The 57,243-nt window shown below is 59.9% G+C and carries 56 protein-coding genes (2 of these 56 only partly in view); 8 read left to right on the top strand and 48 right to left on the bottom strand.

Annotated features, from left to right (window positions below):
• From C8K63_RS03430 to C8K63_RS03385, 10 genes are all read right to left on the bottom strand, one after another.
• Window positions 1-1,939, bottom strand: partial view of an LTA synthase family protein gene (locus C8K63_RS03430; protein WP_108215388.1) — the 5' portion only. The gene continues 155 nt to the left of window position 1, outside the view; 1,939 of the gene's 2,094 nt are visible here — the first part of the coding sequence; its start codon is at window positions 1,937-1,939; the stop codon falls past the left edge of the window.
• Window positions 1,940-2,276: 337 nt separating this feature from the next.
• A complete protein-coding gene (locus C8K63_RS03425; protein WP_108215387.1) occupies window positions 2,277-2,882 on the bottom strand; it encodes an START domain-containing protein in 606 nt (201 codons plus the stop codon).
• A gap of 96 nt (window positions 2,883-2,978) precedes the next feature.
• Window positions 2,979-3,233 (bottom strand): YkgJ family cysteine cluster protein, encoded by a 255-nt coding sequence (locus tag C8K63_RS03420; RefSeq protein WP_108215386.1) that lies wholly within the window; start codon window positions 3,231-3,233, stop codon window positions 2,979-2,981.
• A gap of 166 nt (window positions 3,234-3,399) precedes the next feature.
• Window positions 3,400-3,882, bottom strand: a complete 483-nt coding sequence (locus tag C8K63_RS03415) for a translation initiation factor 2 (protein ID WP_108215385.1) — start codon at window positions 3,880-3,882, stop codon at window positions 3,400-3,402.
• 80 nt (window positions 3,883-3,962) lie between these two features.
• Window positions 3,963-5,402, bottom strand: a complete 1,440-nt coding sequence (locus C8K63_RS03410) for a PLP-dependent aminotransferase family protein (protein WP_008050371.1) — start codon at window positions 5,400-5,402, stop codon at window positions 3,963-3,965.
• Window positions 5,403-5,730: 328 nt separating this feature from the next.
• The gene (locus tag C8K63_RS03405) at window positions 5,731-6,543 is read right to left on the bottom strand and encodes an OmpA family protein (protein WP_108215384.1); all 813 of its coding nucleotides are present in this window, start codon (window positions 6,541-6,543) and stop codon (window positions 5,731-5,733) included.
• The gene (locus C8K63_RS03400) at window positions 6,540-6,896 is read right to left on the bottom strand and encodes a DUF4398 domain-containing protein (RefSeq protein WP_108215383.1); all 357 of its coding nucleotides are present in this window, start codon (window positions 6,894-6,896) and stop codon (window positions 6,540-6,542) included. The genes C8K63_RS03405 and C8K63_RS03400 overlap by 4 nt, the downstream gene beginning before the upstream one ends.
• 9 nt (window positions 6,897-6,905) lie before the next feature.
• A complete protein-coding gene (locus C8K63_RS03395) occupies window positions 6,906-7,742 on the bottom strand; it encodes an ABC transporter substrate-binding protein (protein WP_108215382.1) in 837 nt (278 codons plus the stop codon).
• 200 nt (window positions 7,743-7,942) lie between these two features.
• Window positions 7,943-8,872, bottom strand: coding sequence for an electron transfer flavoprotein subunit alpha/FixB family protein (locus tag C8K63_RS03390; protein ID WP_108215381.1), 930 nt, complete (start codon window positions 8,870-8,872; stop codon window positions 7,943-7,945).
• 2 nt (window positions 8,873-8,874) lie between these two features.
• Window positions 8,875-9,624, bottom strand: a complete 750-nt coding sequence (locus tag C8K63_RS03385; protein ID WP_108215380.1) for an electron transfer flavoprotein subunit beta/FixA family protein — start codon at window positions 9,622-9,624, stop codon at window positions 8,875-8,877.
• A 547-nt stretch (window positions 9,625-10,171) separates the two neighbouring features.
• On the opposite strand from C8K63_RS03385, the gene C8K63_RS03380 reads away from it, so the two are divergent.
• On the top strand, window positions 10,172-11,836 hold the full coding sequence (locus C8K63_RS03380) for an electron transfer flavoprotein-ubiquinone oxidoreductase (protein ID WP_108215379.1): 1,665 nt from the start codon (window positions 10,172-10,174) through the stop codon (window positions 11,834-11,836).
• Between the two features lie 183 nt (window positions 11,837-12,019).
• On the opposite strand, the gene C8K63_RS03370 is transcribed toward C8K63_RS03380, so the two are convergent.
• Complete coding sequence (locus C8K63_RS03370) at window positions 12,020-12,910, bottom strand: AraC family transcriptional regulator (RefSeq protein WP_108215480.1); 891 nt, start codon at window positions 12,908-12,910, stop codon at window positions 12,020-12,022.
• Between the two features lie 179 nt (window positions 12,911-13,089).
• Between C8K63_RS03370 and C8K63_RS03365 the strand changes: the two genes are divergently transcribed.
• A complete protein-coding gene (locus tag C8K63_RS03365) occupies window positions 13,090-14,142 on the top strand; it encodes an NAD(P)-dependent alcohol dehydrogenase (RefSeq protein WP_108215377.1) in 1,053 nt (350 codons plus the stop codon).
• Here C8K63_RS03365 and C8K63_RS03360 read toward each other — a convergent pair.
• The 6 genes from C8K63_RS03360 to C8K63_RS03330 form a co-directional block, all read right to left on the bottom strand.
• Window positions 14,139-14,942 carry an IclR family transcriptional regulator gene (locus C8K63_RS03360; RefSeq protein WP_108215376.1) on the bottom strand — a complete coding sequence of 268 codons (804 nt, stop codon included), beginning with the start codon at window positions 14,940-14,942 and terminating at the stop codon, window positions 14,139-14,141. The two genes, C8K63_RS03365 and C8K63_RS03360, sit on opposite strands and share 4 nt — an antisense overlap.
• Before the next feature lie 60 nt (window positions 14,943-15,002).
• Entirely contained in the window at window positions 15,003-16,313 is a 1,311-nt protein-coding gene (locus C8K63_RS03355) for an MFS transporter (protein WP_095943996.1), read from the bottom strand.
• 171 nt (window positions 16,314-16,484) lie between these two features.
• Window positions 16,485-17,633: a galactonate dehydratase gene (gene dgoD, locus C8K63_RS03345; protein WP_007977010.1), complete on the bottom strand. Its 1,149-nt coding sequence runs from the start codon at window positions 17,631-17,633 to the stop codon at window positions 16,485-16,487.
• A gap of 48 nt (window positions 17,634-17,681) precedes the next feature.
• On the bottom strand, window positions 17,682-18,302 hold the full coding sequence (locus tag C8K63_RS03340) for a 2-dehydro-3-deoxy-6-phosphogalactonate aldolase (protein WP_108215375.1): 621 nt from the start codon (window positions 18,300-18,302) through the stop codon (window positions 17,682-17,684).
• Between the two features lie 19 nt (window positions 18,303-18,321).
• Window positions 18,322-19,314, bottom strand: coding sequence for a 2-dehydro-3-deoxygalactonokinase (locus C8K63_RS03335; protein WP_108215374.1), 993 nt, complete (start codon window positions 19,312-19,314; stop codon window positions 18,322-18,324).
• A gap of 213 nt (window positions 19,315-19,527) precedes the next feature.
• Window positions 19,528-20,010, bottom strand: a complete 483-nt coding sequence (locus tag C8K63_RS03330) for a GNAT family N-acetyltransferase (RefSeq protein WP_057400335.1) — start codon at window positions 20,008-20,010, stop codon at window positions 19,528-19,530.
• A 344-nt stretch (window positions 20,011-20,354) separates the two neighbouring features.
• On the opposite strand from C8K63_RS03330, the gene C8K63_RS03320 reads away from it, so the two are divergent.
• The 3 genes from C8K63_RS03320 to C8K63_RS03310 all read left to right on the top strand — a co-directional run bounded on the left by C8K63_RS03320 (window position 20,355) and on the right by C8K63_RS03310 (window position 22,365).
• Window positions 20,355-21,560, top strand: a complete 1,206-nt coding sequence (locus tag C8K63_RS03320) for an MFS transporter (RefSeq protein WP_108215372.1) — start codon at window positions 20,355-20,357, stop codon at window positions 21,558-21,560.
• Between the two features lie 81 nt (window positions 21,561-21,641).
• The gene (locus C8K63_RS03315; protein ID WP_108215371.1) at window positions 21,642-21,965 is read left to right on the top strand and encodes a hypothetical protein; all 324 of its coding nucleotides are present in this window, start codon (window positions 21,642-21,644) and stop codon (window positions 21,963-21,965) included.
• Window positions 21,966-21,984: 19 nt separating this feature from the next.
• Window positions 21,985-22,365 carry a Rho termination factor N-terminal domain-containing protein gene (locus tag C8K63_RS03310; protein ID WP_108215370.1) on the top strand — a complete coding sequence of 127 codons (381 nt, stop codon included), beginning with the start codon at window positions 21,985-21,987 and terminating at the stop codon, window positions 22,363-22,365.
• 125 nt (window positions 22,366-22,490) lie between these two features.
• Here the strand turns inward: C8K63_RS03310 and araH are convergent, their stop codons facing one another.
• The 22 genes from araH to C8K63_RS03200 form a co-directional block, all read right to left on the bottom strand.
• Window positions 22,491-23,459 (bottom strand): L-arabinose ABC transporter permease AraH, encoded by a 969-nt coding sequence (gene araH / locus C8K63_RS03305; protein WP_108215479.1) that lies wholly within the window; start codon window positions 23,457-23,459, stop codon window positions 22,491-22,493.
• 12 nt (window positions 23,460-23,471) lie between these two features.
• Window positions 23,472-25,010, bottom strand: coding sequence for an L-arabinose ABC transporter ATP-binding protein AraG (gene araG / locus C8K63_RS03300; protein ID WP_108215369.1), 1,539 nt, complete (start codon window positions 25,008-25,010; stop codon window positions 23,472-23,474).
• A 65-nt stretch (window positions 25,011-25,075) separates the two neighbouring features.
• Entirely contained in the window at window positions 25,076-26,080 is a 1,005-nt protein-coding gene (locus C8K63_RS03295; RefSeq protein ID WP_108215368.1) for a substrate-binding domain-containing protein, read from the bottom strand.
• Window positions 26,081-26,222: 142 nt separating this feature from the next.
• Window positions 26,223-27,041, bottom strand: a complete 819-nt coding sequence (locus C8K63_RS03290; protein ID WP_108215367.1) for an SDR family oxidoreductase — start codon at window positions 27,039-27,041, stop codon at window positions 26,223-26,225.
• Window positions 27,042-27,314: 273 nt separating this feature from the next.
• Window positions 27,315-28,190: an SMP-30/gluconolactonase/LRE family protein gene (locus C8K63_RS03285; protein ID WP_108215366.1), complete on the bottom strand. Its 876-nt coding sequence runs from the start codon at window positions 28,188-28,190 to the stop codon at window positions 27,315-27,317.
• Window positions 28,191-28,318: 128 nt separating this feature from the next.
• A complete protein-coding gene (locus C8K63_RS03280; RefSeq protein WP_108215365.1) occupies window positions 28,319-29,035 on the bottom strand; it encodes a FadR/GntR family transcriptional regulator in 717 nt (238 codons plus the stop codon).
• Between the two features lie 141 nt (window positions 29,036-29,176).
• Window positions 29,177-29,737 carry a DUF1285 domain-containing protein gene (locus tag C8K63_RS03275; protein ID WP_108215364.1) on the bottom strand — a complete coding sequence of 187 codons (561 nt, stop codon included), beginning with the start codon at window positions 29,735-29,737 and terminating at the stop codon, window positions 29,177-29,179.
• Between the two features lie 16 nt (window positions 29,738-29,753).
• Entirely contained in the window at window positions 29,754-30,362 is a 609-nt protein-coding gene (locus C8K63_RS03270; protein ID WP_108215363.1) for a DUF4823 domain-containing protein, read from the bottom strand.
• A 170-nt stretch (window positions 30,363-30,532) separates the two neighbouring features.
• Window positions 30,533-31,501 (bottom strand): GTP 3',8-cyclase MoaA, encoded by a 969-nt coding sequence (locus C8K63_RS03265; protein ID WP_108215362.1) that lies wholly within the window; start codon window positions 31,499-31,501, stop codon window positions 30,533-30,535.
• Window positions 31,502-31,638: 137 nt separating this feature from the next.
• Window positions 31,639-32,277 (bottom strand): TetR/AcrR family transcriptional regulator, encoded by a 639-nt coding sequence (locus C8K63_RS03260; RefSeq protein ID WP_108215361.1) that lies wholly within the window; start codon window positions 32,275-32,277, stop codon window positions 31,639-31,641.
• Window positions 32,278-32,664: 387 nt separating this feature from the next.
• Window positions 32,665-33,453: a TatD family hydrolase gene (locus C8K63_RS03255; protein ID WP_108215360.1), complete on the bottom strand. Its 789-nt coding sequence runs from the start codon at window positions 33,451-33,453 to the stop codon at window positions 32,665-32,667.
• Between the two features lie 73 nt (window positions 33,454-33,526).
• The gene (locus tag C8K63_RS03250; RefSeq protein ID WP_108215359.1) at window positions 33,527-34,513 is read right to left on the bottom strand and encodes a DNA polymerase III subunit delta'; all 987 of its coding nucleotides are present in this window, start codon (window positions 34,511-34,513) and stop codon (window positions 33,527-33,529) included.
• A complete protein-coding gene (gene tmk / locus C8K63_RS03245; RefSeq protein ID WP_108215358.1) occupies window positions 34,506-35,138 on the bottom strand; it encodes a dTMP kinase in 633 nt (210 codons plus the stop codon). The genes C8K63_RS03250 and tmk overlap by 8 nt, the downstream gene beginning before the upstream one ends.
• A 19-nt stretch (window positions 35,139-35,157) precedes the next feature.
• Window positions 35,158-36,390: an endolytic transglycosylase MltG gene (mltG, locus tag C8K63_RS03240; protein WP_108215357.1), complete on the bottom strand. Its 1,233-nt coding sequence runs from the start codon at window positions 36,388-36,390 to the stop codon at window positions 35,158-35,160.
• 3 nt (window positions 36,391-36,393) lie between these two features.
• Window positions 36,394-37,209 (bottom strand): aminodeoxychorismate lyase, encoded by an 816-nt coding sequence (pabC, locus tag C8K63_RS03235; protein WP_108215356.1) that lies wholly within the window; start codon window positions 37,207-37,209, stop codon window positions 36,394-36,396.
• Complete coding sequence (fabF, locus tag C8K63_RS03230; protein ID WP_108215355.1) at window positions 37,209-38,453, bottom strand: beta-ketoacyl-ACP synthase II; 1,245 nt, start codon at window positions 38,451-38,453, stop codon at window positions 37,209-37,211. Before fabF ends, pabC begins: the two co-directional genes overlap by 1 nt.
• A 108-nt stretch (window positions 38,454-38,561) precedes the next feature.
• Window positions 38,562-38,798, bottom strand: a complete 237-nt coding sequence (gene acpP / locus C8K63_RS03225; protein ID WP_003175607.1) for an acyl carrier protein — start codon at window positions 38,796-38,798, stop codon at window positions 38,562-38,564.
• Window positions 38,799-38,995: 197 nt separating this feature from the next.
• Window positions 38,996-39,736 carry a 3-oxoacyl-ACP reductase FabG gene (gene fabG / locus C8K63_RS03220; RefSeq protein ID WP_007997043.1) on the bottom strand — a complete coding sequence of 247 codons (741 nt, stop codon included), beginning with the start codon at window positions 39,734-39,736 and terminating at the stop codon, window positions 38,996-38,998.
• Window positions 39,737-39,752: 16 nt separating this feature from the next.
• The gene (fabD, locus tag C8K63_RS03215) at window positions 39,753-40,691 is read right to left on the bottom strand and encodes an ACP S-malonyltransferase (RefSeq protein WP_008050436.1); all 939 of its coding nucleotides are present in this window, start codon (window positions 40,689-40,691) and stop codon (window positions 39,753-39,755) included.
• 124 nt (window positions 40,692-40,815) lie between these two features.
• Window positions 40,816-41,826 (bottom strand): phosphate acyltransferase PlsX, encoded by a 1,011-nt coding sequence (plsX, locus tag C8K63_RS03210; RefSeq protein ID WP_108215354.1) that lies wholly within the window; start codon window positions 41,824-41,826, stop codon window positions 40,816-40,818.
• Between the two features lie 4 nt (window positions 41,827-41,830).
• Window positions 41,831-42,013, bottom strand: coding sequence for a 50S ribosomal protein L32 (gene rpmF, locus C8K63_RS03205; RefSeq protein ID WP_003179396.1), 183 nt, complete (start codon window positions 42,011-42,013; stop codon window positions 41,831-41,833).
• A gap of 13 nt (window positions 42,014-42,026) precedes the next feature.
• A complete protein-coding gene (locus tag C8K63_RS03200; RefSeq protein WP_008050439.1) occupies window positions 42,027-42,554 on the bottom strand; it encodes a YceD family protein in 528 nt (175 codons plus the stop codon).
• A gap of 105 nt (window positions 42,555-42,659) precedes the next feature.
• Between C8K63_RS03200 and C8K63_RS03195 the strand changes: the two genes are divergently transcribed.
• Entirely contained in the window at window positions 42,660-43,238 is a 579-nt protein-coding gene (locus C8K63_RS03195) for a nucleoside triphosphate pyrophosphatase (RefSeq protein ID WP_108215353.1), read from the top strand.
• A gap of 64 nt (window positions 43,239-43,302) precedes the next feature.
• Here the strand turns inward: C8K63_RS03195 and C8K63_RS03190 are convergent, their stop codons facing one another.
• The 3 genes from C8K63_RS03190 to rluC are packed head-to-tail and all read right to left on the bottom strand — an operon-like array spanning window position 43,303 to window position 45,928.
• The gene (locus C8K63_RS03190) at window positions 43,303-44,292 is read right to left on the bottom strand and encodes a S49 family peptidase (protein WP_108215352.1); all 990 of its coding nucleotides are present in this window, start codon (window positions 44,290-44,292) and stop codon (window positions 43,303-43,305) included.
• Between the two features lie 24 nt (window positions 44,293-44,316).
• The gene (locus C8K63_RS03185; protein WP_108215351.1) at window positions 44,317-44,979 is read right to left on the bottom strand and encodes an HAD-IA family hydrolase; all 663 of its coding nucleotides are present in this window, start codon (window positions 44,977-44,979) and stop codon (window positions 44,317-44,319) included.
• Window positions 44,966-45,928 (bottom strand): 23S rRNA pseudouridine(955/2504/2580) synthase RluC, encoded by a 963-nt coding sequence (gene rluC / locus C8K63_RS03180; RefSeq protein ID WP_108215350.1) that lies wholly within the window; start codon window positions 45,926-45,928, stop codon window positions 44,966-44,968. The genes C8K63_RS03185 and rluC overlap by 14 nt, the downstream gene beginning before the upstream one ends.
• A gap of 702 nt (window positions 45,929-46,630) precedes the next feature.
• On the opposite strand from rluC, the gene rne reads away from it, so the two are divergent.
• Together rne and C8K63_RS03165 are read left to right on the top strand one after the other, a co-directional pair.
• On the top strand, window positions 46,631-49,810 hold the full coding sequence (rne, locus tag C8K63_RS03170) for a ribonuclease E (protein WP_108215349.1): 3,180 nt from the start codon (window positions 46,631-46,633) through the stop codon (window positions 49,808-49,810).
• A 307-nt stretch (window positions 49,811-50,117) separates the two neighbouring features.
• Window positions 50,118-51,005 (top strand): LysR family transcriptional regulator, encoded by an 888-nt coding sequence (locus C8K63_RS03165; RefSeq protein ID WP_108215348.1) that lies wholly within the window; start codon window positions 50,118-50,120, stop codon window positions 51,003-51,005.
• A gap of 15 nt (window positions 51,006-51,020) precedes the next feature.
• Here the strand turns inward: C8K63_RS03165 and C8K63_RS03160 are convergent, their stop codons facing one another.
• From C8K63_RS03160 to C8K63_RS03135, 6 genes are all read right to left on the bottom strand, one after another.
• A complete protein-coding gene (locus tag C8K63_RS03160) occupies window positions 51,021-51,917 on the bottom strand; it encodes a hypothetical protein (RefSeq protein WP_108215347.1) in 897 nt (298 codons plus the stop codon).
• On the bottom strand, window positions 51,917-52,834 hold the full coding sequence (locus tag C8K63_RS03155; RefSeq protein ID WP_108215346.1) for a DMT family transporter: 918 nt from the start codon (window positions 52,832-52,834) through the stop codon (window positions 51,917-51,919). Before C8K63_RS03155 ends, C8K63_RS03160 begins: the two co-directional genes overlap by 1 nt.
• Before the next feature lie 11 nt (window positions 52,835-52,845).
• The gene (locus C8K63_RS03150) at window positions 52,846-53,988 is read right to left on the bottom strand and encodes a hypothetical protein (protein ID WP_223530333.1); all 1,143 of its coding nucleotides are present in this window, start codon (window positions 53,986-53,988) and stop codon (window positions 52,846-52,848) included.
• A gap of 415 nt (window positions 53,989-54,403) precedes the next feature.
• Window positions 54,404-54,997, bottom strand: coding sequence for an NTP transferase domain-containing protein (locus C8K63_RS03145; protein WP_108215344.1), 594 nt, complete (start codon window positions 54,995-54,997; stop codon window positions 54,404-54,406).
• The gene (locus C8K63_RS03140; RefSeq protein WP_108215343.1) at window positions 54,994-55,977 is read right to left on the bottom strand and encodes an XdhC family protein; all 984 of its coding nucleotides are present in this window, start codon (window positions 55,975-55,977) and stop codon (window positions 54,994-54,996) included. The genes C8K63_RS03145 and C8K63_RS03140 overlap by 4 nt, the downstream gene beginning before the upstream one ends.
• Window positions 55,977-57,243, bottom strand: the 3' portion of a protein-coding gene (locus tag C8K63_RS03135) for a xanthine dehydrogenase family protein molybdopterin-binding subunit (RefSeq protein WP_108215342.1). The gene runs 1,055 nt beyond the window's last position; only the last 1,267 of its 2,322 coding nucleotides appear in the window; its start codon lies beyond the right edge, outside the window — the gene reads right to left on this strand; its stop codon occupies window positions 55,977-55,979. The genes C8K63_RS03140 and C8K63_RS03135 overlap by 1 nt, the downstream gene beginning before the upstream one ends.

Here is a 57,243-nt window from a genome sequence, read left to right as displayed (position 1 = left end):
ACAACTTTGGCGCCATGTCCTTTTCCTTCGGCAGTACAAGGATCCGGTCGTCGCTGAGGATGGCCGTGGTCTGCTCGTTACCCGAAGGTTTGATCACACCAAAACCCTTATCGCCTTCAGGCAGGTTGAGCAGGTCGCGGCCCCAGCATTGCTGGCGAGTTTCGCCGCCCAGGCGGCCCATGATGGTCGGTACGATGTCGATCTGGGTGCCCACGGTATGGTCACGCTGACCGAACTTCTCCTGGATGCCCGGCGCGATCATCAACATCGGCACGTTGAAGCGGCCCAGGTCCATTTCAGTGATCTGCTGTTCGTTGCCGAAACCGTGGTCACCGACGATGACGAACAGGGTTTCCTTGAAGTACGGCTCCTTGCGGGCCTTTTCAAAGAACTGGCCCAGCGCCCAGTCCGCATAACGCATGGCGGTCAAGTGCTCGTTCAGGCTGCCGCGATTGGTCACGCGCTCGACCGGTAATGGCGTCGGCAAGGCGTAAGGCGTGTGGTTGGACAGGGTTTGCAGCAAGGCGTAGAACGGTTTGCCGTTTTCCCGAGCCTTGAGCTCTTGCAGGCTGCGGTCGAACATATCCTGGTCGGACACGCCCCATGTCGGGTCGGAGAACACCGGGTTAACGAAATCGTTACGGCCGATGAAGTTGGTCATGCCCTGGTTGCTGAAGAAGCCCGACTGGTTGTCCCAGGCGAAATCGCCGTTGTAGACGTACACGTCGTCAAAGTGACGGGCACTGAGCAACTGCGGCAGGCCAGACAGTTTGTGGCTGCCTTCCGGGGTCTGCATCAGGTATTCGAAACCAGGCAGGTTCGGAAAGCAACCCATGGTGGCGAACATGCCCTGGTGGGTATGGGTACCGTTGGAGAAGAAGCGGTCGAACAGCAGGCCTTCCTTCGACAGTTTGTCGAGGTACGGCGTGATGTTGCCCGGCCCGCCCAGAGCCCCCACCGAGTGACCGGCCATGCTTTCCATCAGGATCACGACGACGTTCTTGATCGGCAGGGTCTTGTCGGTCGGCGGCGTGTAGTCACGACGTACGGCGGCCATGTCGGCGTCCACCAGTTTCTCGTCGGGCAGCACCAGCATGTCACGTACGACTTGCCGGGCTTGCTCTTGAGGCAGGGTGGCCTTCCAGATGTTGTCGCGATCTTCGGACATCCGGCTCTTCGCTGCGGCAACCAACTGCAGGGTGCCGTTGAGGCCCAACTGGTTGGCGAAGTTCGAATTGGTGGTGTAGACGTCACCCCAACGCAGCGGCGGGCCCTGGCGCAGGGTGCCACGGGCGGCGACCACGCAAACCAGCAGGCACACCACGAATACCGCGATACGTGCGTACCACGGCGCAACCTGGCGCGTGCCGATACTGCCGCCACTGAACGGGCCACGAGGGCGGGTTGCACGATCGGCGCCCATGAATGCCAGGCTCAGGATCCAGGTGCCCACGGCCCATGCCAACAGGTAACGGACCACCGGAAAACCGTACCAGAGCATGCTCATCACGGTTTTCGGATCCTCCTTGACGTACTGGAAGACCAGGCCGTTGAGGCGCTGGTGGAACTCACGATAGAAGTCCATCTCCATCAGGCCCAGGAACAACGCAATGCTGGAGACAATCGTCAGCCAGAAACGGAACAGCCCGCGCGCCGCCATGGCCCGGACGCTGAACATTGCCAGCAGCAACGGAATGCTGAGATAGACCACCAGACGCAGGTCGAAACGCAGACCGTTGGCGAATGCCTCGAGGAAGGTCGAGGCCGGTGTGTCGAGGATCATCGAGCGGTTGTAAACCAGCAGCGCGACGCGCAGCAGGCTGAACATGACCATCATGACCAGGGCACACAACAGCGTGTAGGCCAGATGCGATTTGACGGTCGGTTGCAGCAGGCGACTAGAAGCTCGCTGCTGATTCAGGGCGTCCGGGATTGCCATGTCGTTTTAGGACCCATTGGAAGTTGAAGTTTCAAAAATACAGCTGCGCCTTGCCCTCTTTTCGGCCCGTACCAGGCCCGGGGGTTTGCGCGGTGCGCAAATGTTGCACGATCAACGGCAGCATTGCCATTGATAACTACCCTCATTCCGACTGTTTCATCCTGCATTCAGGAATACGCAGCGTGCTGTGCAAGAACCGGCGAATTGTCTTGGAGACTGGGTGAAAATTTCGTGCAACGCATATTCGGAAACAAATTAAAGCACCCGCCCCCGTCAAAAACGCAAACGCCCCGAACCGGTCGGGGCGCTACGAAGTCACCTTGAAAGAACGACAGCGTTACTTCTCGGCGCGTTCCTTGAGGGCTTTCAAGGTATTGAACGGGGCATCCACCACAAACTTGTTGGCCACCATCGACGGCACGCTGCCGCCCGGCTCGGTGTGCACCTGATAGGTCACTTCGACCTGGTCGCCCTTGGGCACGAACTTCCAGAAACCGTCGACCTTGGCGACCCGGACGAAGCCTTTTTCTTCAGGAATGTATTTTGGTACGCCTTCGAGCTTGCGGGTCAGGCTGCCATCAGCGCCTTCGATGGTGGTGACGTGCAGCACCGAATCACGCGCAGTAACCGGCCACGGGGTGTTGAACTGAGTGTAGGTCCAGCTCTGGTCACCTTCGTGCTTGAGCAGCTTCTGGGTTTTGCATTCGTGAATCCAGGCGCAGGCTCCGGACACGTCTTCCTGCAACGCGCGCAGCTTGGCTATGGTGGTTTTCATCAGCGTGACGCCCTGGTAGGCCTTGTAGTCGGAGCCGGCCACTTCACTCAGGGAGATCTTGATACCGTCTTCGTCTTTTTTGACTTTCCAGTCTTCGGCCTGGGCCGTCGAAGTAGCCAGCACAACCGTCAATCCACACAGCACAGCCATACGATGCAGCGAACCCATAGTCTTATTCCTTATTGTTGAAGTTCCGTTCGTTGGGCTTGCACCTCCGCTCACCTTCAGGTTTTTCGGAGGTGATCGCAGGTGCAAGCCCACACATCATGCCGCCGTCATTTGCTCCCACCAGCCAATCAACCGGATCGCTTCTTCGCTGCTGCTTCCGCACACCTCAGGGTCGGCCTCGAAGGCAGAACACACCGCCGGCCGTTCCGGCTGGCCGAAAATATTGCACAGGTTATCGGAGGAAAGTTGCAGGCAACGCTCCCCTGCGGCTTTGCCGTTGGGCATACCGGGAATCGGTGAACTGATGGAAGGGGCAATGCAACAAGCGCCACAGCCCTCACGGCATTTCATGACGACAAGCTCCTCGCGACGAGCAATGTATAAAAGGACGGGGCACAGAGTACTCGCTTAAACAGTTGTTTTAAATTACCTGCCAGCGGGTTTTTCCATGTAAACGAGCATCACCGACCAGTCGCCGACAAAGCGTCTGGTCTGCGGTTCGCGGATCCTGGTGAGGTTACTGCTTGAACTCGAAGTCCAGTGCCGCGCCTTCAACATCGCGGCGCTCTTCCTTTCGCAGTTGCAGCTGCATTTCATTGCTGAGCAGGCGCCCGTTGAGCTGGAACGGGCTGCTGTCGCTTTTGTCACCGAACATCTGGGGCAACAATGGTTCGCGCCTGGACAACGGCACCGTTCCGACCGGCTTCAACTCCTGAACCATATCCTTGGGCAGGCTCAGGTCCAAATTGGCGGATGGAAGCTCGGTCTTGACCACTTCGCTGGCCGGTTTCGATTTGGAGGCAATGGGCGGGCGCTTTTTCACGGGCGTCGCCGGTTTCTCGGCCGGCGAGGCTTTTTTCACAGGTTCGGGTTTTATCGGTGCGACGTGGAAACTGCCGGTGGCCTCCTGATCCTGCTCGGTAGCTGCTACGACGAATGCCGGCTGAATACTCGCAAACAGGCAGAGCAAAAGCCAGGCGGCAGGAAAGGTCGGTTTCATGTATCCCACGGTGGGTGCAAACGGCAGAGGTGCATATGCTCGCCTGTTGCAGCCCACAAGACAAGCACCGTAGCAGCCTGTTACAAACCGCCCGCCATCTCCTGGCAGAGCTGGGTGGCCAGCATGCCCAAGGTCATCAACGCGCGCTCGGCTTCACGATTCCACGGGATGCCGCAATTGAGGCGAATGCAGTGATTGAACTGCTCGGTATTACTGAAGATCAGTCCCGGCGCAATACTGATGCCCTGCTGCAATGCCCGCACGTGCAACTCCTGGGTGTTGACCCGTCCCGGCAGACTGACCCACAGAATGAAGCCGCCGGTAGGCCGGGTCATCTGCGTGCCTTCCGGGAAATACTGCTGCACCGCCAGCTGGAAGGCACTGAGGTTCTTGCGGTATTCCTGACGGATGAAGCGCAAATGCCGGTCGTACCCACCATTTTCCAGGTACGCGGCAATGCCCATCTGGGTCACGCTGCACGCAGAATGCGTGCTGAAGGTCTGCAAGCGCTGGATTTCCTGCTGATACTTGCCGGCAATCATCCAGCCGATCCGCACGCCAGGCGACAGGGTTTTAGAGAAGCTCGAGCAATAGATCACTCGATCCAGCCGATCATAGGCCTTGAGGGACTTGGTACGCCCTTGCTCGAACATCAGCTCGCCGTAGATATCGTCTTCGACAATCTGGATATCGAAGTCCGACGCCAGGCGCAGCAATTGTTTCTGCCGCTCCTCCGGCATGGTGCCGCCCAATGGATTGCTTAGTCGCGTGGTCAGCACCAACGCCTTGATCGACCATTGGTTGGCCGCCAGTTGCAAGGCTTCCAGGCTCATGCCCGTGGCCGGATCGCTGGGGATTTCGATGACCTTGAGGCCCAACAGATCGGCCAGTTGCAGCAACCCGTAATAGGTCGGCGACTCAGCCGCAATCAGATCGCCCGGACGGGTCAGCACGCGCAAGGACATCTGCAGGGCATCGACGCAGCCGTGAGTAATCACCACTTCCGACGGATCGACCACCACACCGGCATCGCGCATGCGGATCGCCACCTGTCGGCGCAACGGCTCGAAACCGGGGCTGAACATGTAGCTGAAGGCCCGCGGGCTATGGAAACGGGTGACTTTGGCCAATTGCTGATGCAGTGCCCGCACCGGCAAATAATCGACACTAGGCACTGCAGCGCCCAGCGGGAAGACCCCTTCACGACGGGATTCGACCAGGACTTGTTGAATGATGCTACTGCGGGTGACCAGGCCGGGGCGCTCGACCCGGGCGATGTCCGGCGTCGGTGCGGTGAGTGCCGGCGTCTGGTGCACGTAGTACCCCGACTGCGGCCGGGCGCGGATCAACCCCTGATCCTCGAGATTGGCATACGCCTGCAACACCGTCGCATGGCTGACATTGAGCTGCGAGCTCATCTTGCGCACAGAAGGCACGCGCTCCCCCGGCTGATAGACCCCACGGCGGATGTCTTCGGCCAGTTGTTGAGCAATACGTTGATAGAGCAAAAGATTGGTCATGACGCAGCACTCGATTTCACGGGCATTTTATTCTTGTGTGAAACAATACCGGAACAGTTTAAAAGTGTACGGGGACAGTTGCCACAATAGTCGACCGTACAGTGCAGTGTCAGCAAAATCTGTACTGTTTTATGCGTTAATCGGCGCACCATAAAAAAACCCGACGCTGCATGGCAGGCCGGGTTGTAGGAGCTGTAGGAGCTGCGGAGTGAAACGAGGCTGCGATCTGTTGATCTTGCTCTTGATACTCAAGTGAACTCGAAAAGATCGCAGCCTCGTTTCACTCCGCAGCTCCTACAGGGTGCATAGCGTCACCCTGGAGCAGCTCCTACCGGGCAGCGCCGAGCTGGCCCTTTTCGTCGGAAAACACAATTTCCACCCGACGGTTCTGCGCTCGACCCCGTTCCGACGCATTCGCGTCCACGGGATACTCGTCACCATAACCCTCGACCTGAATACGCTTGTCGTCGATGCCCAGGTCCATCAACACGTCAGCAACCGATTGTGCGCGGTCGCGGGACAGCTTGAGGTTTTCCTGCTTGCCCCCGGTACTGTCCGTATAACCTTCGATCCGTACCACACGCTTGGGGTTGAGTTGCAGGAACTGCACGATCTTCAGCACCACACGGTTGGCCGAAGGTTTCAATTCCGCTTCGCCGGTGTCGAACAGCATGTCGCCCAATGTCATCACCAGGCCACGGTCGGTCTGGGTGGTCGTCAATGCCAGGATCTGCTCTTCGAGCCATTTGCCTTGCTGCTGCACGCTGAACAGTTTGGATTCACGCAGTGCCAGTTGCAGGCGCTGCCGCTCCAGTTCGAGTTTCGCCGCTTGCTCTTCGTTGAGCGCCTGATCGGTGTGCTCCCGGGCAATGGCACTATAGCGCTGGCTCAGATAGGCGTAATGCACCACGTCCGAACCGCTACCCCAATAGCTGGACAGGCGATCGGCACGGGCCAGGGACTCCCCCGCGCGAATCACGTCCTTGGGGGCGATTCGCAGCACATTGGAGTCTTCCTTGACCTTCTGAAAATCGGTTCCAGCCTGTTGCAATGCGGTCTCGCTGTGCTGGCTGGCGCAACCAGACAGGCTCGCGCAGCCTGCCAGGATCAAACCGCCGAGGGCTTTGCTCTTGAGGCTCATTCGGCATCTCCCAGTTGCTTTTGCAGGCGGGCGATGCGGGTGTTCAGCACGTTCAACTGCTCCTCGCTCTTGGCCTTCAACACCTTGGCTTCAGCCAGGCGCGCATCGAGTTCGGCCTGTTCGGCCCGCATCCGCGCATTCTTGAAGGATTGATCGGTCATGTTGCCCTTGGCGCGGTTGTACTTGTCTTCGGCCAGTTTCATTTCCGGCACATCGTCTGCGGTGGCGCCCACGGCCTTGGCCTGTTCGAGAGCCTGTTCGGTCAGGCGCATCTGTTCATTCGGCGCAGGATCGGTTGCACAACCCGCCAGGACCACAAAGGCCACGGCAGCGAAAAGAGGTCGAATACTCACTAAATATCCCTACTGTTTTGGGGCACTGACGGGTTGTTGCGAGGGTTGCTGCGGTTGTGAGCGTTGTGCCTTCCAACGCTCGATATTGCGCATCAGCACGGCTTCCGTCAGTCCGGACGCGGGCAATTCTGTCATCTTTTTGGCCAACTGTCCGCGCAACCACGGATCGTTGCAGGCCGAGTCATGGGAAATCGCCAGGTACAGGCCAGGCTTGTCGACCGGTTGCGAGCGAGTGACCAAATCACCGGCCATGCCCAGTGTCTGCGCGGTCGCCATGCCCGAGTAACGTCCTGCCAGCACAAACTCGACCTCGCCCAACAGCAATTTCTGAAAGGCCTGGGTCAGGCTGGACGTGTGCGTGAGGGTTAACTGCTGTCCGGCAAAAGTGCTGAATTGCGGAGTCAATCGAGCCTTTTCCGACACGGCACCGCTATGGCCGTGCAGATCTTGTGCTTCGTTATAGATCAGCGTCGAGTCCTTGCGCGTCCAGACCAGATAGTCGTTTTCCAACAAAGGTGGATGGATGTAATCCAGGGTTTCCAGCTCGCTGAGCGTCAACGTCGCGTCCGCCAGCATGTCCATGCGCCCGCTGCGCACTTCGTCCAGGGCCTGGGCGCGTTTGCCGGCATACAGCAGCTCGACCTTGAGCCCCAACTCCCCCGCCACTTGCTGCAGCAAATCGGCACTGGCACCGATCAGGCGTTCGGGATTCTGCGGGTCTTGCCACAGATACGGTGGCGCGTCCGGGCTGCCGGTCACCACCAGGCGCTCGCATTTGCCTGCGGCGAAAGACAGCGCCGGCAATAACGCCAATCCCAGTAAGCTCCACACAAGTCGCAGATCCATGGCAATTCACTCCACTCAAACCCGGTTATGCCCCCCTGTAGGAGCGAGCTTGCTCGCGATGGTTTCAAATGCACCGCTTGTATCCAGGATCCCCGCGTCATCGTTGACGTCCATCGCGAGCAGGCTCGCTCCTACAGGGGACAAAGCCCAAAAAAAAGCCCGACCAAAAGGCCGGGCTCTTTATAAGTGAAGCAGCCGGATTAGACCAGCTTCTCGAACTCAGGGATGGCTTCGAACAAGTCCGCCACCAGGCCGTAATCGGCCACCTGGAAGATCGGCGCTTCTTCGTCCTTGTTGATCGCAACGATCACTTTGGAGTCTTTCATGCCGGCCAGGTGCTGGATCGCGCCGGAGATACCGACGGCGATGTACAGCTGTGGCGCAACGATCTTGCCGGTCTGACCGACCTGCATGTCGTTGGGAACAAAACCTGCGTCGACCGCGGCGCGCGAAGCACCAACGGCAGCGCCCAGCTTGTCGGCCAGGGCGTACAGGTGTTTGAAGTTGTCACCGTTCTGCATGCCGCGCCCGCCCGAAACGACGATCTTGGCAGCGGTCAGTTCCGGACGATCGGACTTGGCCAGCTCTTCGCCAACGAAGCTGGAGATGCCAGCGTCATGAGCAGCAGCAACGGCTTCAACAGCAGCAGAACCGCCTTCAGCGGCAACCGGGTCGAAACCGGTGGCACGCACGGTGATCACTTTCACTGCAGCGTTCGACTGAACGGTAGCGATGGCGTTACCAGCGTAGATCGGACGCTTGAAGGTGTCGGCGCTTTCTACCGAGATGATCTCGGAGATCTGGTCAACGTCCAGGGCAGCGGCAACGCGCGGCAGGATGTTTTTACCGTTGGAAGTAGCGGCAGCCAGGATATGGCTGTAGCCCTTGCCCAACTCGGCTACCAGCGGAGCAACGTTTTCCGGCAGCTGGTGCGCGTAGGCAGCGTTATCGGCTACCAGCACTTTGCTCACACCAGCGATTTTCGCAGCGGCTTCAGCCACGGCGCCAACGCCCTGACCTGCAACCAGCACGTGGATGTCGCCACCGATTTTGGCGGCAGCAGCCACGGTGTTCAGCGTGGCCGGGGCCACTGCTTTGCCGTCGTGTTCAGCGATTACCAAGATAGTCATGATTAGATTACCTTCGCTTCGTTTTTCAGTTTCTCGACCAGTTCAGCCACCGACTTGACCTTGATACCCGCGCTGCGTGCAGCTGGCGCTTCGACTTTCAAGGTTGTGTTGGTGGAGGCGGTGGAAACGCCCAAAGCGTCCGGAGTCAGCACTTCGAGAGGCTTCTTCTTGGCTTTCATGATGTTTGGCAGAGACGCGTAGCGCGGCTCGTTCAAACGCAGGTCGGTGGTGACGATGGCCGGCAGTTTCAGGGAAACTGTCTGCGCGCCGCCGTCGACTTCGCGAGTCACGGCAACGCTGTCGCCGCTGATTTCGACTTTCGAAGCGAACGTGCCCTGACCGTAGCCGCTCAATGCAGCAAGCATCTGGCCAGTCTGGTTGTTGTCGCTGTCGATGGCTTGTTTACCAAGGATCACCAGCTGAGGCTGTTCCTTGTCGACAACGGCCTTCAGCAGCTTGGCAACGGCCAGGGAAGTCAGGTCTTCGGCGGACTCGACGAGGATGGCGCGGTCGGCACCCAGAGCCAGCGCGGTGCGCAGTTGCTCTTGAGCGGTGGACGGGCCGACGGAGACGACGACGATTTCAGTCGCAACACCTTTCTCTTTCAGGCGTACGGCTTCTTCCACGGCGATCTCGCAGAACGGGTTCATCGACATCTTGACGTTGGCAAGATCGACGCCGGAATTGTCCGCCTTGACGCGGACCTTGACGTTGTAATCCACAACGCGTTTGACAGCTACAAGAACCTTCATGGATTCCTCGTTACTCTCCGGTGAAAAGAAAGTCGCCTAGGCGAACCTGGCGGTTGATGCTCATCGGGCGCAAGGGCACCTCCAAAACGCCGGCAAAGCTGTCAAGTGACCATCGCTCATGATCTGGATGACCGTCCGTCAGTGGTGACTGACGAGTCATTCAACATCGCGGCGTGTAAACTGCGCATCAGCCCCGCGCAGCGCATCACTCTCTACTGCCATCGCCCTGTCTTTAGAGGTGCTCTTGAAACCAACAGTCAGCCTACGGCGATCGCAAAACCGCCCGTATATTGACCGGAACGCCTATTCCGGTCAATACGCCAAAATGGCCGTTCATAAGGCGCGTGACTTTGATTTCTCTGGCTTTGAGCCAATTCAAACAAACGTTTGTATTGGACGCTGAGAGTGGTGTAGATATAATGCGCCACCCAAAGAGAAAGGTGGTCAATCGATTGTCCGCTCTCGGCGTTGCGCCGGGATTCATGGATGCGACACTGAACCTCCAAATTAGAAAAAAAACTGTTGAGCCTTGAGTAGGAGATAACCTGTGGAACGCGAATACATGGAATTCGACGTTGTCATCGTCGGTGCCGGCCCCGCGGGTCTTTCCGCCGCCTGCCGCTTGAAGCAGAAGGCCGCCGAAGCCGGTAAGGAAATCAGCGTCTGCGTGGTCGAAAAAGGCTCCGAAGTCGGTGCTCACATTCTGTCCGGTGCCGTGTTCGAACCACGGGCCCTGAACGAACTGTTCCCGGACTGGAAAGCACTCGGCGCGCCGCTGAACACCCCCGTCACCCGCGACGACATCTTCGTTCTGAAGAACGCTGAGAGCGCGCAAAAAATTCCAGACTTCTTTGTGCCCAAGACCATGCACAACGAAGGCAACTACATCATCTCCCTGGGCAACCTGTGCCGCTGGCTGGCCCAGCAGGCCGAGAACCTGGGCGTGGAAATCTACCCGGGCTTCGCTGCTCAGGAAGCGCTGATCGACGAGAACGGCGTGGTGCGCGGGATCATCACCGGCGACCTGGGCGTCGACCGCGAAGGTAACCCGAAGGAAGGCCTGTACACCCCGGGCATGGAACTGCGCGGCAAGTACACGCTGTTCGCCGAAGGTTGCCGTGGCCACATCGGCAAGCAGCTGATCAAGCGTTTCAACCTGGACACTGACGCTGATGCCCAGCACTACGGCATCGGCCTGAAAGAAATCTGGGAAGTCGACCCGGCCAAACACCAGCCTGGCCTGGTGGTGCACACTGCCGGTTGGCCGATGGACATCATGGGCACCGAGAACACCGGTGGCTCATTCCTCTATCACCTGGAAAACAACCAGGTGGTCGTCGGTCTGATCGTCGACCTGTCCTACAGCAACACCTACCTGTCGCCGTTCGACGAGTTCCAGCGCCTCAAGCATCACCCGGTGCTCAAGCAGTACCTGGAAGGCGGCAAGCGCATCAGCTACGGCGCCCGCGCGATCAGCAAGGGCGGCCTGAACTCGCTGCCGAAAATGGTGTTCAAGGGCGGCGCGCTGATCGGTTGCGACCTCGGCACCCTGAACTTCGCCAAGATCAAAGGCAGCCACACCGCGATGAAATCCGGCATGCTCGCCGCTGAATCGGTGGCTGACGCGCTGTTCGCCGAGAAGGACGGCAGCGAAGAACTGACCACCTACGTCGACGCCTTCAAGAAGAGCTGGCTCTACGAAGAACTGTTCGCCAGTCGCAACTTCGGCCCGGCGATCCACAAGTTCGGCGCCATCGTCGGCGGTGGTTTCAACTGGCTCGACCAGAACATCTTCGGCGGCAAACTGCCGTTCACCCTGCACGACACCAAGCCGGATTACGCTTGCCTGAAGCTCGCGGCCGACTGCAAGAAGATCGACTACCCGAAACCCGACGGCAAAATCAGCTTCGACAAACTCAGCTCGGTGTTCATCTCCGGTACCAACCATGAAGAAGAGCAGCCGTGCCATCTCAAGCTCGCCGATCCGAGCATCCCGATCAGCAAGAACCTGCCGCTGTACGATGAGCCTGCCCAGCGTTACTGCCCGGCTGGCGTGTACGAAGTGATCACCAAGGAAGACGGCGAGAAGCGCTTCCAGATCAACGCCCAGAACTGCGTTCACTGCAAGACCTGTGACATCAAGGATCCTGCACAGAACATCACCTGGGTGACACCTGAAGGCGCCGGCGGCCCGACTTACCCGAACATGTAAGCCGAACCACGAACATCAAGGCTCCCGAAACGGGGGCCTTTTTGTTGCCTGCAGTTCAAGCCACACCACAAAACAAATGTGGGAGCGAGCCTGCTCGCGAAGGCGGCCTGACATCCAACATCTATGTTGACTGACACACCGCATTCGCGAGCAGGCTCGCTCCCACAGAGGATTGGCGGTGACTCAAGCGGCGCGTTCATCCCCAGGGCTACGCTCAAAGTAGCGCTTGTACTCGCGACTGAACTGCGACGTGCTCTGATACCCCACCCGATGCGCCACCTGCGCCACGCCTAGCCCCTCGCCCAGCAACAACTGCTGCGCCCTGAGCAAACGCAATCGCTTCAGATACTGCACCGGCGACAACAAGGTGCTGCGCTTGAAATGCTCGTGAAAGGTCGACGCACTCATGTTCGCGCAACTGGCCAGGGTCTCGACGTTCAGCGGTTCGGCGAAATGCGCATGCAGATGACTGAGGGATGCCGCGATCCGGGCGAACTGCCCCTGCTGTTCAACCAGCGCCCGCAACACATCGGCTTGCGGACCGCGCAATGCGACGAACAGCAACTCGCGCAAGCGCGCTTGCCCCATGATCTGGCACTCCAGCGGATCGTGCAGGCAACGCAACAGTCGCTCGACACAACCACGCATCGCATCATCGAGCACTGCCGAGGTCATGGACTCAGGTGTTTGCGCCGGAATATGCCGCCCCGGCGCCAAGCCCATTGCCAATACCAGCTCACCCAGCATCACCCGGTCGATCGCGACAGACACGCCCAGCATTGGCCCGCTCGGCGCGGCAAAGGTTTCACACTCGAACGGCACCGGCAGCGCCTGAATCAGGTAGTGCCCTGCGCCATATTCCAGAGTGCGCGGTCCCAGGTACGCCAGTTTGCTGCCCTGGGCGATGATCACCAGGCTCGGCTCATAGATCTGCGGCCCACGGGCCACGTCGCAACTGGCCCGCAGGACCTGCACGCCCGGTAACGCAGTCGGGACGAAACCGTTGCGAGTGGACAGCGGCTCGATCAGCGAAACCAGGGTGGCGTTGGCATCAAGATGACGGGTCAACTGCATGAAAAAAACTTCGAAAAAAAGGGATGAAAGCATCATCGCAGGTCTGATCGCCAATGGAATCGCTCAAGGAGCGATGCCGGAGGAATAGGCATGACACCCGGAGGAATCGCCATGGCTGCTACCGGGTTCGGCGCCCAGAATGCGCCACCTCACCCGTCAGCGCTTTTGCGAGGTTCACCATGTACACCGCCATCGGATACGCCGCCCAGTCGGCCACCACTCCCCTCGCCCCTGTGAAATTCGAACGCCGCAGCCCACGGGCCGACGACATTGCCATCGAGATTCTCTACTGCGGCGTCTGCCATTCAGACATCCATCAGGCCCGCAACGAGTGGGGCATTGCCGTTTACCCGCTGATGCCTGGTCACGAAATCGTAGGCAAGGTGACCGCCGTCGGTGCGAATGTCACCCAACACAAAGTCGGCGATCTGGTCGGTGTCGGCTGCATGGTCGATTCATGCCGCCATTGCGAAGCTTGCCAGGCCAACCTGGAGCAATATTGCCTCGAAGGCCCGACCATGACCTACGCCACCCCGGACCGCGTGGATGGCAGCAACACCATGGGCGGCTACTCCGACAGCATCGTGGTCAGCGAGCACTTTGTGGTACGCATCCCCGAGAAACTGAACCTGGCCAGTGCCGCACCGATTCTGTGCGCCGGTATCACCACTTATTCGCCACTCAAGCACTACGGCGTGAAAGCCGGAGACAAGGTCGGGATTCTGGGCATGGGCGGCCTCGGCCACATGGGCATCAAGTTCGCCAAGGCGATGGGCGCCGAAGTGACGCTGTTCACCCGTTCGGCAAGCAAGGCCGAAGAGGCTCGCCGCCAGGGCGCGGACCATGTGATCGTGTCCACCGATGACGCGCAGATGCAGGCCGCCGCCGGTCACTTCGACTTCCTGCTCGACACCATTCCGGTGCAGCACGACCTCAACCCCTACCTCGACACCCTGCGTTTCGACGGCGTGCATATTCTGGTGGGGTTGATCGAACCCGTAGAGCCGCCAGTGCATGCGGCCAAACTGGTCCTGGGCCGCCGGGTATTGGCCGGCTCGCTGATCGGCGGCATCGCCGAAACCCAGGAAGTGCTGGATTTCTGCGCCGAGCACAACATCACCTGCGACATCGAAATGCTCGACATCCGCCAGATCAACGAGGCTTACGCCCGCATGATCGCCGGTGACGTGAAGTACCGCTTCGTCATCGACATGGCGACCCTCAAGGTTTAAACCTTAAGACCCAGCTCCGCCGACAGCCGGGCCGTGACCCCTTTGATCAGGGGAATCAGCTCGGCCATTTTTTCCAGCGGCATGTATGGCACGGTGCTGGCGATGCTGATGCCGGCGACGATACGCTTGCTGGCATCGCGAATCGGCGCCGCCACGCAGCGGATCGACGGTTCGTTGTCTTCCAGATCGAAGGCGTAACCGCCGGCCACGTACTCGACCATGCGCTGCTCGAACTGCTCCCAGGACTGCTCCGGGTGCTGTGGCCAGAATTGATTTTTCCCACCCACCGGCAAACTGACCTCGTACAGGCGCTGCCACTCTTGCGGTGAATCATCGAGCATCAGTGCCTTGCCGATCCCGGTGCGCGCCAACGGCATGCGATGGCCGACCCGCGAGCGCATTTCCGGGCCATTGCGCCCCGGATTCTTGTGCAGGTACAGCACTTCGTCGCCTTCGCGGATCGCCAGGTGAATGGTGTCGCCGGTCAACGCCGACAACTCGTCCAGATACGGCCCGGCCAGGGTCACCAGCGGCAACTCTTCACGGGCCTGGAACCCCAGTTCGATCAGTTTCGGCCCCAGCAGATAACCGACTTGCGGCACCACCCGCAGATAACGCTCGTCCACCAGGCAACTGGCCAGGCGATGGGTGGTGCTGCGCGTGGTGCCGATCAGCCGGGCGATTTCCTTGAGATCGCGGGCGCCACTGGCCACGGCCTGGACCACACCCAGACCGCGAAGCAGGGTCTGGGTGCCGGTCGGCGCGGCGTCCTTGGCGATTTTTGGGGCGTCTTCCTGCATATCCAGCCTTTACCGTTGAGCGAGTGAACGGGCGGCATTATGGTCGCCCGCGCGCCACGACTACAACTTGATACGCTCGACCTTGCCCACCAGCAGGATGTAGGACAGTGCGCCAATCAATGCCAGCACCGAGATGTAGGTGATCGCCGGGGCAAAAGAATCTCCCGTCGCGAGGAAACCGATCACGATAGGCGTGGCGATCGCCGACAGGTTACCGATGAAGTTGAACACCCCGCCGGTCAGCCCGAGCAGGCGCGCCGGGGCGAGCGTCGATACCAGCGACCAGGTGATCGAAGCCAGGCCATTGCCGAAGAATGCCAGCGCGAGGAAGGCAATCACCAACGGCGTCGACTCGACAAAGTTGGCGCCGATGATCGAGGTGGAAATCAGCAAACCGCTGATGATCGGCAACTTGCGGGCGAAACCCACCGTGCAGCCGCGACGGATCAAAAAGTCCGAGAAGAAACCGGAACACAGCACACCGATGAACGCGGCGAGAAACGGCAGCGACGCCAACAGGCCGGACTTGATGAAGTCCATGCCGCGGTATTTCACCAGGTAGGTCGGGAACCAGGTCAGGAAAAACCACAGCGTTGAGTTGAGGCAGAACTGGCCGAGGTAGATGCCCCAGAGTTTGCGCTTGGTCAGGACAATGCCCAGGTCAGTCCAGCTGAATTTGGCTTTGACTTTGGCCTGTTCGGCCTGGATATCCACCAACCCGCCGCCCTCGCGGATCAAATCGATTTCCGCGTCATTGGCGCCTTTGAAATCCCGCGGCTCGCGATACACCGCGTACCAGATCACCGCCCACACAATGCCCACCGCGCCGGTGGCGACGAACACCATGTGCCAGCCGAATTCGTGCTGAAGCCACGCCAGTACCGGTGTCAGGAAGGCCAGGCCGACGAACTGCCCGGAGGTGTAAAAACCAATCGCCGTAGCGCGCTCGCGCTCTGGAAACCAGGTGGTGACCACGCGGCTGTTGATCGGATACGCCGGCGCTTCCAGCGCACCGACAGCCATACGCAACACGAACAGCGCGATGAAGCTGGCGGCGAAGCCGAGCATCACCGTGGCCACCGACCACAGCAGCAAGGCAACGCTGTACAGAATCCGTGGCGGCACACGATCCACCAGCCAGCCGCCAGGGATTTGCATGGCAGCGTAGGTCCAGCCGAACGCGGAGAAGATCAGGCCGACGTGGATCGGGTCGATGCCCAGGTCACTGGTCAATGCCGGGGCGGCAATCGACAGGTTGCTGCGGTCCAGGTAGTTGATCACCACGGTGATGAACAACAGCACCATGATGAAAAAACGCTTGCGGCTGGGCGTCACCAACGACGCCTGCCCGGTGAGGGTTTGCGGTTGCATGAGGGGTGCCTCTTCTTATGGTTATTGAGGTCGTTCTAAAGGCTGACGCAGACCCCTTGTAGGAGTGAGCCTGCTCGCGATAGCGGTGTGTCATTCACCATTGATGGCGACAGACACACCATCGCGAGCAGGCTCGCTCCTACAAGGGATTTGTGGTGGGTCAGGGATCACTCACCACTCGGCAAAGCTGCCATCGGCATGGCGCCAGATCGGGTTGCGCCAGCGGTGGCCGATGGCCGCGCGTTCGATCACGTATTCCTCGTTGATCTCGATGCCCAGGCCCGGGCCGTTCGGGATCTTCACGAAGCCTTGGTCGTAGTCGAACACCCGTGGGTCCTTGACGTAGTCGAGCAGGTCGTTGCTCTCGTTGTAATGGATGCCCAGGCTCTGCTCCTGAATGAATGCGTTGTAGCAAGCGGCGTCCAGTTGCAGGCAGGCCGCCAAGGCAATCGGGCCCAGTGGGCAATGCAGCGCCAGCGCGACGTCATAGGCTTCGGCCATGTTGGCGATCTTGCGAGTCTCGGTGATACCGCCGGCGTGGGAGGCATCCGGTTGGATGATGTCGACGTAGCCTTCGCTGAGCACGCGCTTGAAGTCCCAGCGCGAGAACAGCCGCTCACCCAGGGCGATCGGCGTGCTGGTCAGCGGCGCGAGCTCTTTGAGCGCCTCGTAGTTTTCGCTGAGCACCGGTTCTTCGATGAACATCAGCTTGTACGGATCGAGTTCCTTCATCAGCACCTTGGCCATGGGCTTGTGCACCCGGCCATGGAAGTCCACGCCGATGCCGACGTTCGGGCCGACGGCATCGCGCACGGCAGCGACATTGGCCAGGGCCTGGTCGACCTTGTCGAAGGTGTCGAGGAATTGCAGTTCTTCGGTACCGTTCATTTTCACCGCAGTGAAACCACGCTCGACCGCTTCTTTCGCCGCCCGTGCGGTATCTGCCGGACGGTCGCCGCCGATCCACGAATACACACGAATCTTGTCCCGCACCTGACCGCCCAACAGGTCGCTGACCGACACGCCCAGCGCCTTGCCTTTGATGTCCCACAAAGCCTGGTCGATACCGGCCAGGGCGCTCATGTGGATCGCGCCGCCACGGTAGAAGCCGCCGCGATAGAGCACGGTCCAGATGTCTTCGATGTTGCGCGGGTCTTTGCCGATCAGGTAGTCGGACAATTCTTCAACGGCAGCGGCAACGGTGTGGGCGCGGCCTTCGACCACGGGCTCACCCCAACCGGTGACGCCCTCGTCGGTTTCGACCTTGAGGAAGCACCAGCGCGGCGGAACGATGAAGGTGGTCAGTTTGGTGATTTTCATCTGTTTGTCTCTCTTGTTAGATGCAGCGCTCGCAGCGCCCAAAAAGTCTTATCGAAGGGCCTTCCACGCAGCGACATAGGCCTTGGCATTGGCCGCCACTTGTTCCGCCGTCATGCCCGGTTTGAACAGCCCCGAGCCGAGGCCGAAGCCTTTGACGCCAGCGTCGATAAACACCTGCATGTTGTCCGGCGTGATGCCGCCGACCGGCGCCAGAATCGTTCCCGCCGGCAGCACGGCCAGCCAGGCTTTGACGACCGCCGGCCCCATCTGCTCGGCCGGGAACATCTTCAGCACATCCGCGCCTTCAGCCAGTGCCGCGAAGGCTTCGGTCGGCGTAGCGACACCCGGCGACAGGTAAAGTCCCGCCGCTTTCGCCGCGCGCAAGACCTTCGGATCGCTATGGGGCATGACGATCACCTGGCCGCCCGCGGCCTTCACTTGCTCGACCTGCTCCGGCGTCAACACCGTGCCGGCACCGATCAGGCAATCGGCGGGCAAGATGCTGCGCAGGATGCGGATACTTTCGTACGGCTCAGGGGAATTGAGCGGCACTTCGATGACGCGAAATCCGGCGGCGTACAGGACTTCGCCGATGGCGACCGCTTCCTGCGGGCGCAGGCCGCGCAGGATCGCGATCAGTCCGTTTTGCGCCAAGGCTTGTTTGAGCATGTCAGGTCTCCAGTCAGGTTTAACGGGATGCGGTGCGCGTGACCAGGCCGGCAGCCAGCGCCAGTTGCCACAATCCGCGTTCGGTGGCCTGTTCGGCCAGGGTCACCCGGGCAAAACCGCAGGCGTCGAGCGCACGGCTGTAGCGGGCACAGAGTTGGGTGTTGCCGATGAGGATGATCGAAGGCAGGTGCACGCTGTTGCGCCGGCGCCGCTGGACGCTGGCCAGGGCCGCCAACTCATGGCCGATCAGCAGGCCGGACAGGTAGTCCGCCTGGGCGGTGGCGCTCAATTCGCCGGTCAGCCCGAGACTGCGGGCGCTGAACATGGTCGACAGCGGACCGGTTTCACCGTCCGCCGACAACGCGACCTGCACGCCACGATCAAACGCATCGCCATCGAAGGATCCGCCACGCTGATGGGTGCGTCCGAGAATGCTGTGCTCGCTGAGCACGGCGAACACTTCGCCGGTCATGAACGTATCGAAATGCACGATGCAGCCGTCGGCCACTTCCACCCATTTCGAATGGCTGCCCGGCAGGCCGATCAGCAGATCAGCGCCCGCCTCGCTCGTCAGGTTTTGCAGCACACCGAGCACCTGGGTTTCTTCGCCGCGCATCACGTTCGGCAAAGGCGAACGCTCGATGACGCCGGGCACGATGTGCACATCGATGCCGCGCAGGCTGCGCACGGTTTGCAAGGAAGTACCGAGAGTGGCGACGTTTGCCGGCGTGTCGCGGTAGGCCGCTTCGCGCCAGCCCTGGGCGCTGCCGACCATGCCGCAGGCAATCACCGGCAAATCCGGCTGGGCATCGAGCCAGTCACCGCAAGCCTCGTCGAATGCCAGTTCAAAACCATCGGCGCATTCCCGGCCGTCAATGATTCGCGGCGCTTTCGGTAGCTGCATGATCCCCGACGACAGCGAACGCTGTTCGAGGACCAAGCCACCTTCAGCCAGTTTGTAAGCACGTAATGAGGTTGTCCCCCAGTCGAGCGCGATCAATTGCGCCTGCATCGCTTCACCTGTTTTGGTTTTTGGCAGTGAGTGAGCGGGACTATAAACCTGCGCCGGGATAAATCTCAATATATAAATATCAATCCCATATTATGAGACCAGACAAAAAAAGATCGCAGCCTTCGGCAGCTCCTACACGGGATCGTCCGCCGCGGTTTGGCGGTGTACATCGATCCGTAGGAGCTGCCGAAGGCTGCGATCTTTTAAGAAGTTTCAGTTACCCGCTGCGAAATCCCGCAACACCGCCCCATCCATCCGATAGCGAACCCACTCCTCCTGCGGCTGTGCTCCCAGGGACTTGTAGAATTCGATGGCCGGGGTATTCCACTCCAGCACGCTCCACTCGAAACGGCCGCAGTCGTTGGCGCAGGCGATTTTCGCCAGATGCCGCAGCAGGGTCTTGCCCGCGCCTCCGCCGCGCTGTTGCGGGGTGATGTAGAGGTCTTCGAGGTACAGGCAATTGCTGCCAAGCCAGGTGGAATAGCTGAAGAAGAACACCGCGAAACCGATGGGTGCACCGTCGCGCAGGCAGATCAGGCCATGGGCGGTGGCACCTTCGCTGAACAGGCTGCGCTCGATGTCGGCAACACTGGCGATGACTTCATGGCGGGCACGTTCGTAGTCGGCCAGTTCAGTGATGAACGCGAGGATTTGCGGTGCGTCACTGGGGGTCGCCGGGCGGATTTCGATCGTCATGGACGTGCCTTGTCAAAAGTGGAAAACGCCATACTAAGTCGGCGCGGTACTTGTGGCGAGGGGACTTGCCTGTGGCGAGGGAGCTTGCTCCCGCCGGGTTGCGCAGCAGCCCCAAAAGAAGGCAATGCGATCTTTCTGGAAAAACAGAGCCGGTCGCGACAGGGCCTGCTTCGCAGGCCAGCGGGAGCAAGCTCCCTCGCCACAAAAGCTGATCCGCCACAAAGTGTCTGGAGGCTTTACTCCGGCCAACACTAACCCTGGAATCGATAACCTCGGACCTAACATTCGGGCACTGCGTGATTAGATAGCCGCGCTGCTCATTTATCCGGCCAAGGAACCACGTCATGCCTACCGCAACACCTCCTGTCTCAAGCAAGTTGTTCGGCCTGTTTTGCCTCGCCAGTTACCTGTTGTCGCTGTCCTACGGTTCGACGTTTTTGCTGTCATTGTTGATTGGTTCTCGCGGTGGCAACGAACACGACGCCGGCAGTGTGATTTCGGCGGCGATGCTCAGCACCTTTGCGGCGGTGATTGTTTCCGGCCATTTGTCCGATTTGCTCGGTGCCGCCCGATCGGTGGCGCTGTTCGGTGTTTTGCTGGTAGCGGCCAGCCTGGGCTTCGCCCTGACCCCGGGCTTCGGTCACCTGCTGTTGTTTTTCGGGCTGTTGCTGGGCCTGGGCTGGGGCGTGTTCTACACCCTGGGGCCGATCATCGTCGCAAGCCTGGTGACACCCGCACAGCGTGCGAAATACTTCGCCCTGCTGTCGGGCAGCATGATGACCGGGATTGGCAGCGGCCCGTTGCTCGGCCGCGCGGCGAGCGCCCTCGGTTATCCGGTGACAGCCGCGTTTTACCTGGCGGCGCTGGCCAGCCTGATCGGCGTATTGCTGTTCTGGCGTCTGGATCGGCAGTTGAAACAGGCGCCCGCGCAATCTGGCAGCGTGTCGCGGATTTCCTGGCGTGCAGCGGCTCAGGTGCTGTCGTCCAGGGCCGTTTTCCCGGTCATCATGGTCGGTCTCGGCGGCTGCGTTTTCGGTGGTCTGTCGAGCTTTCAAACCAGTTATGCGACGGCGCACTCGCTCGACTACTCGTTGTTCTTCCTCGGTTTCATGAGCGCGGCGATCAGCGGCCGCATGCTGGTTGCCGGCTTCGTGGTCAAGCGCGATCCATTGCGTGCATCGTGCCTGCTTTCGGGGTTGATGCTGACGTCGATCGTGATGTTCGGTTTTGTCGTCGACAGCAGCTTCAGCTACCTGCTCGCGGCGGTGATGCTCGGGATCGGTTACGGCCTGACCTACTCGGTGATCAATGGCCTGGCCGCCAATGAAGCGCCGAACGGCACCACCGCGCAATCCTTGTTGTTGTTCAGCCTGTCGTACTTCATCGGCGTATTCGGCTTTCCTTTGCTGGCCGGGAAAATCATCGTCGAACAAGGCATGCCCACGCTGTTGCTCACGGTGCTGGCGGTGGCTGCGCTCAACTGGATGATCACCGTGGGCCGTTTGATCTGGCGTAGAGCCACAGCGGTCAGGACATTGGAACAGGCCTGAGCCGTTCGTCGCTGACAATGCACCCATCCGGATCGAGGGCGGACTAATCAGGTAAGGACTCTACCCGTTGGAGACAACACCATGATCCTGTCCAGGTTGACCGCCCTCGCCCTCGCCGCCCTGCTGTCTTCTGCCGCGTTCGCCGGGACCATCGGCTCGAGCACCGGCCCGACCAACCCGGTGGAAAAGCCCAGGGCACCGGCGATCCAGAGTGCTCCAGGCATGAACACCGATGGCACGACGATCGACCACAACCTCCCGCCCTCCACCGGCACCGACCCGCGAACCCAGGGCAATGACATGGGGCGTCAGGGCGGGAAGAACCTGCCGGACAAAAAAACACCCGGCAGTGGCGGCCTCGGTTCAAGCACCACCGAGGACGAGGAAAGCAATATGAGCCAGTAATGAAGCCAGGAGAAATCCCATGCCTCGTGGAAGCAAAACCAAATACACCGCCGAGCAAAAGCGCAAGGCGCAACACATCGAAGACAGTTACGAAAGCAAAGGCCTTTCAAAGGACGAAGCCGAAGCCCGTGCCTGGGCGACCGTGAACAAACAGTCCGGCGGCGGCGAACGGGCCGGTGGGTCGGGGCGCAAGAAACCGGCCAGTGCAAAGTCGGCAGATCGCAAGGAGTCGGCGCGTCGAGCGGTGGCCACTCGTAAGGGGCACTCACGCGATAGCGCTGCATCCAGAGAGGCCCAGACGGTCGATAGCTTGAGAAAGGAAGCCCGGGCCAAGGGTATTCCCGGGCGGTCCTCGATGCGCAAAAAAGAGCTGATCGAGGCGTTGCGCAAGGCGGGTTAAGGCCAACTGTTTTGTGTTGAAGCTGATGGCCTCATCGCGGGCAAGCCCGCTCCCACAGGGGACCGCGTTCGTCTGAACAATCCGGTCAACTGTGGGAGATCATCTGTACCTTAATACTTCGGTGGTCAGCGTTGTTTGAGGCGGTCGATCACGACGGCCAGAAGCAGAATCGAACCCCGAATCACATACTGATAAAACGTATCAATGTTCTTCAGGTTCATCGCATTCTCGATGATCGCCAGAATCAGTACCCCGGCAATCACGTGCCGGATCATGCCGATCCCGCCACTCAACGAAACCCCGCCCAGCACACAGGCCGAGATCACCGTCAGCTCGAAACCCTGGCCGATCATCGGTTGGCCGGAGGTCATGCGCGAGGCCAGGATTACCCCGGCCAACGCACCGATCACGCCATGCACGGCGAAGATGATGATCTTGGTCCGGTCGACATTCACACCGGCCAGCAACGCCGCTTCCTGATTGCCGCCGATGGCCATGGTGTTGCGCCCGTAGGTGGTGTAGTTCAGCAGCCAGCCGAAGAACAGGAAACAGACGATGGTGATCAGGATCGGTACCGGCACGCCGAACAACTGGCCGTTACCGAAGACGAAGAACGATTCCTGGGACACCCCCACCGCTTTGCCGTTGGCGAAGATGTAGGCCAGGCCACGCACGATCTGCATGGTCGCCAGCGTGGTGATCAGCGCGTTGACTCGCAGCTTGGCAATCACGATGCCGTTGATCAGCCCGACGATCAGCCCCATCACCAGCGCCGCACCGACACCGAGAAATACGCTGTCGGTGTCGCGCATCACAACCGCCGCGACTACTCCAGCGCAGGCAATCACCGAGCCCACCGACAAGTCGAAATGCCCGGACGCCAGGCAATACAACATGGTGCACGCCGCGATCCCGGTGGTGGAAATCGCCAGGCCCAGGCCACGCATGTTCAGCGGTGACAGGAAGTTGTCGATCAGCAAGGTGCAGGCGACAAAGATGCCGACCGCCGCCAGCAGCATCACCCAGTCATCGAGGAAGCGCCGCAGGTCCAGCGGTTTGCGCGTGGTTGGCAGGGTGTTGTTTTGGATTGTCATCATAGTCACCTCTCAGTTCGCCACGCCGTCGGCGCGTTGGCGCGGCAAAGCCAGTTGCAGCAGGTTGGATTCGTTGGCCTGTTCGCGGCTCAGCTCGCCACACAGGGCGCCTTCGCACAGCACCAGGATGCGGTCGGAAATGCCCATGACTTCCATCAAGTCGCTGGACACCACAATCACCGCGATCCCCTCGGCCGCCAGGTTATGGATGATCTGGTAGATCTCGGCCTTGGCACCGATGTCGATGCCGCGGGTGGGTTCGTCAAGCAGCAGCACTTTCATCGGCATCGACAGCCAGCGGCCGAGAATGGCCTTCTGCTGATTACCGCCGGAAAGAAACTTGATCTGCTGCCCGGCGTGGGGCGTTTTCACCTTGAGCGCCTTGATCTGCTGGTCGGCGTTGTCCTTCTCCCACAGGCCACGCAACAGGCAGCCGAAGGTGGCATGGGCGCCCCGTGCGCTGATGTTGATGTTCTCGGCGACGCTGGCCAGCGGCAGGATGCCTTCCTTCTTGCGGTCCTCGGGGCACAACAGGATCCCGGCGGCAATCGCGTCCCGGGGTGAACGCAGCTTCAGTTCATGGCCACGAAGCTTCAGCTGTCCGGCGCTGTGGCGCGCCAGGCCGCTGAGCAGGCGCAACAGCTCTGTGCGACCGGCACCGACCAGCCCGAACAGCCCGAGGATTTCGCCTTTGTGCACCTCGAAACTCACCGGCTCACGCAACCCCGGCCCAAGCAAACCGTCGACCTTGAGCGCCACGGCGCCGCGCTGACGGGGGCGGTAATCGTAGATGTCCTGAATGTCACGACCGACCATGCAGGTGACCAGTTGATCGTGGGTCAGCTGGCCCATGTCGTCGAACGTGCGCACGTACCGCCCGTCCTTGAACACCGTCACCGCGTTGCAGATGCGGAACACTTCTTCCATGCGGTGGGAGACATAGAGCACCACTTTGCCCTCGTCCCGCAGCCGGCCGATGATCGCCATCAAGCGCTCGATCTCCCGCGCCGAAAGGCTGCTGGTGGGTTCGTCGAAGGCAATCACATGGGCGCCACGGGACAACGCCTTGGCGATCTCCACCAGTTGCCGCTGGCCGAGGGACAGGCGTCCGACTTTCTCTTGCGGGTCGATTTCATCGGCCAGGCCTTTGAGACAGGCCAGTGCCTGCTGGCGCAGGGCACCGCGGTTGATCAGGCCGAAACTGGCCGGCAGATGCCCGAGAAACAGGTTCTCCGCCACGGTCATTTCCGGCACCAGATGCAGCTCCTGGTGGATCACGGCGACGCCACTGCCGATGCTGTCGGCGGTGGACTTGAAGTCCATCGCCCGCTCGCCGATCTGCAAGGCACCGCTGCTGGGCGTATAGGCCCCACCGAGGATTTTCAGCAGCGTCGACTTGCCGGCACCGTTCTCGCCCATCAAGGCATGAACCTGCCCCGGATGGGCGACGAAGCTGATGTTGTCCAGCGCCTTCACCCCGGGAAAGGTCTTGCCGATCCCGTTGAAGCGCAAGCTGCCGCTGTGTTGTTGTGTATTTGTTTGCGTGTGCATAACCCACCTCTTCAAACCGGTCAGGCAGCCCCGTCGCCGAGGCCGCCGCTGAAATCAAACGGCTGTCAGTTCCACAGGCCGATCTTTTCCAGTTCCTGCTTGAAGTTGTCGCGGGTGATCAGCGTCACGTCGTCCATGGCGGTGAATTTCGCCGGTTCAGTGCCGGTGGTGACCCACTCGTACATCATGCTCGCGGTGTTGTAGCCCTCGATGTGCGGGCTTGGCAGCATCGAGCCGTAGAAGCCGCTGTCGGGTTTCTTCAGCTCGCCGATGGCGTCGGTACCGTTGATGCCGATGCCGATCACGTTGGCCGCAGCGAAACCCGCACTCTCGGTGGCGCGCACGCCGCCCAGGACCGTGTTGTCGTTCATGCCACCAATGATCAGGTTCTTCGCCGCACCCGGCAGTTTCACCAGCGCGGAGTTGGTGGCGTCCATGCTGCCTGGTACGTCGAGGGTCTTGAGGGCCGCGAACAGGATGTGGTCTTTCGGCATGCCGGCGTCTTCGAGTGCCTTGACCGAGCCGTCGGTGCGCTTCTTGCCGGTGTCGAGTTCGTTGTAGGTGTTGATCACCGCATAGGTGTCTTTCCACTCCCAGCCGCGCTTCTTCGCCTCGGTGGCCATGGCGTTGCCCTGCTTCTGGCCGACTTCGAACGCGGCCATGCCGAGGTATGGCACATCCTCCATGAACTTGCCGCTGGCATCGACGAAACGGTCATCGACGGCAATCACCTTCAGCCCGTTGAGTTTGGCCTTGGCCATGATCGCAGGTCCCAGGGACACGTCCGGCGGGCAGATCACGAAGCCTTTGGCGCCGTTGGCCGCGAGGCTGTCGATGGCAGAAAGGGTTTTCTCACCGTCCGGCACGGCGATCTTGATCAGGGTGAAGCCCTTCTCTTTCCCGGCCTTTTCGGCAAAGGCCCATTCGGTCTGGAACCAGGGCTCCTCCGCTTGCTTGACCAGGAAACCGATTTTCACTTGCTCGGCCGCCAGCAGCGCGCTGCTCAGGCTGACCGCCGAGACCGCCAACGCGGCACAGCACAGTGAACGGATAGCATGACGACGATTCATAAGCTGACTCCTTGTTATTGTTCTTGAGTGTTCTTTGAAAGCGTTCTTTGTTAACCAATGGGCGGTAAAACCGTACTACCAATAGTCATATCGTATGATGATTGGATTTCAGACGTAGTAGTACGCCTGAAAGCCCGATCACTCAATCGTGGTACATCACCGAGCGTCCGCCATCGATAGTGATGCACGAGGCATTGATGAACGGCGCTTCATCGCTGGCCAGGAACACGGCGGTCATTGCCACTTCGATCGGCTGACCGATGCGACGCGGCGGGTGCAGGTCAAACGCGCGCTGGCGTTCGGCGTGGGGGTCGGCGAAACCGTTCCAGTAATCGATGTTGATCTGGGTTTCGATATAGCCAGGCGCAATGGCATTGACGCGGATGCCCTTGGCCGCATATTCGATGCCCAGCGCGCGGGTCAGGCCGAGCAGGCCATGCTTGGCCACCGGGTACGGGAAGCAGCCCGGAATGATGTGGGAGGAATGGGTGGAGGCAATGTTGATGATGCTGCCGATGCCCTGCTCGATCATCTGCGGCAGCACCGCCTTGCAACCGTACCAGGCGCCATCGAGGTCGATGGCAAAGCAGCGATGCCAGTCTTCTTCGGTCATTTCCAGCGGATCACGGAACACGTTGACCCCGGCGCAGTTGACCAGCACGTCGATCCGGCCATGCAGGTCGATCGCCAGCCGGGCCATGGCGTGTAAATCCTGTTGACGCGACACGTCGGCCTTGATCGCCACCACATCGGCGCCCTGGCCCCGCCAGTGCGCCGCGACCTTCTCGACTTTCTCGGCCTGAACGTCACTGATGATCAGCCTGGCCTGCTGGGACGCGAAGGTCGCCACAATCGCTTCGCCAATGCCCTGGGCGGCACCGGTCAGTAACACGACCTTGTTTTTCAGGCGTTCGCCCTTGGGCGGTTCGGGTACCGGTGGCAATGATAGTGGTTCAGCCATGGATCAAGACTCCTGTTCGAAAACACGACGAAAACCGGGCATCTGTCGATGTCCGGTCAAAAGGCGTTGAGGAAGAAACGGGTGAGCGCGAAAACGTTTCAGCCTGGAAACGGTTTGAGGCACTGTCTGCGCAAGGGAGCACGGGGAAACTTCGCTGCATCACTTCACCTGTTTTGTTTTTTTAAGTGTGAGTGCATGGAACTGGTGAGGCCGACTATAAACCCGGCCCGCGTAAAATCTCAATATATATATTAACATCCCATATTTTGGGATTTATCCAGCAAACCGTGTGCAATGCTTTCCAGGCACATCCACTGGAATCGACAACACGGCCCCATCCAACGGATGGCCCAGCGGACTTGCCGCACTGGTGATGTACAGGGTTGTCAGGTCTGCACCGCCGAACACACAGCTGGTGGGACGACTGACCGGCAGTTCGATGATCCGATCGACGTTGCCGTCCGGGCTCAACCTGAGCAGGCAACTGCCGTCCCAACGGGCATTCCAGATAAAACCTTCGGCATCCATCGCCGAACCGTCCGGGCCGCCTCGTCCGTGCGGACCAAACCAGAGCTGCGGCGTATCGAGGGCACCGTCGGTACAGATGAAATGTCGATACAAGGTGCCGTCGAGGCTGTCGCCGAAATACACGCTGGTGGCGTCATCGCTCCACAGCAGCGTGTTGGGAATGCCCAGATTGCGCAGCAATGGCGCAACCCGCCCGGCACGATCGATGCGGAACAGTCCACCGGAACGACGGACGATGGGCAGGTCTTCGCCGTGTTCTCCGATATTGTTTTGCATGGTGCCGAGCCAGAGCCGGCCCTGGGCGTCGCAGCGGGCTTCGTTGGGGCGGTTGCCTGGTTGCGGATCAGCAACGCAGAGCAACGTCAGGCGCGGTTCCAGGCCGGGTGAATCAAGATCGAGCCGATAAACCCCGCTGCTCAATGTCACCAGCGCATCACCGCTTTCACAGGGGATGAAGGCCGACACATGTTCCGGCATCTGCCAGATCTGCACGTTGGCGCCGATCAACCGCAGTGCCTGTTTGCCCGCGATATCCACCCAATACAGCGCCTGGGTCGGCGCATCCCAGAACGGGCCTTCGCCCAGTTTCGCCCGATGTTCGGTCACCGCCGTCAACGTCATGAAACCTCCTGCTTTGTTCTTGTTTCGGGGGTGTAGGAGCTAGCTTGCTCACGAAGGTGTGCCAGTCGACCTCGTGGTAGCTGATACACCTTCGCGAGCAAGCTCGCTCCTACAGTAGCCCTTCGTTGTCAGCCGGCTTTTTTATCGGCCATGACTTGCGGGTAGTAACGCTTGATCGCAAGGTCGGCGTTATCGATCAGGGTCATGCAGGCCCAGACACCCCGGGCGGTATCACGGGCCGCGATTGCCTCGGCCAGGTCCCGGTGAATCGGCAAGGTGCGACGCAGTTCATCCGGGTCGGCGGCGGACACTTCAAAAGCCACCGCCAGCAACGCACCGAGGGCGGGAACCATTTGTTCGATGAATTGATTGTGGCTGGCAGCGAGGATGCACTCGTGGAAGAACTGGTCGGCACGGTTGTAATCGATGCCGCTGTCCACCGCCCGTTCCAGCGCGTTGCAGGCCAGCAGGATCGCGTTCACCTGTTCGCCGGTTGCGCGCTCGCAGGCCCAGCGCACGGCCATCGGTTCGATGGTGCGGCGCAGGTCGAGCAGATCGTCGACGAAGTTTTCCGGCAAGCCGCTGCGCGACAACCAGCCGACGACTTGTGGATCGAAGAGGTTCCAGCGCCGCACCGGCAACACCCGCGTGCCAACCTTCGGGCCGACTTCGAGCATGCCTTTGGCAACCAGGGTTTTGATCGCTTCGCGGATGACCGTGCGGCTCACGCCGAGTTGTTCGCCGAGGTCGGCTTCGACCTTGAGTGACTCACCGGGCTTGACCTGTCCCGTGGCGAGCCAGCATCCCAGCCAATCAACGGTCGAAGCATGAAAGCTGCTGGACATGGACACCTCAAAGCCGTACGTGATGGAAGCTCACGCTAATCATCATACGATTGGATGTCAAATAAAAAAGATCGCCGCCTGCGGCAGCTCCTACAGGGGAATGTGGACTCCTGTAGGAGCTGACCGCAGGCTGCGATCTTTTCAGGGCTCGAGGCCGATGGGGAAGAACTCGCCGCCACTCCATACACCGAGCCAGCGCTGGCCGTCGATCTCGCGGCTCACTGCCAGCTCCACCAATTGATAGAACACGTTGCGATGGATCAAGGCTTCAAGATTGCTGCGCACATGCACATAAGGGGCCGGTTCCTGCGTTACCGGGTCGATGACCACGCGCATCGGGTGCTCGGCACCGGCCTCGGTGCTTTCATCGACGTTGGTGGTAAAGCGCAACACCTGCGCCTCGCCCTCGCCTTCCACGTCCACCGCAATCGCCACGAACGGCGCATCGTCGACCTTGATGCCGACCTTTTCGACCGGCGTGATCAGGAAATAATCATCGCCGTCGCGGCGAATGATGGTGGAGAACAGCTTGACCATCGGCTTGCGCCCGATCGGCGTGCCCAGGTAATACCAGGTGCCGTCGCGGGCGATGCGCATGTCGATGTCGCCGCAGAAATCGGGATTCCACAGGTGCACCGGCGGCAAGCCTTTGGTCTTGGGGATTTGCCCCAGCAGGTCGTTGGCTTTTTGCGGGCCACTCATGGCGTTCTCCTTGGCATTACTGGTCGCCGAGCCCCAGCAGGCTGCGCGCGTATTGTTCCAGCGGCGGGCCCATCAGGTCTTCGGGTTTTTTATCGTGGAACGTCAGTAAACCGCCACGACTCTTGATGGTCGCAGTATCAATCAAATACTGGGTGCTGGTCTCGATCAACATAATCTGAATCATACCGCTATCGATGCCGAGACGATCCAGGGCTTCCTGGTCCAGCCACTCGTCCGAGTTGCCGATACGGTCGTCAGACTTGGCAAATCGGGTGTAGAGCAGATAGTGCGCCCCGGCGGCACGGGCTTCGCCCATGGCCTGGTCGAGGCCTTCCGGCGTACGGGCACGGCGGACCATCGGGAAGTATTCGACGAAGCCATCGAACGCGACTTCGGCAATCACGTTGGGCCGTGGGTAAACGGAGCTGCCCGCTGGCATGAAAGCACCTTGGGCGATGTAGACGAACGAGTCCGGTTGAATGCGCAGATTGTTTACGCGACGGCTGTCACTGTGATCGAGTAACCCCGCATCGCTCATATGGTAACGAGTCCCTTTGGCCATATCGCTGACGTTCATGCAGCCACCAAGTGCCAAAACGGCCAGCAGCAAAACCAGGCTACGCATCCTATCCTCCAGAGGCCGGTGTCGGAAAACCGGCGAATGGCCGTAGGATGCAGCTTTTGCGCCAGCTCATGAGCCTTGTTGACTGATCTATAGCCATCGCGAGCAAGCTCGCTCCTACAAGGATTTACGCAAACCTTGTGGGAGCGTGGCTTGCCCGCGATGAGGCCGGTCTAGCCGCCAATAATCTTCATGACAGTCGCACCACCAGAGAACGCCACTTCCTGCTTGTCGCCCAGGGCTTTCACCAGAAGGCGTTGCAAGGCCGGCAGTGCTTGATGGCGCGGCTTGTCCAGCAGGTCGCCGATGTAATGGCGATTGCTCGACGACAGGCAGCCATGCAGCCACCCGGTGGAAGATAAACGCAAGCGTGAACAGGTCCGACAGAAAGGCACGCTCTCGTTGGCGATCACGCCGAAATAACCCTGGCCGGGGATTTCATAGCGCACCGCTGTCGCATCGACCGGCGCGTCGGCCTGCCGGTATTCGTAGCGCTCACCGATCAGGCTCAACAGTTGCTGGAGGCTGACGAACTGCTGCAGAAAGGCATTGGAATCGCTGGCCAGATGGCCCATGCGCATCAGCTCGATGAAGCGCAGTTCATAACCACGCTCCAGACAGTAGTCGAGCAGCGGCATCACTTGATCAAGGTTCTGCCCGCGCAGCGGCACCATGTTGACCTTGATCTTCATGCCGGCCGCACTGGCCTCGCTCATGCCGTTGAGCACGGTGGCCAGGTCGCCGCCCCGGGCAATGGCACGGAATGCACTGGCGTCGAGAGTATCGAGGGAAACGTTGAGGCGCCGAATGCCGGCGTTCACCAGCAGTGGCAGTTTCTTCGCCAGCAACTGGCCATTGGTGGTCAGGCTGATGTCTTCCAGGCCCATCTGCCCGACCGCCGTCATGAACGCTTCGAGTTTCGGGCTGACCAGCGGCTCGCCACCGGTAATGCGCAGACGCTCGATCCCCGCCGCTTCAATCAGATAAGCCACACCGCGTGCCATGGCTTCGGCCGACAACTCATCCTGCGCAGCCACCAGCCGCTTGCCATTGGGCACACAGTAGGTACAGGCGTAATTGCAGGCTGAAGTCAGACTGATTCGCAAGTTGCGAAAACGCCTGCCTTGACGGTCAACGATCATGGTCACTCCGGCGGAAGAATATCGGGCCGCTAAAACTTGACCCATAAATCAAGTTTTAGCAAGTCCTCTACCTGAGTATATTCCTGCGGCACTGCGCCAAGTAGCGAAATCATGGCGCAATAAGGCAACTGAATGGCTCAGCTGCCGGGAGTGTCGGTGTCGCGCTTGCGCTTGTTACCCATGCGCACGCCGATGTCCATCAGGAACTGGAAGAAACCTTCCTGATCTTCCAGCACATTGCTCCAGAACGGCGAGTGATACAGCGCGACAGCACCGTGCACCAACGCCCAGGCCGCGCAGTAATGGAAGTAAGGCGGTACATCTTCCAGCTTGCCTTCACTGATCCGGCCTTTGATCAGCAGGGTCAGGCGTTCGAAGTTCGAGGCACGGATCTTGTGCAGTTCCTCGATCATCTCCGGCACCTGGTTGCCCTTGACCACTTTCTCTTCGAGACGGTCGAACAGGCGATAGCGTTGTGGATCGCGCATGCGGAATTCGAAGTACGCCCGGGACAGGGCTTCCTTGTCCTTGTCGACATCGGCCGAATGCAGCAGTGTGTTCAAATCGCGCTCGTAGTCGAGCATCAGGCGCAGATAGATTTCCGCCTTGGACTTGAAGTGCTTGTAGATCGTGCCTTTGCCGATACCGACGGCATCAGCGATCATCTCGACGGTGACACTGTCTTCACCTTGTTCGAGGAACAGCTTGAGCGCGGTATCGAGAATTTCCTGCTCGCGGCGACGAAATTCACGGACCTTACGAGGTTCTTTATGCATAAGAAAAGGTCTGTCGGGGTCAAAATTCGAAGCCGCGTATTATGCCTAACTTGCGCCAAAATGCACGGATCATCCGACCATATCTGCGCTTTCTGGTCATTCTGCGCACGTTTACAGGGTGATGAGAACTCTTCCGAAGCGCACGTATTCCAAATTTGTTTAAAAACCCGGGCCGCCAAACTGGACGAGGCGCGATCCTGATCAATACTTGAACTGTCGGCGGGGCATCTCCCCCAAGTGTCACGCCGATATTGGTACCAAAGGACCGCGTGCCATTGTTTTACTCCTAATGGTCTTAACCCGGATTCACCCCCCAGAACCCGGGTTTTTTTTGCCTGCGATTCAACCTTGTGGGAGCGAGCCTGCTTGCGAAAGCGGCTTCGAACCCTAAACCGATTTCACATGCGCCAACGGAAACAACCGCTTGAAGTTCTCAGTGGTCTGCTCGGCAAAACGCTCGTAGGGCTCACCACGCAACATTGCCAGAAATTCCGCAACTTCACGCACGTACTGCGGCAGGTTTGGCTTGCCGCGATAGGGTATCGGCGCCAGGTACGGCGAGTCGGTTTCCACCAGCAATCGGTCGGCCGGCACCTTGCTGGCCACATCGCGCAACGCGTCGGCATTGCGGAATGTGACAATCCCGGACAGGGAAATGTAATAGCCCATGTCCAGTGCAGCCTTCGCCATTTCCCAGTCTTCGGTAAAGCAATGCAATACACCTGCCTGGGGCAACGCCGCTTCACGCAACAAGTCCAGGGTATCGGCGCGGGCGCCGCGGGTGTGGATGATCACCGGTTTGCCGGTCTGCTGCGCCGCTTGCAGGTGCAGGCGAAAGGATTCCTGCTGCAACTGCGCCGCTTCCGGCTCGTAGTGATAATCGAGGCCGGTTTCACCGATGGCGACCACCCGCGGGTGATTGAGCTCCTGCAACAGCCAGTCCAGCGCCGGCGCGGCACCCGGCTGCACATCCAGAGGGTGCACACCCACCGAGCAGTCGACGTCGTCATAACGTTCGGCCAGGGCTTTGACGTCGGCCGCGTTGTCCGCGCTGACACCGATACACAGAAAGTGCCCTACCCCGCGCTGTCGGGCCGCATCAAGAGCAGCATCCAGGGAACCGTCGTGGGCGGCCAGGTCGAGGCGATCGAGGTGACAATGGGAATCTACGAGCATAAAAGGGCTGCAACTTACATCGAATGAGTGGGACGGTCGGATGTTCTGATACTCGGAGTCTAGGCGCGGACAGTCATCTTTGGCCAGGCAACGACGCCCATTGCACCAGCAATGCCTCCAGCAGCAAGGCCGGATTGAGGTTGGCCTTGCTCAGGACTTTCTGCCTTTGGGCGAGGATCCAGTCCTGAATATCGAGGACTTTGCCCTGGGCGCTTTTCTGCGCCAGGTATTGCACGACCTTGCGCATGTCGGCAAGGCCCAGGCCAGCTTCGTCCTGGGTCAACTGATAGCGCAGGATCAGGCTCGACCAATCGCAGAACCAATCGAACAGGCGCAACATCGGAATGTTTTTCCACTCTTCGGCCAGTTGCGTCGGCGACTGCTGTTGCTTGAGGAGTTTTTTCACCCCTTCCACCACTTGCATACGTTGCTCACGCACGCCCTGGGCCTGAAGATTGACCGCCGCCAGTGGCGAACCGGCGGCCAGTGTCAGCAGTTCGATGCGCTCTTCTTCGGAACACTCCGGCAACGCCTGAGCCAGCCACTTCAAGCTCATGGCCTCGCCCGGCAGCGGACAGGCCTGCTGCACGCAGCGACTCTTGATGGTTGGCAACAATCGGCTGGGCTGATGGCTGACCAGCAACAAAACCGTATCGCCGGACGGTTCTTCAAGGCTTTTGAGCAAGGCGTTGGCGGCATTGATGTTCATCGACTCGGCCGGCTCGATCAACACCACCTTGCGCCCGCCCAACTGTGCAGTCTGCACCACGAAACCGACCAGATCGCGAACCTGATCGACCTTGATCGCCTTGTCGGCTTCTTCCGGTTCCAGGATGTAGTTATCCGGGTGGCTGCCAGCCTTGAGCAGCAAACAGGATTTGCATTCACCACAGGCTTGCAGCGCATTCGGGCGCTGGCACAGCAAGCTGGCCATCAGGCGCTCGGCCAGTGCCCGCTTGCCGATCCCGGCCGGGCCATGCAGCAGGTAGGCATGCGCATGCTGGGCGCGACCAGCCAGGTGCTGCCAGAGGGTTTCCTGCCACGGATAGGCCTCAGCCACGGCTCAACTCCAGCAGGCGCGGCAGCAAGGCATCCAGCGATTGCTGAACCTGTGCCAACGGCTGGGCAGCATCGACCAGCACATAACGCGCCGGATCCGCCTCGGCCCGTTTGAGGAAGGCTTTGCGTACGGCATCGAAAAAGGTCCGGCCTTCGCGTTCGAAGCGATCCAGACGACCGCGAGCACTGGCGCGGGCCAGACCCACCTCGACAGGCAGATCGAAAATCAGCGTCAGGTGCGGGCGCAGATCGCCCTGGACGAAGGCTTCCAGGGCCGCGATGCGCTCCAGCGACAAGCCACGGCCGCCGCCCTGGTAGGCGTATGTCGAATCGGTAAAACGATCACACAAGACCACGGCACCGCGAGCCAGCGCCGGGCGAATCACCTCGGCCAGATGCTGGGCACGCGCCGCGAACACCAGCAGCAACTCGGTATCCGGGTTCATGACTTCGTCGACCGGGGCCAGCAGCACTTCACGGATGCGCTCGGCCAGCGGCGTGCCACCCGGCTCGCGGGTCAGCACCACCTCGATGCCGGCGGCGCGCAGGCGCTCGGCCAGGTATTCGCGGTTGGTGCTCTTGCCGGCGCCTTCCGGGCCTTCCAGAGTAATAAACAAGCCAGTCACAGGCAGTCCTTAGTCAGAGTCATTGCGGGCTTTTCGGTGCGTTGGCATCGAGTTCCGGCATTTCAGGGGCTGGTGCAGGATCTTGCGCCGGCACTTGCGGCAGCGCCTCGGGAGCCGTGTTCGGTGAAGCGGCCGGGATCGGAGCCAACTCTTGCGAAGACTTGGCCTCCTGCGTACCGGTTTGCTCAGCCTCGGTTGGCGGCGTCTCGGCCGTGGAGGCAGGCGCCGGGCTGGAGCGATAATCGGCGCGACGCTTGAGCTGGAACTCCTTCACAGCATTGTTGTGAGCGTCCAGGTCGTCGGAGAACACGTGAGTGCCATCACCACGCGCCACGAAGTATAGGCTGTTGCCCTCCACCGGATTGAGTGCCGCATGGATGGCTTCGCGACCGACCATCGAAATCGGCGTCGGCGGCAGGCCCGCATTCATGTAGGTGTTATAGGGCGTCGATTCCTTGAGGTGAGCCCGGGTCAGCTTGCCGTTGTAGCGGTCGCCAAGGCCGTAGATCACCGTCGGATCGGTCTGCAGCAGCATGCCCATCGCCATGCGTCGTACGAACACGCCGGCAATTTGCCCGCGCTCCTGCGGTACCCCGGTTTCCTTCTCCACCAGCGAGGCCATGATCAGCGCCTGGTAGGGTTCGGTGTACGGCACATCGGAAGAACGCTGTTCCCACTCCTTGGCGAGCACTTCGTCGAGGCGCTCGTAAGCGGTTTTCAGCAGTTCGATATCGGTCATGCCGCGCACGTAGCGATAAGTGTCAGGGAAGAAGCGCCCTTCCGGGAAAATCCCGCTGTGGCCGAGCTTGTCCATGACCTGACTGTCGCTCAAACCGTCGAGGCTATGGTCGAGCTTCTCTTCTTTGGCCAGCGCTGCGCGGACCTGACGGAAATTCCAGCCTTCGACCAGGGTCAGGCTGTACTGAACCATTTCCCCGCGTTTCCACAGGTCGATCAGGCCTTCGACGGTCATGCCCGGCTTCATGCGGTATTCACCGCTGTGCAGGGGTTGCCTGGCGAGGTTGAAGCGCCAATATACCCGCAGCCAGAATGCGTCCTTGATGACGCCATTGGCTTCGAGTCGGTAGAGGGTGCGGGTCGGCGTGGTGCCCTTGGGCACATCCAGCAATTGCTCCTGGGCAATGTTCAGCGGCTGTACCAGCGCCGAATGAATTTTCCAGGCTGAAGCACCCAACAGCAGCCCCGCCAGAACCAGTCCGGTTTCCAGCAGCAGCAAGAATTTACGTCTCACGTATCAAGCATCCAGTAGCGCACGGGCAATGGTTTGGAGTTTACGGGTGAGCGGCCCAACCGGCCAGTGAAGAGCAGCACAGGCGCGCACCGGCCAAACGCCATACACGCTGTTGCAGACAAAGACTTCGTCAGCCCATTGCAGTTGTTCGAGGGGAATGTCGGTGATTTGCGTGGGGATTCCCAGCGACCTGGCCTGAAACAATATTTCGCCACGCATCACGCCGGCCACGCCGCAGCGCTTGAGGTCGGCGGTGACGAGTACACCATCACGCACCAGGAACAAATTGCTGAACACGCCTTCAATCACGCGCCCGGCCTGATCGAGCATCAAGCCTTCGGCATGCTCGGTGTCCTGCCATTCGGCACGGGCGAGGACTTGCTCAAGACGGTTCAGGTGCTTGAGGCCGGCCAGTAATGGCTGTCTGGACAATCGCGTGGTGCAAGGAAACAGACGAACACCCTGCTCGCCATGCACGGCAGGGTAAGCCGCGGGTGGATTGCCTTGCAGAATGCGTCGGGCCTGAGCCGAAGGATCCGGGGCGTAACCGCGCAGACCATCGCCACGAGTGAGGATGAGCTTGAGCACCCCGTCACCCAGTGCCGCGGCGTAGGCCAGCAGTTCGCTGCGGATCAACGCCTGATCGGCGGCAAGCGCCAGACGCGAACAGCCGTCCGCCAGACGCGACAGATGCCGTTCCAGCAATACGGGCTGCCCGTTGCGCACGGCGATCGTCTCGAACAGACCATCGCCATAAGCCAGGCCGCGATCCTTCAGCGACAAAGCGTCAGCCGGCTGACCGTCGACCCAGCTGTCCATCAGCCTGCGAACCGGCGGAACACCAGCGAGCCGTTGGTGCCGCCAAAACCGAAGGAGTTGGAAACGACCACATCGATATCCATATTGCGCGCCGTGTGCGGCACGAAATCGAGGTCGCAGCCTTCGTCCGGCTCATCGAGGTTGATGGTCGGCGGCGCTACCTGGCCGTTGATCGCCAGCACGCTGAAGATCGCCTCGACCGCGCCCGCCGCACCCAACAGGTGACCGGTCATGGACTTGGTGGAACTGACGGCCAGCTTGTAGGCGTGATCGCCGAACACCGACTTGATCGCATTGACTTCGGCCAGGTCGCCTGCGGGAGTCGAAGTGCCGTGGGCGTTGATGTACTGCACTTGATCGCCATTGATTTTGGCATCGCGCAGCGCATTGGTGACGCAACGAGCAGCACCGGCGCCATCGGCTGGCGGCGAGGTCATGTGGTAGGCATCGCCACTGGTGCCGAAACCGATCAGCTCGGCGTAGATGGTCGCACCACGGGCCTTGGCGTGTTCCAGCTCTTCCAGAACCAGCGCACCGGCACCGTTGGACAGCACGAAGCCATCACGGCCCTTGTCCCAAGGACGGCTGGCGCGGGTCGGCTCGTCGTTGCGGGTCGACAGCGCGCGGGAGGCACCGAAGCCGCCCATGCCCAGACCGCAGGCTGCCATCTCGGCGCCACCGGCAATCATCACGTCGGCTTCGTCGTACATGATGTTGCGGGCTGCCATGCCAATGCAGTGGGTACCGGTGGTACAGGCCGTGGCGATGGCGTAGTTGGGTCCCTGTGCCCCCAGATGGATCGACAGGAAACCGGAAATCATATTGATGATCGAGCCTGGCACGAAGAACGGAGAGATCCGTCGTGGGCCGGTCTCGTGCAGGGTGCGGGCGGTTTCTTCGATATTGGTCAGACCACCAATACCCGAGCCCATGGCCACACCGATGCGCTCACGGTTGGCGTCGGTGACTTCCAGGCCGGCGTTACGTACCGCCTGAAAACCTGCGGCCAGACCGTATTGAATGAACAGGTCGAGCTTGCGGGCTTCCTTGACCGACAGGTATTCCTCGACATTGAAGCCCTTTACCGAGCCGCCAAAACGAGTGGAATAGGCAGAAAGGTCGGCGTGTTCGATCAGACCAATGCCACTGCGGCCAGCCAGAATGCCCTGCCAGCTGCTTGGCACATCCGTGCCCAGTGGCGACAACATACCCATACCGGTGACTACGACGCGTCTACGCGACACAGCACTCTCCTTTTTCAAATGACGACTTTGCATCATGCCTAAAGAAAAAACCGCACGCCGTGATGGCAGTGCGGTTTTTCCACGACAGCGAGCAACGATTACGAACTATTACGCCTGGTGGCTAGTAACGTAGTCGATTGCAGCTTGTACGGTAGTGATCTTCTCGGCTTCTTCGTCAGGGATTTCGGTCTCGAATTCCTCTTCCAGAGCCATCACCAGCTCAACGGTGTCAAGGGAGTCGGCACCCAGGTCTTCTACGAAGGAAGCAGTGTTGACCACTTCTTCTTCTTTAACGCCCAGTTGCTCAGCAACGATTTTCTTGACGCGCTCTTCGATGGTGCTCATACCTTGTTTTCACTCCTAATGGACAAATTCAGGCAGCTGGCCAGTGGGTAAGTGTATAGAAAGACTTTTCAGCTTTTCAACTGAAAGCTTCACTCCTCAAACCCGGTGACCCTATGCCGATAAAATAGATTGCAGCTTTATAACGGATTTTAGACAGCTCGTATGACATTTTTTTGAAGCAATCCGTCACATTTGAATTACATGTACATCCCGCCGTTCACCGGGATTGTAGCTCCGGTAACGTAAGCCGCACCGTCCGACGCAAGAAAAGCGACCACGGACGCGATCTCTTGAGCCTGCCCCAGACGACCCAGCGGAATCTGCGTCTGCAAGGCTTCACGCTGCGCTTCGGGCAGTTCACGGGTCATATCGGTATCGATGAACCCTGGGGCCACCGAGTTTACCGTAATCGAACGCGAACCGACTTCACGTGCCAGAGCACGGCTGAAACCTTCCAGGCCGGCCTTGGCGGCAGCGTAGTTTACTTGGCCTGCGTTGCCCATGGCACCCACAACCGAACCAATACTGATAATTCGGCCCCAACGGGCTTTGGTCATGCCGCGCAAAACGCCCTTGGACAGGCGGAACAGACTGTTCAGGTTGGTATCGACAACGTCATGCCACTCGTCGTCTTTCATGCGCATCATCAGGTTATCGCGGGTGATGCCAGCATTGTTGACCAGGATCGCCGGCGCACCGAACTGCTCCTGAATGCTCGCCAGAACAGCCGCCACGGACTCGTCGCTGGTGACATTGAGTTCCAGGCCAGTACCTTGAATACCGTTTTCCTTCAGGGTCGCGGCAATGCGCTCGGCACCCGACGCGGAGGTCGCGGTACCCACAACGATGGCGCCCTGACGACCCAGTTCCAGGGCGATGGCCTGGCCGATGCCACGGCTCGCACCGGTGACCAGTGCAACTTTACCTTGCAGACTCATGCAAGCTTCTCCTGATTCAGGCCAGCGCTGCACGGGCGGCAGCGAAAGCGTCTGGGGTATTGAGGTTGGATGTCGACACGCCTTCGGCGCAGCGTTTGTTCAGACCGGCCAGTACTTTGCCCGGGCCGCACTCGACCAGATTGGTCGCGCCCTTGGCTGCCAGCGCCTGTACGGATTCGACCCAGCGTACTGGCTTGTACAGCTGTTCGAGCAGATCACGCTTGAGGGTTTCCAGATCGGCCGGCACCTGGGCACTGACGTTCTGTACCACAGGAATCTGCGGTGCCTGCCAGTCGATAGCGGCGATCGATTCGGCGAAACGCTCGGCAGCCGGGCGCATCAGCTCGCAATGGGACGGCACGCTGACCGGCAACGGCATGGCGCGCTTGGCGCCACGTGCCTTGCAGCCTTCGATGGCGCGCTCGACGGCAGCCTTGGCACCGGCGATGACCACCTGGCCCGGCGAGTTGAAATTCACCGCGCTGACCACTTCGCCTTGCGCCGCTTCGGCACAGGCCGCCAGTACGTCAGCATCGTCCAGGCCCAGGATGGCAGCCATACCGCCTTGTCCGGCCGGCACGGCTTCCTGCATCAGCTGGCCACGACGTTCGACGAGCTTCACTGCATCGCCCAGGCTCAGACTGCCTGCCGCGACCAGCGCGCTGTATTCACCCAGGCTGTGCCCGGCAACGTATGCCGGGCGCGCGCCACCTTCCGCCAGCCACAGACGCCACAGGGCGATCGAGGCAGTCAGAATGGCTGGCTGGGTTTTATCGGTTTGATTGAGTTGCTCTTCCGGCCCTTGCTGGGTCAGTGCCCACAGGTCGTAACCCAGTGCATCGGAAGCTTCTTTGAATGTTTCGAGAACAACCGGATGTTGCGCGCCCAGCTCGGCCAGCATGCCGAGGGACTGCGAACCCTGTCCCGGAAAGACGAATGCGAGGGAAGCAGACATGTAACAAGCCCCTAATGATCTTGTCGTCGGAAATTGGCGTCCCGCTTTGGGGGCGCAAGAAACTGACAGTTGGATGGCCCATCGAACCAACCGGTCACATTTAAGCATTGTCCGACGAAAACGCCTAAAGCAATAAATCCTCCAGACGACCGTGAATGCGCTCGGGCAGGTTTTCCTGAATCTCGATCAGTGCGCGCTCAATGGCGCTTTGAAAACCCTGCACTCCGGCAGAACCGTGGCTCTTCACCACGATCCCCTGCAATCCGAGAAAGCTCGCGCCGTTATGCCGGGCAGGTGCCAGATCGGCCTGCAGACGTTTCATCAAGGGCAGCGCCAGCGCGCCGACCATGCGAGAGGCTACGTTCTTCCTGAACAACGCCTCGATGCGCCCGGCAATCATGGTCGCCAGGCCTTCGCTGGATTTGAGCAGGATGTTGCCGACAAAACCGTCACACACCACCACATCCGCTTCGCCGCGGTACAAACCATCACCTTCGACGAAACCGATGTAATTGATGCCGCGAGCGGCCTGTAACAAAGTGGCGGCCAGCTTGACCTGCTGGTTGCCCTTGATGTCTTCGGTGCCGATATTCAGCAACGCCACCCGTGGACGCGCGATGCCCAGAGTTTGCGCTGCAACCGAGCCCATGACCGCAAACTGCAGCAGATGCTCGGCACTGCAATCGACGTTGGCCCCCAGGTCGAGCAATTGGCAGTAACCCTTCTGTGTCGGAATCGCCGCCACCATGGCCGGACGATCAATACCCGGCAAGGTCTTGAGCACGAACCGCGACAACGCCATCAACGCCCCGGTATTACCGGCACTGACACAGGCCTGGACTTTGCCGTCGCGCAACAATTCCAGGGCGACACGCATCGACGAGTCAGGCTTGCCACGCAAGGCCTGGGTGGGTTTTTCGTCCATGGTAATGACTTCGCTCGCCGGGGCAATCGACAGGCGCGCGCGATCCACAGCCGAATGGCCAGCGATCAATTCTTCAAGCAGGGAGGGTTGACCGACGAGGGTCAGGTGCAGCGAGGGTGTAGCAGACAGACAAGCAAGGCTGGCCTGAACAATGCTGCGGGGACCGAAGTCCCCGCCCATTGCGTCAATCGCGATGACTTGAGCGGACAAGTGATTACTCGTCAGCGCCCTTGTCGATCACTTTACGGCCACGGTATACGCCTTCTGGCGATACGTGGTGACGCAGGTGAACTTCACCGGTGGTTTTTTCTACAGACAGAGTGCTAGCCTCGAGAGCGTCGTGCGAACGGCGCATGTCACGGGCAGAGCGGGATTTTTTGTTCTGCTGAACAGCCATAATTGATTAACTCCTAAACGTTTGGGTCACGCTTTAACTGCGCCAATACACTGAACGGGTTGGACCGCGTTACCTCGTCCTCGCTCGGTTCGGGCTCATCGAGACCCGCCGGCTGCTGGCATTCTTCCGGATGATGAGCAGGCACAATGGGCAAGGCGAGCAGAAGCTCCTCCTCGATCAGTGACTGCAGATCCAAAGGATCTTCGCCCAGTTCCAGCACGTCATAACCTTTCGGCAACGACTGGGTATTCGCACCCTCCTTCACCACGGCGTAACTGCATTCGCTGTGGATCGGCAGGGTGACCAGCTCAAGACAACGCTGGCAAACCATTTTGACTTCAGTGTCGATAAAGCTGTGGATGACCACAGATTTACGTTCATCTCGTTCAAAAACGAATTTAGCCTGCACCGTACCGACATTGTCGGAAAGCGGGTCGCAGAGTCTCTCCAAATCGGCCAGCAGCATTTCACCTTGAAGGGTGGTGCCACGATCAGCCAATTTGCGCGGGTCAACGTGAGGTGGAATCGGGTCATTCAACATAGGCGCAGCATTATAGGGATGCACCCGCCCATGTCAAAGGAAATTCAGCCCTGTCCGTCACTTGCAAGCCTCGCTAGAATTCGCACCTGCCTTCTGGAGATGCGCATGCTGCCTTTATTACTCGCTTCTGGCTCGGTCTATCGCCGGGAATTGCTGGCCCGCTTGCAGTTGCCTTTCACGTGCAGCTCGCCGGATATCGACGAAAGCCATCGCCCGGGCGAATCCGCCATCGAGCTGGTCAAGCGCCTCGCCGAAGAGAAAGCACGAGCCCTGGCCGACAGCCATACCGCTCATCTGATAATCGGCTCCGATCAGGTCGCCGTACTGGGAGAACGGATTATCGGAAAGCCCCACAGCTTCGAAAAGGCCCGTGAACAACTGCTGGCCGCCAGCGGTGCCCGCGTGACATTCCTGACCGGCCTGGCCCTGCTCAACAGCCAGACCGGACACTGCCAGGTCGATTGCGTGCCGTTCACCGTACACATGCGCACACTCGACGCGACCCGCATCGAACGCTACCTGCACGCCGAGCAACCCTACGACTGCGCAGGCAGCTTCAAGGCCGAAGGGTTGGGGGTGAGCCTGTTTCAAAGCACGGAAGGCCCTGACGCCACCAGCCTCGTCGGCCTGCCACTGATTCGCTTGACCGACATGCTCCTGACCGAAGGCGTGCAAATCCCCTGAAGATCAAAAGATCTTTTGATTCTAAAAAAAACCGGCTGAAGCCGGTTTTTTTATCACAAGAGATTCAGCGCAGCGACGGACCGTTAAACCCCATCCACATCGCCAAATGCTCAGCCACGCTGGCACCGAGCTTTTTCGAGAAGCGATCGAACGGCGACTCCTGAACAGTGAAGTCCACCAGCTCTTTCTCGCCGATCACATCCCGCGCAACCGAACTGGCATTACCCAGCCCATCGATCAACCCCAGCGGCAGCGCCTGCTCGCCGGACCAGACCAGGCCGGAGAACAGCTCCGGATGCTCCTTGTCCTTCAGGCGATCGCCGCGCCCCTGCTTGACGCTGCCGATGAACTGCTTGTGGGTCGTATCGAGCACGCCCTGCCAAAAAACAGTTTCTTCCGGCTTTTGCGGCAGGAACGGATCGAGGAACGACTTGTGTTCGCCAGCGGTGTAAGTGCGCCGCTCGACGCCCAGCTTCTCCATGGTGCCAACAAAGCCATAACCGGCAGCCGTTACTCCGATGGAGCCGACCAGGCTGGCCTTGTCGGCGTAGATCTGATCTGCCGCGCTGGCGATGTAGTAAGCGCCGGAAGCCCCCAGGTCGGAAATGACCGCATACAGCTTGATGTCCGGGTGCAGGCCGCGCAGACGGCGGATCTCGTCATAGACATAACCCGACTGCACCGGACTGCCGCCCGGGCTATTGATGCGCAGGATGACGCCCTTGACCTTCTTGTCCTCGAAAGCCGCGCGCAGACTGCCAACGATATTGTCTGCGCTGGCGGGCTCCTTGTCGGCAATCATGCCTGTCACATCGATCAACGCCGTGTAATTGGCACTGAGGGTAGCTGCCTTCTCCATATCCATCAGCGGCGAAAACAGGGCAATGGCACCGAACAGATACACAAAAGTCAGTGATTTGAAGAATATCCCCCAGCGACGGGATCGGCGCTGTTCCTGTATGCCGGCCAGCAGCGTCTTTTCCAGCAGCTTCCAGCTCTTGTCGTCACCGCTCTCTGCGCTCGCCTTGGCGGGCGCCTTCCATTCGTCGGTCATGCCATCCACCCCAAAAACAACCGGTTAAGCCCGCTGACTCAGCCAGGCATGCAATTCTGAAAAACGGTCAATGGCCAGCCGCGGCTCATACAACTTCAACGCATCGATCGATTGAGCGCCATAGCTGACAGCCACCGACCCCATGCCGGCGTTGCGCGCCATCTGCAAATCAAAGGACGAATCACCAACCATCAATGCTTGTTCCGGGCGGACCTCGCAATGCGCGAGAATCTGCTCGAGCATCAGTGGATGGGGCTTGCTGGCGGTCTCGTCGGCCGCGCGGGTGATATCGAAGTAGCTCTCCCAGCCATGGGACTTCAACACCCGGTCCAGCCCGCGACGGGCCTTGCCGGTCGCCACGGCCAGATGATAACCCTCGGCACGAAATGCCTCGAGCGACTCGACCACACCCTCGAACAGCGGCGAAGGCACGGCTTCCGACGCAATGTAATGTTCGGCATAGTGCTCGCGGAACGCGATCAGTTCGCCATCATCAATCTCGGGGTACAGGGTGCGGATCGCTTCCGGCAAGCCCAGGCCGATGATGCCTTTGACGGCAAAATCATCGCGCAGCTCAAATCCGGAGCGCTGCGAGGCAACGTGCATGGCCTCGACAATCCGGCCAATGGAATCGGCCAGCGTGCCGTCCCAATCGAAGATCAGCAGCTTGTAATCAGATGGGCGCACTCAATCGCTCCACGGTTTTGGCCCACATCTCGTCGACCGGCGCTTGCAGCTTCAGCTCACCGCCATCGGGAAGTGGCACGGTCAGCATGTAGGCGTGCAGGAACAGACGCTTGCCGCCCAGATCGCGGATTTCCTTGCTGAAACCTTCGTCGCCATACTTGGTGTCGCCAGCGATGCAATGCCCGGCGTGCAGGGTGTGGACACGGATCTGGTGAGTCCGGCCGGTAATCGGTTTGGCCTCGATCATGGTGGCAAAGTCGCCGAAGCGGCGCAGGACCTTGAACACGGTCACGGACTCCTTCCCCTCCTCCTCGTCGACCTCAACCATGCGCTCGCCGGAGCGCAGATTGCTCTTGCCCAGCGACGCACGGACTTGCTTGATCGAGCTCGCCCAGTTACCGCGGACCAGCGCCATGTAGCGCTTGTCGACGCCATCACCGCGCAACGCAGTGTGCAAGTGGCGCAACATGCTGCGCTTCTTGGCGATCATCAACAGGCCGGAGGTATCACGGTCGAGACGGTGAACCAGCTCGAGCTCCTTGCAATCGGGGCGCAACTGACGAAAGGCTTCGATCACCCCGAAAGTCAGGCCGCTACCGCCGTGCACAGCAATGCCCGCAGGCTTGTTGATCACGATCAGGGCCTTGTCTTCGAAGACAATCGAGGCTTCGAGTCGCTGCAGCAACCCCTGCGCCAGTGGCACCGGCTCGTCGCGCTCGGGCACTCGAACCGGCGGCACGCGCACGATGTCGCCCGCCTGCAGCTTGTACTCGGGCTTGATCCGACCTTTGTTCACCCGCACTTCGCCTTTGCGCAAAATGCGGTAAATCAAGGTCTTGGGCACGCCTTTGAGTCGGGCGAGAAGGAAATTATCAATACGTTGGCCGGCATATTCCGGCGAGACCTCAAGCAGTTGTACGCTTGGAGTCGGGAGGGTAGTCGTCGTCATGCCGCGGATGATAACAATTTTTTATGGAATTGAAGCACTTAATCATTGCTGCTATAGTCGCGAACGTCGCCAAAAGCGGCCTGGACAGCGGACCAACGGTCAAAAACCGGCCCTGACCAACGCAATTCACCAGGATGCGAGGCCGTCCTACGGGGCTTTCGCTACGTAACGGTGGAGTTTGCAGGTGTAACGAGCGCAGGTGACATGAGGCCTGAATCACGCCACAAAGCAGAGTTCTCACTCGTTTTGCGAGCCATATTCACGGCCAGTTCACAAAGTGCAGTCAGCTGCGAATGACCCCCGAGCGAAGGCATCGGAAACAACGCCTAAATTAGCCATGATGCGTGACCTCCCCTTTCGGAGCTCACGGTAAATGCCAACCCGCTGCGGATTCTGCGCGCGGCAGCACCCGAATTATCAGGGATACGTGTAGGGTGGAGATGCACAACCGCCGGACTGTGTAGCAACAGGCTTTCTCAAGACGCTTCATCTCGTCCACAGCCGCTGGTTGATTCCTCCTCCTGACTGAGTGCTTAAGTAGCCACAGCAAGCAGGACGCGTACGTCGCGATGAAGGCCCACATTGGCCGGACTTCGCTGGACACGGGAAATGGCCAACCACTCCCGACGCACCTGACACCGACCGTGAGAAGTCGTGTGTGCCGAACGCCGTTTCCGGCAGCCCGGAAACCGACGGTACTACATGAAAAGAATGCTGATTAACGCAACTCAACCCGAAGAGTTGCGTGTTGCACTGGTAGATGGCCAGCGCCTCTACGACCTGGACATCGAATCCGGTGCACGCGAGCAGAAGAAGGCCAACATCTATAAAGGCCGGATTACTCGCATCGAACCAAGCCTCGAGGCTGCCTTTGTCGATTTCGGCTCTGAGCGCCACGGCTTCCTGCCCCTCAAAGAAATCTCCCGCGAATACTTCAAGAAAGCCCCGGAAGGTCGCGTCAACATCAAGGACGTCCTGAGCGAAGGCCAGGAAGTCATCGTTCAGGTCGAAAAAGAAGAGCGTGGCAACAAGGGCGCCGCCCTGACCACCTTCATCAGCCTGGCCGGTCGCTACCTGGTGCTGATGCCGAACAACCCGCGTGCCGGCGGTATTTCCCGTCGCATCGAAGGCGAAGAGCGCAATGAACTGCGTGAAGCGCTGAACGGTCTGGTTGCCCCGGCCGACATGGGTTTGATCGTGCGCACTGCCGGCCTGGGCCGCAGCAGCGAAGAAATGCAGTGGGACCTCGACTACCTGCTGCAACTCTGGACCGCCATCAAGGAAGCTTCGCTGGACCGCGCCGCGCCGTTCCTGATCTACCAGGAAAGCAACGTGATCATCCGCGCGATCCGCGACTACCTGCGCCAGGACATCGGCGAAGTGCTGATCGACAGCGTTGAAGCCCAGGACGAAGCCCTGACCTTCATCCGCCAGGTGATGCCGCAGTACGCCAGCAAGATCAAGCTGTACGAAGACAGCGTTCCGCTGTTCAACCGCTTCCAGATCGAAAGCCAGATCGAAACCGCTTTCCAGCGCGTCGTCGAACTGCCTTCCGGCGGTTCCATCGTCATCGACCCGACCGAAGCCCTGGTGTCCATCGACATCAACTCGGCGCGCGCCACCAAAGGCAGCGACATCGAAGAAACCGCCCTGCAAACCAACCTTGAAGCGGCCGAAGAAATCGCCCGTCAGTTGCGCCTGCGCGACATCGGCGGCCTGATCGTCATCGACTTCATCGACATGACCCCTGCCAAGAACCAGCGCGCCGTGGAAGAGAAAGTCCGCGAATGCCTGGAAGCCGACCGCGCTCGCGTGCAAGTCGGTCGCATCTCGCGCTTCGGCCTGCTGGAAATGTCCCGTCAACGCCTGCGTCCATCCCTGGGCGAAAGCAGCGGCATCGTCTGCCCGCGTTGCAACGGCACCGGCATCATCCGTGACGTTGAATCGCTGTCCCTGGCGATTCTGCGCCTGATCGAAGAAGAAGCCCTGAAAGACCGTACCGCCGAAGTTCGTGCACAAGTGCCGATCCCGGTGGCTGCGTTCCTGCTCAACGAAAAACGCAACTCGATCACCAAGATCGAACTGCGCACCCGCGCCCGCATCGTCATCCTGCCGAACGATCACCTCGAGACGCCGCACTTCGAAGTGCAGCGCCTGCGTGATGACAGCCCGGAAGCGGCCACCAACCAGTCCAGCTACGAAATCGCCGCTGCCGCTGCCGAAGTGGAAGAAGTCCAGCCAGCCGCTGCGACCCGCACCCTGGTTCGCCAGGAAGCAGCGGTCAAGACGGCGCCGGCCCGCGCCAACGCTCCGGTTCCGACCGAAGTTGCCGCACCGGCCCCTGCGCCGGTCGCCGTGCCAGAGCCAAGCCTGTTCAAAGGCCTGGTGAAGTCGCTGGTCAGCCTGTTCGCCACCAAGGAAGAGCCTGTCGCGCCGGTTGTGGTTGAAAAGCCTGCCGCCGAGCGTCCGGCCCGCAACGAAGAGCGTCGCAACGGTCGCCAGCAAAGCCGCAACCGCAACGTTCGCCGCGATGAAGATCGCAAGCCCCGCGAAGAACGTGCACCACGTGAAGAACGTGCACCGCGTGAAGAGCGCCAGCCACGCGAAGTTCGCGAGCCCCGTGAAGAAACTCCGGCAGTAGCCCGCGAAGAACGCGCACCACGCGCTCCTCGTGAAGAACGTGCACCGCGCGCTCCGCGCGAAGAGCGCAAGCCACGTGGCGAGCGCGAAGAACGCGTTCGTGAACTGCGCGAGCCTCTGGATGCCGCTCCGGCTGCTCCAGCTGCCGCTGTTACCGCTGAAGAGCGTCCGGCTCGCCAGCCACGTGAAGAACGCGCGCCACGCCCTCCGCGTGAAGAGCGTCAGCCGCGTGCCGAACAAGCTGCCGCAGCTGAAGCCGAAGAAGAACTGACCACCAACGAAGAGCAACTGCAGGAAGACGGTCTGGAAAGCGCCGAGGGCGATCGCCCACGTCGCCGCTCCCGTGGCCAGCGTCGTCGCAGCAACCGTCGCGAGCGTCAGCGTGACGCCAACGGCAACGTGATCGAAGGTTCGGAAGAGTCCGAGTCCGGCGAAAACGCCGAAGCACCAAGCGTTGCCGATCTGGCCGCCGGCCTGGCTGTTACCGCAGCCGTCGCCAGCAGCGTGATCAGCGCTCCAGCCGAAGCTGAAGCCAATGTGCAAGCCGAACGCGCCACTGCCTCGACCCTGGAAGCTCCGGTTGAAGCACCAGTCGTTGAAGCGACCACCCCGGTCGAATTCACTGCGTCACCGGAAATCGAAGTAGCACCAGCGCCTGAGGCACAGCCTGCCGTTGAAGCGGCTGCCGAGCCAGCGCCAGTGGTAGAAGCACCTGCCGTGGCTGCAGAAGCGGTTGTTGAGACTGTGACTGAAACCGTTCGCGAAGTGCGTGAAGAGCAAACGGCGTTCAACTGGGTGGCCGAGCCAGCCGTCGCTGAAACACCAGCGCCCGCTGCCGAGACCCAAGTGCCTGAAGCCATGGTTTCCGAGCTGGTGGTTGCCGCTGCAGAACCGGCTCCAGCGCCAGTCGTTGAAGCGCCAGTCGTTGCCGAAGCACCAGCTCCGGTAGTCGAAGCTGCTCCTGCCAGCGCCCTGACGCCAAGTGGCCGTGCTCCTAACGACCCGCGTGAAGTGCGTCGTCGCAAGCGTGAAGCCGAGCGTCTGCAGAAGGAAGCTGAACTGGCTGCCGCTGCGGCTCCGGTTGCAGCTGAAGTGGTTGAGGCAGCGCCTGCCCCGGCCGCTGAAGTGGCTGCCGAGCCGGTTGAGTCGGTGATCCACGAAGCGCCGCGCTCCGTTCAGGAAGCGGTAGAGCAACACGAGCAAGCCGAGGAAAAAGAACACGAGCCTAAACCTCTCGTCTGATTCCATCGGCCACTGAAAAGCCCCGCCTGGTGATCCCAGGCGGGGCTTTTTTTGCTTATATGTCCCGTCCTGAATAAGGTTTACACCTGCTTCAGGACTTGACAATAGAAACTGAAGCCTGTCGCTACTTGGCAACGGTTTATTGCCGAGGCGATTGCGTTCCTCGCTAAACACCCGCTTAAATATTTGTAAGCAAGTATTACGAAAGAGCTGTGCAACGTGCAGAATAGAGCGGTGCAGGGCTCGAAGTAGGTCCTGCCACGGCCTGAAAGCCTTCGGCCCGTTATGGAGCAAAGAGTGCGTGACTATGGAAATTGCTGAACTGGACGCTTTCAAAGCGATTGTTGACTACGGCAGCGTCACACAAGCAGCGATCAGGTTAAACCGCGCTCAATCCAGTATTTCCTTCCGCATCAAGACACTCGAATCACGGCTCGATACCAAGCTGTTCGAACGCTCCGGTCGCGGTATCACGATGACGGCGCCAGGCAAGGAGCTCTATGCCTACGCCTCACAAATCCTCGAACTGGTTGCTCGCGCTCAAGCCAGCCTGAGCCAGACAAAAACCGAATCACGGGTGCGTTTGGGTGTCATCGAAAACCTCACTATTACTCGCCAGAACCTGTTGCAAAGCATCGTTGCCAATCCCGACGGGCTGGCAGTGGATGTCAGCATTGGTAATACACAGTCGCTGCTCAAGGATCTTGAGGCCGGCAAGCTCGACGCAGTGATTGTCGGCGCAGGCTTTGCACCTTCGCACTATCGCCGGGTAACGCTGTTCAACGATCCACTGGCCTTGATCTACAGCGCAGCACACCCCGCCATCCAGGACCTGAAAGCGTTCAGTGGCCAAGTGTTCCTGGTCAACAGCCGGCGCAGCGCTTCGCAACGCAATCTCGACGAACTATTCATGATGGGCAATATCACCCCGGAAAAAATCATCGAGTGTGGCTCTTATCCGCTGTTGTTTTCTAATGTGATCAACGGCGTGGGTGTTGCCCTGGTGCCGTTGTCACTAGTCGATTCGTGCTGCCGCAGTGAACAGGTGCAAACGTATTTCCTGAGTGGTTCATATGCCTCACTGACCACCGAATTCGTGTTTTTCGATCACCCTGGCAAACCAGCCCCCAGAGCGCTGGCGCAATGGGTGCTGGACTTCGAAAAACCGGCCTGCTTACCGCTGACGGAAGGGTAACGGGCCGGGTCCCCGTCAGCAGTTACACGATTGCCGCACCACCTCGTCCTCGAAGAGGTTGGACAGTTGCAGTCCATCCTCCTGGCTGCTCGCCCGAATGACATCATCGTGCTGCAACTCGAAGGCATCCTTGTCGGTGCTTAATGAGGCACCGAGCAAAACATAGTGAACCGTACCGGGCTCGCAAAGCTCTTCATGCTGGAACAACAGGGCTTCGAGTTCACGTTTGGCAAACATCAACTGATCCAGCCCCAATAGCGACTGTTTGTCCCACACGGTTTCACCACGCCGAACAATCGAACTCCTCACCACTGAGTAGCGCGGTGGTTCTGCGATCACCAGCTCGTGGCACAACGCGGTATTGCGCAACTTGGAGAGACCGGCCAGCCCGGGTTGAGTGTGACGCAGCACCGGGTCAGAAAAATCCACTGCCAAGGTGTAACCGATATAGCGGGGGGTTCGGCAGTCGTCGATGAGGTACACACAGGCGTACTCGATCTCGATTCCCGAGCCACTGGCATGACACGGTGATTTGATCGCCCGGGAAGCGGCCACCAACCCTTTGCCATTGCCTTTGTAGTACCAGTCCGGCGAGGACCGCTGAGGCATGGGCAGACCATTGACCGAGCGATGCGTGTAACCAAAACCGCTCACCATGCACCCGGCATCCCGTACGGGCCGCAGCGGCACCTTAAAGGTCATCAATGAAAGCGCTTCAAGCGGCACCGCTACCAAGGCCAAATTGCTTTTGAAGTGCTCCCAGGATTGCTTGCTACGCACGTATCGCACAGCCAACGCCTGAGAACTTTCGGCATCTTCGACATGCCAGACCAAAGCTGTTGCCCCCTTGCCCTGCACAATCCCCACCCACCGCACACCGTGTCGGTCGACCGAATCGATGATTCTGTCCATCAAGCCGCCTCCGTGCGCAGTACCACCGGTGCCCGCCTTTTAATGGAACAGAGGATCACCCCAAATACGATCAGCACCAGACTGACCAGGTGATAGGCGTGCAGTTGCACGTCGAGGAACATAATACTGAATAGCCCACCGGACAGTGGCACCAAGTGAGTGAAGATTTCACCGCGGGTGGCACCGATTTCACCGATCCCTTTGCTCCAGAACAAGTACGACAGCCAGGACGGGAAGATCACCAGATACGCCAGGCCCAGCCACGGTGCAGCGCCCTGCCCCAGGTTGAACGTCAGATCAGGGTGCAACGCCCAAATACCCAGGCTGAACGGAATCAGACACAGCGCCCCCACCACCGCGCAATACGTCACGAACGCATTGCCGGCGATGGTTTTTGGCTTTGTTCGCAAAAAGGAGCAATAGACAGCCCAACTGGCAGCCGAGGCCATGGTCCAGAAATCGCCTTTGTTGAAGCCTTCCAGGAAGCTCAAATCGGACAGATGCCCCATCGTCACCAGCCAGAACACACCCACCGTACTGATGACCACCCCAAGCATGTTCGACCTGGAGATGAAATCACCGAAAACAAAACGGTTGAGGGCCAGTACCAGACACGGCGTGGCCGACAGGTAAATCGCCGCATTCAACGAACTGGTGTATTGCAAACCGATATATAAGGTCAGCGGAAATATAACTTGGCCACAGACCGCCAGCATAACCAGGGTCAACCATGACTTACGCGCGGCCGGCAAACTGGCGATGACGGCTTTATAGTTAATCAGCAGTAATAAAGCGCTGGTAATCAGCCATCGAAGTTGCGACAGCATCACCGGATCAACATCCACCACCATCAATTTTCCGACGACATAGTTACCGCCCCAGAACACGGCAGCGAGTGACAGTAATAAGTACGGCATTGACGCCTCCGTTAGATCTTCTTCATTAACATGAAAGAGGTACCGTCGAACTCGACTTCCCCTTGCAGATGAAACAAGTCTTGATACACAGACAGTTGCGCCTGCAACACATCAGTGATGGGCACCAACAACAGTGCCTGCGTCGCCAGCACCCGGGCCAGTTCATTGACATAGACTCGGCAAGGCTCGGCCTCGACAGGCGAACTGTTGGCGACTATCAGTGAGTAACCCAATCGACGGCGATAGTGAAAGTCGCCGGCCGAGGTGAATGGCAACCTCGAAAAATCCAGATCGGCGCGCAACCTGAGCTGCTTATGGCCGTAGTCCTGAGCCCACTGCAAGTGATGGGCAAACGGCTGCCGGGAACTGGAAATGACATCCAGGCTGTGCTGGCCGAACGCTTGAAGCTGAACGTTATCGGATGGGGCAATCAGCAATACGGACTTTTTGCCCGGCGTGTCGAGATACTTCGCCAGTGGCGCCGGCAATGTCGGCGTCTCGCGCTTCGGGCTGTCACGGTAGATCATCAACCAGTCCGAATTGATCGCGGCCCAATCGCTGACTTGCAGCGTCTGCTCGATCGACGGCTGGTAGGTTTCCATGAGGTGAGCCTTGAACGGCAGGTATTGCAGGACCTTTCCCTGATCGCCAACGATGGAATAGTCGCCGACCCAAGTATTGAGGAAGGAACGGATTCCGACAATGCTCGCCTTGCCCAGGTAATCGGCGTTCCAGCCCACAATCGCTTCACGCCCGACCCACGCGTAATCGCACAGTCGCACCGGTGGCAGGCGCGTCATCGCGACAGTCCGCGAGCCGATGGAGAGCCGGCCATACGGGTCATGGTCCTGACGCAGTAACTGGCTTCCCGGCGATAGCCAGACACCATCGCCTATATCGACATCGCCGCCGGCATTGACCGCAGCGTTACGACCAAAACGCACATACTGTCCAATCTTGATCGAAGGCAGCTCCTGCGCCGAGTGATCGAGTTGATGATCGGCATGGGGGTGGCTGAAATACGCACCGTTTTCAAAATGAGTGGGCGAAATCAGGTGTTCTCCGACCTGCTCCTTGACAATCAGCGGTGAGCCACTGGTATTGACCGAAAAGTGCTCCGGGGATAAACCGAAGTCGTCACCCAGTTCTTTCAACCGTTCTCCAAAAGTGACCCCGAACTTGATTTCGTCGCGATGACAACTAATTGCTTGCAACGCTTTTCTAAGTTGTCGAAGTGTTTTGACATAACGCGGAACAGGTTGAAAAACATCTGCAGAACTTAATGCCCGCTCCAAGGCTCCCAACTCCCGAATATCACTGTCCAGCTCCAAAGGACTGACACTGACCGACGCATCCATATAGTGCTTCATCATGTAGGCTCTTTTTTCTAATGAGTACTGACCGGATGTTCACCCCATCTGTGAACACCACACACCACATGATCGTATGTCGGATAGAACCCGCTGAATAACGAGTTTTATATCTGGCACCCATCGATAAATACGAATGGGCGAAAGGAAGAGCCGATTATTCCGAGGAAAGTGCGGAATGCAATTCCGCTGACAACCGTTATTGAAAAACCAGCGCCTCAGGCACATCCACATCCCACAACACCCCGGGATCCTCCACCGCCACCTCGACCACCCTCGCCTGGGCGAACAGCGACTTGGCGCCTTGATCACCGGTCAACGCCATCAATCCCGGACCGAAGCTTCGCCCGAACCCCACCGGATGCCCATATTGCCCCTCATGCACCGGCACGCTGATCGCAACCTCCGCAATGGCTGCGACGACCTGTTCAACGCTGGATGGCAGGATAAACGGCATATCCCCCAACATAATCAGCCAGCCACCAAGTTGCGAGCACGCCGCCACACCCGCCGCAATGCTGTCGCCCAGACCGGTCGACTCGATCCGCACAATCTCGCACCCATAGGCTTGAGCCATGCGCATCACTTGCGGGCGATCCGCCGTGGTCACCAGCACGCGCTTCTCAAGCGTGGCCGGCAGATTTACCAGCACCTGTTCGATCACCGAATGCACGGTGACGCCGTCACGACCGGTGCAGTCCACCAGCAGCTTGTCCTTATCGTCACCCGCCACCTGACGAAACCGGCTGCCCTGCCCCGCCGCCAGTACGATGACGCCAATGGACTCGCTCATACCCTCTCCTGCAAGACTTTCTTCTGCTTCAGTTCGACGCCGTTTTTGACCGCCACGATTTCCGCCATGAGCGACAAGGCAATTTCCGCTGGATTATGACTGCCAATGTGCAAGCCGACCGGACCATGCAAGCGGTCAATCGCCGGTTGCGACAAACCCAGTTGAGCCAGGTTTTCCCGGCGCTTCTGGCTGTTGACCCGCGACCCCAGCGCCCCGACGTAAAAAGCCCTGGAATCCAGGGCCGTGAGCAGCGCCATGTCGTCCAGGCGCGGATCATGGGTCAAGGCCACGATGGCTGTGCGCTCATCGGTCTGGATATTCAACACCGCCTCATCCGGCATGCCCGAAACGAATCGTCCGTGCTGCTCCTCCCAACCATAGACGAACTCGCTACGCGGATCGCAAATCAACACCTCGAAATCCAGCAACCGGGCCATTTCCGCCACATAACGTGACAGCTGCCCCGCGCCGATCAGCAGCAAGCGCCAGCGCGGGCCATAGATCGCCCGCAAGGTCTGTCCGTCGAACGTCAACACGTCAGCTTTACTGGCCGGCTGCAAAAGCACTTCGCCGGTGGCCAGGTTCAGTTCACGGGCAACGATTTCATGGGCCTCGCAACGGGCGAGCAATTGCTCGACCCAAGCCCCACCGTCGATACGCTCCTCGGTCAAGCGCAAGGTGCCACCGCAGGGCAAGCCGAAACGTGCGGCTTCCTCGCGGGTCACGCCGTAGGTGATCAACTGCACCGGCGGCCCGTCAAGCGCAAGGCGTCCGTCATGCAGCCGGGCGATCAAGTCATCTTCGACACACCCGCCCGAGACCGAACCGATCACCACGCCGTCTTCACGCAAGGCCAGCATGGCGCCAGGTGCCCGGGGCGCGGTGCCCCAGGTTTCGACCACGCTGTACAACACCACCCGCTGACCGGCACGATGCCATTGCAACACGCTGCGCAGGACGTTCAGATCGGCGCTGTCCATCAGGCTTCGGCCTTCTGCCAGCCCGACAGCTGATAACGAACCGGCAGGTTACGGATGCGTTTGCCAGTGGCCGCAAAGATCGCATTGCACAGCGCGGGCGCAATCGGTGGTACGCCCGGCTCACCGACACCGCCCAATGGCACGTCGCCCGGCGGCGTCACCAGATGCACGGCCACTTCTTTTGGCGCCAGGGACATGCGTGCCACTTCGTACATGTGGAAGTTATCCTGCTGGACCTTGCCGCCCTTGAAGCTGATTTCCCCCAGCACTGCATTACCCAGGCCCATGACGCAGGCGCCTTCGAACTGCGCGCGAATGCGCTCGGGGTTGACCTGCGGTCCGCAATCGACGGCGATGTCGGCCTTGTGCACCACCAGCGTGCCGTCGTCTTTGACCTCCACTTCGATCACCGCCGCCACATACGTCACGAAGCTGTAATGCACCGCCAGTCCCAGACCGCGGCCCTTGGGCAACTCGCGCCCCCAACCGGCAGCCTTGGCGGCGGTCTCCAGTACCGTGCGCAGGCGCGCGGTGTCGATCGGATAACGCTCAGGGGATTCGCCGTAGTTCCACTCTTCACTCAAGGTGCGCGGATCGATCTGACGGTCCGGACCGAGCAGTCTGATCTGGTACTTCAGCGGATCCTCCCCGGCCTTGTGCGCCAGCTCATCGACAAAACTCTGGATCGCGAAACCATGGGGAATGTTCGACACCGAGCGATACCAGCCGACGCGGGTGTGCACCGTTGCCTCGGGGTTCTCCAGGCGAATGTTGGGGATCGCATACGCCATGTTGGTGAATCCCATGCCCAGTTCGAACGCCGCCTCATGGTTCATGCCCGGCGCAAACAACGCGGTGATGCTCGGGGCCACCGTGCGGTGCAACCAGCCGGATGGCAGGCCATCCTTGTTCAGGCTGGCCTTGAGGTATTCGGCCGATACGGTGTGGAAGTAGGAACAATGGATGTCGTCTTCGCGGGTCCATTGCACCCGCACCGCTTTACCGGGGAACTCCTTGGCGAGGATGGCGGCTTCGATGATGAAGTCAGGCTTGGACTTGCGCCCGAACCCGCCCCCGAGCAAGGTCACGTTGAACGTGACCTTGTCGAACGGCAGGCCCAGGCGTTCACCGATCCGTTCCCGGGTGACCTGCGGCGCCTGGCTTGGCCCCCAGGCTTCGCAGGCACCGTCCGTGAACCGCGCAATGGCGACCATCGGTTCCATCGGCGACTGTGACAAATGCGGCAAGTAGTAGGAAGCTTCCAGG

The sequence above is a fragment of the Pseudomonas sp. GV085 genome (assembly GCF_003050925.1).
In the GTDB taxonomy this organism is placed as follows: Bacteria; Pseudomonadota; Gammaproteobacteria; order Pseudomonadales; family Pseudomonadaceae; genus Aquipseudomonas.
Note: the sequence above shows the minus strand (reverse complement) of the source record. Positions and strands in the feature narration are given on the sequence as shown.

Bases quoted from the DNA above. Each gene is read 5' to 3' on its own strand.
- C8K63_RS03165 (WP_108215348.1), top strand. From the start codon at position 50,118: ATGGAAATTGCTGAACTGGACGCTTTCAAAGCGATTGTTGACTACGGC.
- C8K63_RS03140 (WP_108215343.1), bottom strand. From the start codon at position 55,977: ATGGACAGCGCCGATCTGAACGTCCTGCGCAGCGTGTTGCAATGGCAT.
- araG (WP_108215369.1), bottom strand. From the start codon at position 25,010: ATGCACACGCAAACAAATACACAACAACACAGCGGCAGCTTGCGCTTC.
- C8K63_RS03370 (WP_108215480.1), bottom strand. From the start codon at position 12,910: ATGCAGTTGACCCGTCATCTTGATGCCAACGCCACCCTGGTTTCGCTG.
- C8K63_RS03415 (WP_108215385.1), bottom strand. From the start codon at position 3,882: ATGAAACCGACCTTTCCTGCCGCCTGGCTTTTGCTCTGCCTGTTTGCG.
- C8K63_RS03365 (WP_108215377.1), top strand. From the start codon at position 13,090: ATGTACACCGCCATCGGATACGCCGCCCAGTCGGCCACCACTCCCCTC.
- C8K63_RS03255 (WP_108215360.1), bottom strand. From the start codon at position 33,453: ATGCTCGTAGATTCCCATTGTCACCTCGATCGCCTCGACCTGGCCGCC.
- C8K63_RS03145 (WP_108215344.1), bottom strand. From the start codon at position 54,997: ATGAGCGAGTCCATTGGCGTCATCGTACTGGCGGCGGGGCAGGGCAGC.
- C8K63_RS03155 (WP_108215346.1), bottom strand. From the start codon at position 52,834: ATGCCGTACTTATTACTGTCACTCGCTGCCGTGTTCTGGGGCGGTAAC.
- C8K63_RS03330 (WP_057400335.1), bottom strand. From the start codon at position 20,010: ATGACGATCGAAATCCGCCCGGCGACCCCCAGTGACGCACCGCAAATC.
- C8K63_RS03385 (WP_108215380.1), bottom strand. From the start codon at position 9,624: ATGAAGGTTCTTGTAGCTGTCAAACGCGTTGTGGATTACAACGTCAAG.
- C8K63_RS03335 (WP_108215374.1), bottom strand. From the start codon at position 19,314: ATGCAGGCGCAATTGATCGCGCTCGACTGGGGGACAACCTCATTACGT.
- dgoD (WP_007977010.1), bottom strand. From the start codon at position 17,633: ATGAAAATCACCAAACTGACCACCTTCATCGTTCCGCCGCGCTGGTGC.
- C8K63_RS03320 (WP_108215372.1), top strand. From the start codon at position 20,355: ATGCCTACCGCAACACCTCCTGTCTCAAGCAAGTTGTTCGGCCTGTTT.
- rluC (WP_108215350.1), bottom strand. From the start codon at position 45,928: ATGACGACGACTACCCTCCCGACTCCAAGCGTACAACTGCTTGAGGTC.
- acpP (WP_003175607.1), bottom strand. From the start codon at position 38,798: ATGAGCACCATCGAAGAGCGCGTCAAGAAAATCGTTGCTGAGCAACTG.
- C8K63_RS03260 (WP_108215361.1), bottom strand. From the start codon at position 32,277: ATGCATAAAGAACCTCGTAAGGTCCGTGAATTTCGTCGCCGCGAGCAG.
- C8K63_RS03425 (WP_108215387.1), bottom strand. From the start codon at position 2,882: ATGGGTTCGCTGCATCGTATGGCTGTGCTGTGTGGATTGACGGTTGTG.
- C8K63_RS03270 (WP_108215363.1), bottom strand. From the start codon at position 30,362: ATGCGTAGCCTGGTTTTGCTGCTGGCCGTTTTGGCACTTGGTGGCTGC.
- C8K63_RS03265 (WP_108215362.1), bottom strand. From the start codon at position 31,501: ATGATCGTTGACCGTCAAGGCAGGCGTTTTCGCAACTTGCGAATCAGT.
- C8K63_RS03290 (WP_108215367.1), bottom strand. From the start codon at position 27,041: ATGGCTGAACCACTATCATTGCCACCGGTACCCGAACCGCCCAAGGGC.
- C8K63_RS03405 (WP_108215384.1), bottom strand. From the start codon at position 6,543: ATGAGCCTCAAGAGCAAAGCCCTCGGCGGTTTGATCCTGGCAGGCTGC.
- C8K63_RS03190 (WP_108215352.1), bottom strand. From the start codon at position 44,292: ATGACCGACGAATGGAAGGCGCCCGCCAAGGCGAGCGCAGAGAGCGGT.
- fabG (WP_007997043.1), bottom strand. From the start codon at position 39,736: ATGAGTCTGCAAGGTAAAGTTGCACTGGTCACCGGTGCGAGCCGTGGC.
- C8K63_RS03410 (WP_008050371.1), bottom strand. From the start codon at position 5,402: ATGACCAATCTTTTGCTCTATCAACGTATTGCTCAACAACTGGCCGAA.
- C8K63_RS03420 (WP_108215386.1), bottom strand. From the start codon at position 3,233: ATGAAATGCCGTGAGGGCTGTGGCGCTTGTTGCATTGCCCCTTCCATC.
- C8K63_RS03340 (WP_108215375.1), bottom strand. From the start codon at position 18,302: ATGCTCAAACAAGCCTTGGCGCAAAACGGACTGATCGCGATCCTGCGC.
- araH (WP_108215479.1), bottom strand. From the start codon at position 23,459: ATGACAATCCAAAACAACACCCTGCCAACCACGCGCAAACCGCTGGAC.
- C8K63_RS03200 (WP_008050439.1), bottom strand. From the start codon at position 42,554: ATGTTGAATGACCCGATTCCACCTCACGTTGACCCGCGCAAATTGGCT.
- C8K63_RS03395 (WP_108215382.1), bottom strand. From the start codon at position 7,742: ATGGATCTGCGACTTGTGTGGAGCTTACTGGGATTGGCGTTATTGCCG.
- rne (WP_108215349.1), top strand. From the start codon at position 46,631: ATGAAAAGAATGCTGATTAACGCAACTCAACCCGAAGAGTTGCGTGTT.
- C8K63_RS03310 (WP_108215370.1), top strand. From the start codon at position 21,985: ATGCCTCGTGGAAGCAAAACCAAATACACCGCCGAGCAAAAGCGCAAG.
- C8K63_RS03195 (WP_108215353.1), top strand. From the start codon at position 42,660: ATGCTGCCTTTATTACTCGCTTCTGGCTCGGTCTATCGCCGGGAATTG.
- C8K63_RS03275 (WP_108215364.1), bottom strand. From the start codon at position 29,737: ATGAGTGGCCCGCAAAAAGCCAACGACCTGCTGGGGCAAATCCCCAAG.
- C8K63_RS03360 (WP_108215376.1), bottom strand. From the start codon at position 14,942: ATGCAGGAAGACGCCCCAAAAATCGCCAAGGACGCCGCGCCGACCGGC.
- C8K63_RS03390 (WP_108215381.1), bottom strand. From the start codon at position 8,872: ATGACTATCTTGGTAATCGCTGAACACGACGGCAAAGCAGTGGCCCCG.
- C8K63_RS03355 (WP_095943996.1), bottom strand. From the start codon at position 16,313: ATGCAACCGCAAACCCTCACCGGGCAGGCGTCGTTGGTGACGCCCAGC.
- C8K63_RS03280 (WP_108215365.1), bottom strand. From the start codon at position 29,035: ATGTCCAGCAGCTTTCATGCTTCGACCGTTGATTGGCTGGGATGCTGG.
- C8K63_RS03315 (WP_108215371.1), top strand. From the start codon at position 21,642: ATGATCCTGTCCAGGTTGACCGCCCTCGCCCTCGCCGCCCTGCTGTCT.
- C8K63_RS03285 (WP_108215366.1), bottom strand. From the start codon at position 28,190: ATGACGTTGACGGCGGTGACCGAACATCGGGCGAAACTGGGCGAAGGC.
- pabC (WP_108215356.1), bottom strand. From the start codon at position 37,209: ATGGACAGCTGGGTCGACGGTCAGCCGGCTGACGCTTTGTCGCTGAAG.
- C8K63_RS03295 (WP_108215368.1), bottom strand. From the start codon at position 26,080: ATGAATCGTCGTCATGCTATCCGTTCACTGTGCTGTGCCGCGTTGGCG.
- rpmF (WP_003179396.1), bottom strand. From the start codon at position 42,013: ATGGCTGTTCAGCAGAACAAAAAATCCCGCTCTGCCCGTGACATGCGC.
- fabD (WP_008050436.1), bottom strand. From the start codon at position 40,691: ATGTCTGCTTCCCTCGCATTCGTCTTTCCGGGACAGGGTTCGCAGTCC.
- C8K63_RS03160 (WP_108215347.1), bottom strand. From the start codon at position 51,917: ATGGACAGAATCATCGATTCGGTCGACCGACACGGTGTGCGGTGGGTG.